Below are 57,671 nucleotides of genomic sequence, written 5' to 3'. Positions count from 1 at the left end.
AGACTCGACGACGGAGGCGGCGGTGACGCGCTGCTGCTCATGGTCCGCGCCCACCTGCGCCAGGTCGTGCAACTGATCGACCACAGCAACTACACCGACATCGTGGGACGCCGTCTTTTCAGTAATGCTGGCGAATTGCTGCGGCTCGCCGGATGGCTCGCTTTCGATGCGGGACAGCACGCCCGTGCCCAGCGCTTCTGGCTGGCCGCACTACGCGCCGCGCACACCGCCGGTGACCGCGCCTTGGCGGCAAACACCCTCGGTTTCATGAGCTGCCAGGCAAAAGACATCCGGCAACCACACGAAGCGGTCACTCTCGCCGTATCCGCCAGGGCCGGGTATCGCGGCGCCAGCCCACGCGTATCGGCCATCCTGTCGCTGCGTGCAGCGGAAGCCCACGCCGCCAATGGATCCGCAACCGAATGCCGCCGCGCCATCGACGACGCCTTCGCAAACCTCGACTCCCCAACCACCACCGCGCCAGACTGGAGCTACTGGCTCAACCCCGGACACGCCCACGGCCAGGCCGGATTCTGCTACCTGAAACTCGGCGATCATTCCGCCGCCCGCAAACACTTCCGCCAGGCACTACGCCTGCAAGACCCGAAAGCCACACGCGAAGGCGCCCTGCGCTACACCCTGCTGGCCACCACTTACATACGCCAGGACGACCCCGACCTCGACCAAGCCCTCGCCCTAGCCGGCCACGCCGTCAACATCCTCTCCGACGACGTCAGCTCGAACCGCTGCGTCGGACACCTGAACACCCTCCTGCGCGACCTCACCCCACACAACCGCCGACCCTCCATCCGGCGGCTCGCAGAGCAAGTCCAATCGCTTCGGTCGGCGACATCCACCGACTGACCGACAGCTGGGTCACGGCGGGACCTAAGCGCCGGTGACTGCCAGCTCGAGCACATGTACCAGATCGGCGACCACGCCGGATCGGGCGTGCGGCGCTGAAGCTGCAGCGATCTGCGGCAGTCGCTCGACCGCCCGTCGGCTCGAGATCACCGTTATGTCGCTCAACACCTCGGCGGTCATCTTGACGCCGGTATCCACATCACCCACTCGAAAGGCACTCTGCGCGGCCACGATCCGATCGAACAGCAGCGACCGCGCTGGCCGATCAGGCGCGGATCCGGCCAACGACATCTCCGTCAGCTCGAGTGCGGTCGCGGCGCTCGATTCCGCCAGCGCCCGGTCGGTGGTGTGCGCGGCCAGTACACCGTGCACAAGCGCCTGGTGGCCAGCGAAATCGACGTGACAGTAGAACACTCGCATCCACGGATCGCTCGGCTCGTTCGCGGCGGCTAGCTGCATATCGCGCTCCGCGCGGCTGAGACTGTCGGTCATCTCGCGAGGTCGACCGATCATCGCGTACGCCCACGCGGCGGTCGCCCGCAACTGGGCGCCCACTCCGCCATCACCGGCCTCAGCAGCAGGAATCTGGCCGAACTGCACCAACTTCAGCGCTGACTCAGGGTCGTGTTGGTGCAGCGCAACGCGCGCCAACGCGAACACCAAGTGGCCCGCCAGGCTGGTTCCTTCGCGTGTGTCGCTGGACAACGCCCACTCCAGGCCCTGCGCCAGACGCTCGCGGGCCCGGTTCTGCTGACCACTGTCGTGATGCGCCCACGCGGTGACATTCGCTAAGTCGGCCAGCGTGACGTGTAGATCAGCTCGCACCGCAAGCTCGGTGCACCGGTCCAGCGTCCCGGTTCCCCGATCCAGTGCCGCGGAGGCTGGATCCACTGCGACACCGCCGCCGAACGCGCTGTCCAGATCGCGCAGGTGAGCAGTCAGACGCCGTAACCGCTCCACTTCCTCGGCACCGACACGCTCCGGAAGAGGTCCCCAGCTCAATCCCGTCTGCTTCGGCTGCCATGCACGCAACGTCTCGTGGGATCCCGCCATTGCGGACGCGACCGCAACCAGAAACGCCCTGCGCCGCATGGGATCGACCTCCTCCGGATGTGTTCTTCCCGGCTGCTGAGTCGGCACCGGCGCCCCTATGGCTCTCAGTAGCCGACGGTAGGTGGGTCTCGGCAGCACCGCACCCTTTTCCCATCGCCTGATCATCCGAGGATCGCAGACCATCTGTGCCCCGGTCACCGCCGCAGCGGCTGTCAGCTTCTCAGCCAGCTCCGGCTGGGAGAGCTTTTGGTCTGCACGCCACCGATGGAGCTGCTCACCCCACGCCATATCAGTCGGTTGTTCCATGTCGACCCCGGAATCGCTACCCACACTGCGTCGTTGAAACGCAGCACTCATCGAACGTTGCTTCTTCGGTCCCGCTGCCGCGGTTCGCATACGAGCCGCATCGCCTTCGACCGACCGGGGCACGTAGACCAGGCGGCGCCGCAGCCGCCAACGGCTTGCGTTGCCCCCTGGGGCCGCGGCGTCGGCTTTCGCTTGTGGGGCGGACTGTCATGTCGTGGGTGTGCTCTCGATGCCGCGCCACCCCAGCGGCAGTTGGACACGACGAGCGCGGATGTCCTCGATGAGGTCGGAGTAGCCTTCGCGGACTTGCCCCAGGTGGAACCATGCCTCGTGCCGGAGCTGCTCGTCGGTGATGTGCAGGACCGTCCACCATGCGTCGGCGTAGGTCTTGGCGACGTGACTGATTACTTCGCCCAAGGAATGGGTGTGGGTGCGCGCGATGGGATTACGGGGCACGTGGAACACCGCCCACGAGTCGATCTGCGCGATCACCTGTGTGATCTCCGCGCGGGTGGCGGCCTCATCCAAGTCGGTCGCACGCCTCGCCGGGTCCACCTGCCCGGGAATCAAGACTGCGTGAAGATCACCCAGCTCTCGTGCCCACCCGATCAACGCCGACCCATGCTCGCGGTGCCCGGCGATCGCCGTCAACAGCTGTTCGGGCGACAACAGCTCTGCAGGACCAACTGCATGCCCGCCCTGGACTCGCAGCACCGTCGCAGCCGTGATCGGCCTGTCGAAATCCGTTGCGTTGCGCCTCACGGCGCACCCGGGAATACGGTTGAAACCGCCTCGGCCGGGGCCCCGTATTGCGCGGGCAGGGTGGCGCGGGTGAACGTCCGCCCCCGGTCGATGACCCGAAGGACCTGCGCGGACAACGCTTTCAGACCGTCGGCGGGGACATCGCGACGTTGGCGGTTCTCCTCCAACTCGACTACGAGCAATCCGTCATCGCGGTGCAGCAGCCGGATGACCCCGTCGTTGCCGCCGGGGCCGAATCCGAGACCACCCGCCGCGACGACGGCGCGGTTGGCATCCTCCACCAGTTCCATGTAGAGCTTGTCGACCGGTTTTATCAGATGGGGCCATCCTCGCCGGGTTAGCTCTGCGACCATGTCGAACCTGGTCAAGGTGGCGATCGCATCCACCTGCGACTCCACAAGCACCCGCTCGCTCTGCCGGGCTGCGACTGGCGCGATCACGGTCGGTCGGTCGGCGACGGCGGGCTGGTCTGCATCGAGGTAGTAGATATGCGCTTGCGGCATGCGCGTGATGCGCTGGACCATCGCACGTCCGGATGGGCCGAGGCCAGTTAGATGGGCACGTGACGGCACGAGCAGGTGCCCGCCACCCCGGTTCTCGAGATCACCCATCACGCTCCACAGAACTTGCGTGCGTGGGGAATTCGGGTCGAACACCCGCCCCAGATCCACCCCCCATGCCTCCGCGACCTGCTCCAGGCGCAACATCACCCCGAGGACCGGGTCGCGAGCGTCGAGTTCTTCGAGCATCGAACGCAGCACTTGTTCCGGCGCGGTGGGTTCGAAGAACACCTGCCCGGCACCGAAGTCGAACGCTGACGCGTAGTCGTGCATCGTTATGCGGAGCTCATCGCGCGCCTGATCGGGAACCAACTCGGAGCGGGCGTAGCCAAACCACATTCCATCCACCTCCGCTAGTCGTCGTCGAGTCCGGCCGACAAGAGTGCTGCCGCGTGCGCCCACAGTTCCGGCGGCACCCGACACTGCTGGGTCAGCACCTCGCGGGCGGTTGCCGCGGTCAGTACCGGCTCGGTTCCCAGCACGGCAACCGTCTCCTTCGGTGACTGAGGCTGTGGTGTTCGCAGGTCGCGCATCGGAATACCTCCTTGTTTCTGGGGAACCCGGCGAAGTGGTGGCCTCGTCACCCTTGGACCGGCGTGACGGGGCTGGCGGTCGGAATCGGATAGGGGAGACCGCCTGGATTCGTGGTGCTTCAGATCGAAGTCCAACGGCGGTTGCCGGGTGCGAATCAAGCCTGGCCTGCGGCAATGCCGGGCGGAAGGCGTTGGATGTTGACAAAAGATCTGTCCACAGGCAGCGCCTATGCTGTGTGGGATGCTGGTCAGGACGGAGAGGGGCCATGGATACCGACTTCCAGACGGAGCTGGCCGTCCATGTTGCGCACGCACAAAGCGCCGCGCGGATACCGAGTCTGACCGTCGCGGTCGGCGTCAGCGGCGTGCCGCTGGCAATCGCGGCTTCTGGCTACGCCGACGTCGAGAACCGGACGCCGGCCACGGGTGACAGCCGTTACCGGATCGGTTCGATAACCAAGACGTTCACCGCCGCGGCCACGTTGCTGCTGGCGCGGCGCGGCGTGCTGAACCTTGATTCCACCGTCGAGCGGTACCTTCCCGGGACCTCATTTGGGCACATCCCGCTACGGATGTTGCTGTCCCACAGCAGCGGCCTGCAACGCGAAGCCCCACTGGACATGTGGGAGAGCATGCAGGGACCCTCGTCTACCGAATTACGTGACGCCTTCCACCACGTTGAACTGATCGCCGAACCCGGCCGGCGATGGCACTACTCCAACCTCGGCTACGCCGTCATCGGCCAGATCATCGAACGCGTCAGCGGACAGCCCTGCCACAAACTGATCGAGCAGACGGTGCTCGGCCCGCTCGATCTGAGCCAGACGAGTTGGACGCCGCCGCCGAACGCAGTCGTCGGGTACCGGCTCGATCCGCATATCGACACCGTGCACAGAGAACCGGTGATGGACCAAGCAGCAATCGGCGTCGGCGGCCAGATGTGGTCTACCCCAGGCGATCTTCTGCGCTGGGGACACGCCCTAGCTGGGGGCGAACCCGATGTACTTCCGGCAGCTGTCGTCGACAGCATGCACACGCTGCAGGTTATGGTCGACACTTCGGCCTGGACGCGCGGCTGGGGTCTGGGCCTTATCCTGCAACGTCGCGGCGACCGTGTGCTGGCCGGGCATACTGGCGCGATGCCGGGCTTCCAGTCAGCGCTGTTCGTGCATCGAGACAGCACGATCGTTGTCGCGGCATTGGCTAACGTCACCCGGGGAATCAAGCTGGCTGATCTCGCTGTCGAGCTCATCGAAGAGGTCCTCGTCTCTCAGCCTCCCCAACCATCCCGTCAATGGGAGCCGGCGCCCGTCTGCCCGGAAGAGATCCGGCCGCTGCTTGGAAGCTGGTGGTCGGAGGCCGACGAGACGGTGTTCCGATGGGACCACGACGGCCTGCACGCCAGCTTGGCCTCCGACCCGGCCAACAGCGATACCCGTTTCGCAGCCGAAGCCCCCGGACGGTTCCGCGCCGTTGATGGCCGACTGGCAGGCGAAGTGCTCATGGTCAGCGAAAGCAACGAAGGGATCGAAATGCGTTGGGCGACTTACCCGCTCACACGCACGCCCCGATGAATACCTCCAGCCGATCTGTGGTCGCCGCGACCGCGGGATCGCCGCATGCACGTAACTTGAGGTCGATCGAGCGGAACATCCGCACAACTCGCGGGGTGATCGAGTCGACGGCTACATAGTCCAGTGCCTGCTCTACGGTCGCTGCCGCCACGTCGTGTTCGCCCGTTCGAAGCTGCGCCTCGGCCTGCTCGAGCTGCCAGATGGTCCGGTTCCGCACGAATACCGTCGGACTGGTCGAGTCCTGTTCACGTAGCGACTCGATCGCTTGACGAGGTTGTCCGAGAGCTAACAGGCACGAACCGCGATGCCCGGCAAGAGCCGCATCGTCGAACACTTCCAGCCACACCGGGTCGGGCCCGTCGGGACGATGTCGGGACAGTTCGGTTTCTGCGTCGTCCAGCATCTGCTTGCAAAGTGCGGCTTCGCCCATTCGCGCGTGGGCGCGGGCTGCCATCGTCGTCACGAATGCGGTCAAGCGTCGATTGCCGCTCCGACGTGCCCACGACAGCGACGCGTAGGCTTGCTCGGCACCCTGGGCTGGATCACCGCACCAGGTGCTCATGAAACTACTGTTCGGACCGCCGACGAACGCGATCAAATCCAACGCGTCAGCCCGATTCGCTATCCGTCGAGCGTTGGTGAACGAGCGCTCGGCCAGGGCGACGCTGCCCCGATCGAACAGCATCCACCCGGAGAGCTGATGCGCTTCGGCAATGGCGCGCAACAGTGGCGTTCGCTCGTCTTCTTCGACCCGCGAGACCACTGCCTCTGCTGCGTTGGCGTGCGCGACGAGCTCGTCGAGCTGTCTTGCCGCCATCGTGTGGTCTGCTGCGCGAACATCGGCAATGAGATCCCGCAGCGACGGTTCGGCACTATCGGGTTCCAGCGATATCGGCAGCGTGCGCTGCCGTGCGACCTGGGTGAAGGGTTCGGCGAGCTGCCTGAGATCACCGTCCGCGCCGAGTACATGGTCGACCCGATCTATGAAGTCGGGCTGAGGTCGACGCTCAGCCTTCTCGATCCTTGCCAAAAGGTCGTGGCTGACCAGCAGCAACGGGGCAAGCTGCCGTAACGAGAGGCCGGCGGCCTTCCGACGAGCGCGCAGCTCGGCACCGAACAGCGCTTCCGCTGTCTCCCGTGGATCGAATCGATGAGGGGCTACACCCACGTCGCAATTATTGCCTGGTAGATCGCAACGCACCAACGATCGTGGTGGTTTTGCAGGGGAGGGTCACGAGCGGAGCTTGCAAGGTTCGTATGCCGCATGGGCAAACCGAGGACTGCTTTGCCAGGAATGTCTTTTCAACCCACCGGATCCATGACGAGAACGTTGTCGGCGTAGACCCCCACGGAGCGAGGTCGGCTCGGCCCAGAGTTCTTAGTCGAATACGACTGCGGCCGCGCCGTCCCATGCCTTCAGCCGCATCTGCGGATCCAAATGCGCAGCCTCGCCGCTCTCCTGGGCGGATTAACGGTCGCGGGGGGCGCCATCGCAGTTGAACAGGGTCTCTTGCCGCTGCATCGGATCTTATTCTTATTGACAGCGACGATCTCGGCCGTCGCCGTGACGCCGTATGCGCGGGAAGAGGGTGCAGTCCGAGCCGTCGACGTGCGCGGCGTGCGGACAGGAGTTCAGACCGAGGGCGATGCTGGTTTCGGTTCTCATACTGCCGGTCTCTTGATCACCGACAGTGCTTCGGTGCTGTCGATGAGTTGGCCTGCGCCAAGGAGTCGTGACATGTGCATCAGCGCAGAGTCGTGAATTTGCTGCGGCGGGTGGCGGCGGGCGTTGGAGGCGCAGGCATCGGTGATCACCCAGGGTGTCAGGTCGGCCTCGAAGATGTCGAGAGCGGTTTTGAAAATGCACGCGTCGGTGGCGATCCCGCACAAGTAGACGTCAGTGACGCCCAAGGTGGCAATCAGGTGTGCGGCTTCGGAAGTGAACGCCGTGTAGGTCGTCTTGTCGAGTAGGTGAGTTCGTGGGTCACGACAGTGGGTTTCGAGCTCGGCGACGATATCAGTGTCCGGGGCGTCCAGCAGCCCGCTCCACCCGACGAGTCGCTCGAATGGGGAACCGCGGTAGTTGAAGTAGCGGGTGAAGACCACCGGCGCATCGGTGTCGTACCACCGATCGACCAGCTGGGCGACGACAGGAACGACATGCGCGGAAGAAGTAGTGATGAAACCGTTCTGGACATCTACCACGATCAACATCCGCACATGGCGCGACCCGGCAGCCGGAGACTGATCCTTCAGTGAACCCACCTCACCCCGAATCCCTGAATGACGCTGACAACGAGGTCAAGGGTATCCGCGGCCCGCACCAGCCGGTCAAAAATCCGTCGACGCACCCGGGCCTGAATGAATACCGTTCCGACCATGTCTCCCACCACCGGCCAGACAAGCACGACGATTCGCATGCGACCGCTACGCATGTCGGATGAACAGGTGGTCCGCGCTGCACATCAGCAGATGGCCGAAATCGACGGGTTCAGCTTCGCTCTGGGTCTGGCCTCGACAATGGCGTGGGCGCAGTACCTTTCCGCGCTGTAGGACTATCGTCGCGGCGTCAACCTGCCCGTCGGCATCGTCGCTGCGACTTTCCTGGTCGGGACGGTCGATGATCAGGTGGTCGGACGCGCGGCTATCAGGGCACACCCTGAACGAGGCATTGCAACGTCGTGGTGGCCACATCGGATACGCCGTCCTCACACCATACCGACGTCGGGGTAACGGGACCGCCATCCTCCGGCAGAGCATCACGATCGCGCGCGCCCTCGGCATCGACCGGATCTTCATCACGTGCGACGACACCAACGTCGGTTCGCGACGAATCATCGAATCCTGTGGCGGCGAGCTGGAATCAGTCGAGCCATCGACCAACGGCACCCTCATCCGGCGGTACTGGATCAACTAACAGTACCGCAGGATAACCCTGTGGTCGTCGAATCGGATTGGGCTCGTCATGGGGGTGGACCAGGTTGCGGCGCGAGAGATGTTGGCACGACGACGAAATCTGTGGAATCGGTGTGTTGTGCCGAGCGGTACGCAAAGATCGCAGTGAGTCATTGGACCGTTGCGGAACTTGCTCGGCTCCGGCGCGACCTCACCAAGCGTGGGGCAACTGATCAGTTCGTATTCAAGAGGGGAGATTTCGTGCGTATCACCACTACACCTCGGCTGCTCGCGGTGGCCGCGTTGGCTGCCGCGCCGGTGCTCGGAACCGCCGCGACCGCCTCAGCCGCACCTACCCAGGGAACTTGGGACACCATCTACACCACGGTCCGATCCGGACTCTGCATCGGACGGATCGACCCCAGCATCGGTCACGGTGGACTAGCGAATGGGGCCGCCCTGTTCAATTTCCAGGCCACTCTGTGGGGCGTCGGTGACTGCCGGGTAACCATCACCGCCAACTGGAAAAACACCGACAACGGGCGTAGTGGGGCGGTCAGCCAGGAGATCACCGGACCGGGCTACCACCACTACGGCGCAGAGCCCCGGCTGTACCCCGGACCCGGCCACATCGCCGTGACGTTCACCATGGACGCCGCGTCGTTCCCCGCGCCCGCGCACGGAGAATGGACCATGCCCCACTATCCAGGCGACGGCAGCGACAACTGACCGAAAGCCAGACGCCCGCTGACGTAATCGTGCACATACAGCAGCGAGGCGGTGGCTGCTGACCAGCGCTATCGACGGATGCTGACCGCGCGGGCCCTGATTCCGGCGCCTTCGACCAGAGGCCCGGGTCGCATGTCGATGTGTTAAGCCTACAAGGAGGGTAGAGACGCAACCCCCGGGATCCACGAGTCGCTCTACCTCTGACCGCTGGTGCGACGAACATTCCACCGAACGTAGCGACCAGTCTCATCAACGTGCAGCGCCACCCGTATCCCTGTGGGCGGGCGGACGCCGGCAATAGGCGGGCAGACGACGCCTGTGGTGCCTGCGTTTTGTAGTTGAGCTGGCATGCTGGATATCCGAAACACGGACGGCCGAGGGTGCATTCATCGGAGCCTGATCTATCGGCTCGATCGTCGTTGTGTCGGTCAATCGGGCGCGTGTGGCGTTTTGTGGGTCAGCATCGATAGAGCGTGGTGGGATACGGGTGAGGCGAATACCGGGTGCGGATTGGGGTCGAGTCGGCGATTGGGGCCGGGCGGTAGGTCAGGCGCGCGCCGACCTCGAGCGTCGGGGATGCGCGGTGGTGTCGTGGATGGTGCCTGAGAGCGTGCGGTGTGCGGTGGCTGCCGAGGCGCTTGACTTGGTGGAGCAGGCGGGTGTGCGCCGTGATCTGGTGGTGGCGGAAACCGGGTTCACGCCGTGGCGGATGCGGAACGTGACGAGGGCAGAGATTTCCGTGGGTGGTTCGGTGGTCGAGCGAATTTATCGATCACCGGTGTTGCTTGCGGTGTTGGCGGATGTGGTCGGTGAGCCGGTGTTTCGGTGTCCGTATGAGCCGGAGCAGTTTGTGATCACACGGCTCGAAGAGTCTGGTGACACGCACGGTTGGCATTGGGATGATTACAGTTTCGCGCTGGTGTGGGTTGCTGAGTGCCCGGCGCCGGTTGATGGAGGGTTTGTGGAGTTCGTGCCTGACACGGTGTGGGATAAGCGGCAGCCGGATGTAGCGCAGATCGTGCGGTCTCGTCGAGGCTGTCGGCTGGAGGTTGGGGCGGGGGATGTGTATGTGATGCGGACGAACACGACGCTGCACCGGGTGGCTCCGATTCGCTGTGGCCGCCGCACGATTGTGAATATGGCGTTCGCTTCGGCGGACGAATTGTCCCGGCCGATGTCACACGAGACCATGGATGCCCTATGGGCACGGGGCATTACGAGTGAGGGGAACTGAGGAAGTGCAGCGCATCGAGTTGACGTCCGTGGACGGCGTCCGGTTGGAGGCTGTGGTGGATCGGACTGCCGTCACCCCGGCCCTCGGGTCGGTGTTGTTGGTCCACGGCATCACGGTGGACTTGGACGAGGGCGGTCAGATGTTCGTACGGCTCGCGCAGCGACTGACGTCGGCGGGCTTCAACGTGCTGCGGTTCTCCTTCCGCGGGCACGGAGCCAGCGGCGGCACCCAGGAAGGTGTGACCATCGCGGGGGAGTGCCTGGATCTGCAAGCCGCAGTCAACTACGCACGCGAACAATTCCCTCGGCAAGCGTTATCGATTGTCGCAGCCAGCTTCGGGGCTGTCTCGACGGCACTGTCACTACCGTGGCTGGCGGCTGGCTTGCACCGGTTGGTGCTGTGGAATCCGGTGCTGGACCTGAGGCACACGTTTCTGGAGCCTCAGCTGGCGTGGGGGGTGGAAAACTTCGGTCCTGAGCAGCAGAACGGCCTGCAGGACAAGGGGTTCTTGCTCGTGGATGGGGATTTCCGGCTCGGTCGTGTGTTGTTCGGGGAGTTCGCGCGGTACTCGCCGCGCGGGGAGTTCCTGGCAAGCGTGATTCCCGCGTTGATTGTGCACGGCGATCGCGACAGTGCCGTGTCCTACGAGATCGCCGCGGAAACGGCGCGAACCCGGCAGGCCACGACCCTGCACACGGTCGTCGGGTCTGATCACGGGTTCGATTCCCGGGAGCGGGAGGACGAAGCGATCGGGACGACGGTCGATTGGCTGGCCGAGCAGTGCGCTGTGATCCATTGAGGTTGGATCGGTTGTACGCACCGGTCCGATTCGGTGCCGCGGTGGCGGTGGGGGAGCACTGCGTTCTGGGTTATCCGAAGGAGTCCCGGATCCGCGATGCACAGCGGGGGCAGCCCTCCGTTGGCGAGCCGGTTGTCATCGGGGATCGCTGTCTAGTGTTCAACCAGGTCGTCGTCCATGAAGGCACTGTTCTCGGGGACGATTGCGTCGTGGAGGACCGGGCGCGGATCGGATATGGATGTGTGATCGGCGACCGCACCCGGGTTGTGCACGGCGCCTACGTGTGCGACCGGGTCGAGGTGGGCGCAGATGCGTGTGTCGCGGGATTCGTCTGCGATGCGACGACAATCGGTGAACGCTCGGGCCGCAGACCTCGACGGCCTGCCCGATCCGCGAAATCGTCGGCATCCCAGCGCCGGTGATCGAGGCGTGGTCGCGGCGCGAAACCGCGATCAAGGCGCGCGTGGGCCAGCTGGCGGCGGAGTTCCAACAGCGGTTGGGCCGCGAACCGATCTCCACAGAGATGTACGAGTTGGCGCAGCGCGCCACGCTGGAAACCCGCCCCGTCAAACACTCACTGCGGTCACTGGCCGAACAACACACCAGCTGGCGGGCCCAGGCAGTGGAGTAATACCGCCCGAACCGAACCCCCGGAGTCGACGGCTGCGCCAACGGCCCGGCCAGCACATCGAACAACATCCGCATCGGCGCGACCCCCACCCGACGGCGCAAGTCCCGCAACGCTTTCGCGGTCGGGGCGGGCACTGGTATCCCGGTCAGCGAGGCCGTGAGTTTGTCCCAGACCGTCCGATAACCCACCTCGGGGAACAAGCACATCGCCAGGAGGAAATAGACCCCGACCCGAGACGGGAGATCACGCAACCGGCGCTGCACCGACCGGGTCTCCTCGAGGACCGCGTCGACAAGCTCGAAGGGCACCACCACGGTCAACTCGCCCAGATGACCGGCAGCGAACCGGCCCGCGGCCACGGTCACCGACCGGGTGATCGCCGCCAACGCGGGAGGCAGGGGAGAATGAAACGGCAACGGAGCTCCTCGGCAACAGGCTGTCTTGGTCGACTACCTGAACCAACGAGCTCCGTTGCCCTATGCCCGAAATCCTCAAACCGCTTGCGCCACCAGCGAAAACACTAACTACACGGCCTTGGAGGTTCACCCCTGGAAGTGGACACCGAGTTAGCAGGATCGATGGTTCTGCTGGTAAGGATGTCCGTTATGCCTCCTCGCAAGCGTCGGTCGTTCACGGCCGAGTACAAGGTCGAGGCTGCTCATCGGGTGATCGATTCCGGTCGCTCGATCGCCGTGGTCGCTCGTGAACTCGGTATTCACGAGACCGTGCTCAGTACCTGGGTCAAAGACGAGCGGCGCCGGATCGCCGCGGCCGAGGTCGGCGGTGAGAAACCTCTGGACGCGGCCGAGCGAGCCGAGTTGCTGCGTTTACGCAGGCAAGTCGGCGAGCTGGAGAAGGACAATGCGTTCTTGGCAAAAGCTTCGGCGTACTTCGCCGCGATGCAGACCAACCGGCCCGGTTCGATCTGATGGTGAAGTACGCCGGCCCCGATGACATCGCCGAGACCGCGGGCACCAGCGCCCCGAGGGGCAACGATTCTCGATCCGTCGTATGGCGCGCCTGCTGGGAGTGTCGGCGTCGGGTTACTACGCGTATGTGAAACGTTGCACGGCAACGGTTTCGACGCCACGTCAGCGGCGTCGTGCCGATCTGACGGTGAAGATCCTCGACGTCCACGCCGAGTCCGACGGTACCTACGGCTCTCCGCGGATCACTGCCGAGCTACGCGCACGTGGCGAGGTGGTCAGTGCCAAGACCGTCGCGGCGATCATGGCCCGGATCGGGATCGAGGGCATCAGCCCACGCACGTTCAAGGCCCGCACCACGATCACCGATCCTGCCGCGTCGTTCCCGCCGGACCTGGTACGCCGCAACTTCGATCAAGGCCGCCCCGACGCGGTCTGGACGACCGATTTCACATATCTGACCTGCGGACAGGGCGACATGTACTTGTGCGCCATCCGTGACGGACATACCCGCCGCGTGCTCGCCCACGTCGTGGCCGATCACATCGGCGCCGACGTGGTGTGCCGAGCCATCGACCAGGCCGTAGCAGTGCGTGGGCATCCGGTGGAAGGGACCGTGCTGCATTCCGATCGTGGGGGCGAGTTCACCGCGGCGATGACAGTCAACGCCTGCCACCGCCACCAGCTGAAACGGTCGATGGGCGATACCGGAATATGTTGGGACAACAGTCCCGCCGAATCGCTCTGGTCGACCTACAAACACGAGTCGTACTACCGCCACGTCTACGCCACCAAGACCGAACTCGTTGCTGCGGTTGACAATTGGATCAACAAGTACAACCATGATCGACGGCACTCCGCCCTCGGGATGCTCAGCCCCCTACGCTACGAGCAATTCCTGACAGACGCAGCAAAAGCTGCTTGAACCCCTGTCCACTATTTGGGGTGAACCTCACAGGGCCGCGTGGCACAGGAAGGCTAGCGGCTCCATCCAGCGGGAGTGGTCCGCCGGGTGGGGCGCAGGGCGGCCACCGCCAAGTAAAACATCCTTGATTGCTTGGCTCAGGAAACCGCAGCTGAGCCGCTTCCATACCTGTGAAGGTGCTGGTGCGACAACACGGTCGGCTAGCGTGAAGCCTGATGGTCTGGCTGGCGGCACAAAATGCGGCACGACGCGGCCAGGCTGAGCCCACGACGACGATGTGCGGCCCGGTTTGCGAACCGTCAGGACGGGTCCGTTCCAGGCATGGCCAGGATTGCGTGGGCATTCGTTCCGGTCATTCCGAACGACGAGACGGCCCCATACCGGAAGCCGTCGTTCAGTGGCCACGGCTCGAGCTTCGATGCGAGGCGGAGGCTGCTGGCTTCCCAGTCCACTTCGGTGGTCGGCGTATCGGCGAAAAGGCTGGGCGCGATCTGGCCGTTAACGCCACACAGCAGCAGTTTGATCAGTCCTAGCATGCTCGCCGCGCCTTGGGCATGCCCAAGGTTGGATTTCACCGAACCCAGCAACGAGCCGCCCCGTGCCGGGTCGGTCAATCCGTATGTATTCTGCAACGCAGTCACTTCGACGCTGTCTCCAGCTCGTGTGCCCCCGCCATGGCCTTCAATCAATCTGACCTTCTCGGCAGCGATACCTGCGTGCGCGATGGTCCGGCGGATCAGTTGTTCCTGCGCCGCGCTGGGCACGATATGTTGCCGATAGCTGCTGTTGTGGTTGATCTGGGACGCCAAGAGCCTGCCATAGACCGGATGCCCCAGTCGGCGGGCACGGGATTCACGTTCCAGGACAACCGCCGCGGCGCCTTCGGCCCACACCGTCCCGGACGCATTGTCGGCGAAGGACCGGCAGTGGCCGTCTGTGGCCAGCTCGTCGACTTTCGCAGATTCGAAGAATGCCGACGGCTCACCCATAACAGACACGGCGCCCGCCAATGCCCATTCACACTCGCCATTTCTGATGGCGGCCGCCGCCAGATGCAACGCACTCAAACCCGACGCACATGCTGTATCCACGCTCACGGAAGGGCCACACAGTCTCAGATTGTTTGAGATCCATCCCGGAACCTCTGCAATGGTCGTGGCCGATGTCCGATACGAAGTTCCCATAAAGCAGCCGCCTGCCTCACCGGCCACACTATCCGGATTGATCTGCGCGTTCTCCAATGCCTGCCAGGACACCCTCTGTGCCGCACGAGCCTGCGCCCACGTAACCCCGAGGTATTCAGGGTCGGACATCGTCGCCTTTCGCAGGAAACCGCCCGCATCTGGAACCGCGAAACGGCCATCCGCCGATACACCGACCCGGTCGAGCGGCCACCCTCGATCGCGCGGGAACACGCCGATCAGTTCACGTTTCTCGGTCAGCGCACGCCAGAGCGACGCTGTATTGTCAACGCCTCCCGGGGCTTCGACGCCCATACCCGCGACCACAATGTGATCCCCGTCCGGTTCCATAAACTTACCCACTATCATCCTTCCAATTTCGCAAAGCGCGCCGGCGAGCCACCACTCAAGCGAGCCACACAGTGCAGGGCTCGCCGCAGCAGCCCGTGTCAATATCCCCCAAGGCTTGTATATTTTTTGGGCGTCCTGGCGGTGGCCGCGATAAAGTGCAGCGGATACGGCGTCCCACCGCCGATGAGGCGGGTGGGGCCGCCGCACTCAATGAAGAATGGTAGCAACCGACCGACGCACCAGTTACTGGGCAGCTGACACTACCAACACTGACAGCATACCCCCGAATAGGCAGCACACCGCAAGTAGACCACGAAACAATCAATTCCTCACAATGGGATAGGTGACCGTCCAGCTAGCGTAGCTGGCTGATTCTGCACGGTAGCCGTTTCGCCCGCAAATCTTACGACAAAAAACGCAACCATTAATTTCATGTTGACAAGATTAGGTTTGGCTAACGTAAACTCGGAATGTGGCCTTTACAGACGAGCGCAGAACTGCCCTGAGATGGCGCCGAATCCCCATTCTGGGCGTCGGGCTTTCTGCATTGATGCTGTGCGTTGCATGCAGTCTCGCGCTGGGCACTCGCTCGGTGCCCCTTTCTGCGGTCATCGAGGCCCTCTTCGGTGTAGGTGGGGGCCGTGACGCCATCGTTGTGACGGGCCTGCGGCTGCCTCGGACAGTCGTCGGACTGGTCATCGGCGCGGCGTTGGGGCTCGCCGGTGCGGTGGCTCAGGGAATCACTCGCAACCCGCTGGCAGCGCCGACCACCTTGGGTATCAATGCCGGTGCGGGGCTGGTGGTTGTCGTTGCCATCTACGCCTTGGGTCTGACTCAGCCGGTGCAATACCTGGGGTTCGCGTTCGCCGGTGCGGCTGGGGCCGCCGCCTTCGCTCTCGCTGTCGGTCGTCGCGCCGGCGACCTGGATCCGGTTCGACTGGTACTCAGTGGCACAGTGCTGCATCTGGTGCTTGTCTCGTGGAGCTCCACGGTTCTGCTGTTCAGCGAGCGCACCCTGGACGAGGCGCGGTTCTGGCTGGTCGGTTCGATTGCCGGACGTGATTTGGGAACCTTGGTTCCGATGCTGCCGACACTGGTCGCGGGCGCGGTGATCGCAGGGGCTGTGGGCCCTGCAATGAATACGCTCGCCCTCGGTGACGAGGCTGCCGCGTCGCTCGGCCTGCCGGTTGGGCGAGTCCGGTTCGCCGGGATGGTGGCAGTGATACTGCTGGCCGGTTCCGCGGTCTCGGTCGCGGGGCCGATCGCGTTCATCGGCCTTGCCGCACCACACTTGGTGCGTCTGGTGCTTGGACGGGATCACCGGGTGGTAATCCATGGGTGCTTGATCGCTGGCCCGCTGCTGTTGTTGTCCGCCGACATCGTTGGACGGCTGATCGCCCCGCCGTCCGAGGTTCAGGTCGGCATTGTCACCGCATTCCTGGGTGCACCGCTGCTGGCCATGCTCGCCAACCGCAAGGAGCACCAATGAAATCGCTGCTACGCCGTGTACCAGCTCGGCCGCCATATGCTGAAAGCCTGGAACCGCGGGCGGTACACAACAAGTCAGCCAACACTGTCGGCGCCGACTCGCGCGACGGGCACGCCAGTACAGCGCACCCGCAGGTGGCTTCTGGATCGTGGGGCCGTGAACGGTTGTCCAACACTGTATCCGGTGATGTTCGGGTGGCGGATTCGGCTGTCGGTCCTCACCGCGGGTGGCGGCGGAATGTCGTGCTGGGTGTCGTCTGTGCGGGGGTTCTGCTGCTGTTGGTGTTCCTTACGCTCATCACTGGTGAGGTTGGCATGTCTGCGGCTGTGGCGGTGCGCGGATTGCTCGGTTTCGGTGATGCGGGCGATGTCTATGTCGTGCAGCAGTTTCGCGCTCCGCGTCTGATGGCCGGGTTGCTGGCCGGCGGTGGTTTGGCCGTGTCCGGTTCGGTATTGCAACGGCTGTTCCGCAATCCGTTGGCATCCCCGGATGTGGTCGGGGTGACCGGCGGGGCGTCGTTGGGCGCGGTGGTTGTGCTCGCTGCCGGTGCGGGGCAGTTGATGATTCCCTACGGCGCACTCGGCGGCGGGCTGGTGTCGGCGGTGCTGCTCGGCGCCGCCGGATGGCGGGCTCGCCTGCCGGTCACCCGGCTGGTGCTGGTAGGTCTGGCCGTGCAGGCTGGGCTGGCTGCCGCGGTGAACCTCATCGTCGTGCGGTTTCCGAAAGAGCTTGCCGGATCGGCGATGCAGTGGACCGCGGGGTCTCTGTACGGCCGCACATGGTCCGAGGTGCGGGTGGCCATGGTGGTCTTGGCACTGGTGTTGATGGCGCTGGTCGTTCAGTACCGAGCGCTGGCCGTGCTCGATCTCGGCGACGATTCGGCCGCCGCACTTGGTGTCTCGGTGTCCACGGCCCGGGTTCGGCTGCTGGTTACGGCAGTCGCGCTGGCGGCGTTGGCTGCCGCGGTGAGCGGGCCGATCGCGTTCGTCGCGCTGGCGGTGCCTCAGCTGGTGCGGCTGCTGACCGGGCCGCCCACACCCGCCAGTCTGACCGTGACTGGACTCGCTGGCGCGACTCTGCTCTGCGGTTGCGACCTGCTCGCCCGGCACCTGTTGGGCGGCGGCCTGCCGGTCGGTGCCGTGACCGCCACGGTCGGCGCGCCATGGTTGCTGATTCTGATGCTGCGTGAGAGCGGCCCAGCCCATCGGAGGAACCTGTGAGCGACAACGTGCTGGCCACTCGTGATCTGGCCCTACACTATGGTGACCATGCCGTGATCGACAATCTGGACCTGGTGCTGCCCGGCGGAGCGATAACCGCCATCGTCGGACCGAATGCCTGCGGAAAATCCACTCTGTTGCGCGGACTTTCGCGTCTGCTGCGTCCAAGCGCAGGAACGGTCACCCTGAATGGCGCCGACCTGCACCGGATGTCGGCTCGCGCACTAGCAGTGCGGCTCGGGCTGCTCACGCAGCAGCCGATCACACCCGATGAGATCACCGTCGAGGCGCTGGTGCGGCTGGGTCGCTATCCGCACCAGCGATTGCTGCGCCCATGGTCGGCCGTGGATCAGATGGCTGTGGAAACAGCATTGCGCCGCACCGGCACTGCCGCCCTGCGCGACCAGCCGGTCGACAGGCTCTCCGGTGGTCAACGTCAGCGCGCATGGATCGCGCTGGTGCTGGCACAAGACACCGATCTGCTGCTGTTGGACGAGCCGACCACGTTCCTTGACCTGCGCCACCAGCTCGACGTGCTCGACCTGGTCGCAGATCTGCACCAGGAGGCCGGTCGCACCATCGTTATGGTGCTGCACGATCTGGGACAGGCCGCCCGCTACGCCGACCATCTGGTCGTGCTGCACCAAGGGCGGCTGGCCGCAGCCGGCCCGCCCGCCGAGGTACTCGACGCCGGGCTGGTGCGCACGGTCTTCGACGTCGAATGCCGCGTCATCCCCGATCCCGAGACCGCGACACCGCTGGTCGTTCCCTTCGGCCGGACCGCCCGACATAGCGGCGGCTCCTAGGCGGAGCACTCCGCCGTTCGCGCTCGAGGCTCGATCGGCCACACCACATCGTCGCCCGGCGAACCAGGCGACGCATCACCACCACAGAGGAGGATCCCCCATGTCCAACCGACAATTCCGCATGCCCAGATATCGCCGCTTCGGCGCCGTGCTGTGCGCGGCTGTCATCGGCCTGACCGGTCTCGCAGCGTGTGGAAACACGCCCGCCACAAACGATTCCACTGCACCGACCGCAGCGGTTGGTAGCTTTCCGCGCACGCTGGACACCGCGATGGGGCAGGTGACCATCCCACAAGCGCCCACGCGGATCGTGGTGCTCGATACTGCTGAACTCGACTCGGTCACCCTGCTCGGGATCAAGCCGGTCGGCGCGGTCGTGCCACACACCAAAACCCATGGCGGATTCCCCGACTACATCGGCAAGCTCGACGGCGTCATCGACGTCGGGCCACTGCTGGAGCCGAACCTCGAACGCATCGCGTCGCTGAAGCCCGATCTGATTCTGTCGTCGAAGGTTCGTCATGAGAAAATCTACGACAAGCTGTCCGGCATCGCCCCGACGGTCTTCACCGAAACCACCGGTGGTCCGTGGAAGGCCAACTTGGCTGTGCATGCCAAGGCGCTCGGCCTGGATCGGCAGGCCGCCGACGCGTTGAAGAATTACGAGGACCGCGCCCGGGCGCTGGGCGCTGCGATCACGGCCGCGAACAACGGTGCCCCGCCCACCGCATCGGTGGTCCGCTTCCTCGCGGGAGCGACGCGGCTGTACATGAACAATTCCTTCAGCGGCGTGGTACTCGACGACATCGGCCTGCCGCGCCCCGCCTCGCAAGTGTACACCGATCCGAAAAAGACCATGAAAGAAGTTGGTCCGGAACAGATCGACCAGGTCGATGCCGATCTGATCTTCGTCGCGACCATCGACGATCCGGGCAAGACGGACAAGAACACCATCACAGCCGGCCCGATATGGCGCGATCTGCACGCGGTGAAAAACGGCAAGGTGTTCGACGTGCCGGACGAGACGTGGATGTCGGGTATCGGTGTGCAGGCCGCCCAACGCATGCTCGCCGACATCGCACACGTGACAGACGTCCAGTTGCCCGCCAATTGACCGGGCCGCGGGCGCGACGACCAGGGGATTCCGCCCGAAGCAGCCCACTGTCCTTGTCGCACATCGCTCTACGAGTTCACCGTGAGGAACTGCCCGTGCTGCTGTATCTGCTTGCGCTCAATCCCACCGACTCCGTCTCCGAAGGTTTCCTCCCCGCCGCTGCGACGCTGGGCATGGAGGTCACGATTCTCACCGATCAGCCGGATCCGCATCGGACCCGGCATCCCGACATCACCGTCGTGCGCTGCGACCTGCGCAGCTCTGACGCGGTCGTGGCGACCATCGCCGCTCTGCCAGCACCTGATGTGATCTTCACCAACAGTGACCACCTGCAAGCGCAAGCGGCACTGGCGGCAGCCTATTTCGGTCTGCCCGGCAAGGACTGGCGCACCGCATGGCGGGTGAAGAACAAGGCCGAGATGCGGCGGCGGCTCACTGCGTGCGGGCTGGACGTGGTGTGGCATGCCGAACTGCTGCAAGACCGCAATCCCGACGCGCTCACCGCCCTGGATGTGCCGTTCCCGTGTGTGGTCAAGCCACGGGAAGGAGTGGCCAGCGAGGACGTTGTGCAGGTCGGTCGAATGACCGATCTCTTACGGTGCTGCAAAGAAATTCGCCATCGTCGCCCGAACACTGCCCTGGTTGTGGAGGAGTACCTCGACGGTGACCTGTGCACCCTGGAAACCCTCGGCGACGCGCAACGGCGGCAGGTGCTCGGTGGGTTTCTCACACGGCTGTCTGCGGCCCCACATTTCATCGAACTGCGGCACACCTTCACCGCAGCGCACCCGCAGCCGGTAACCGACCAGGTGATGGCCCAGCTCGACGCGCTCGGTATCGGATTCGGCTCCTGCCACACCGAATTCGTCGTGACCAACGGACGGGCCCGACTGATCGAGGTCAACTACCGCAGCATCGGGGATCAGTGTGATCTCCTGTTGCAGGATGCGCTCGAAATACCACTGTTCGAACGTATTCTGCGCACACATTTGGGCGAACCGCTCCCGGACGATCTCGGGTTCCGCACCGACAGAGCCGCCCGAATCGATCATGTCTGCGCGCCCGCCTCGGGGACACTGATCTCCGCGCCGGCGGCGGCCGATCTTGTCGTGGACGGTGTCGCGCTGTCCTACCGGCCGCTGCGCGAGATCGGCACGCCGCACGAGCTTGCCCACACCAACCGGGACTACGTGGGAGTGCTGCGGGCCGTGGGCAACTGCTCGGCGGCGGTCGACCAGGCGGCGGAACAGTTCCTGGCCGGCCAGCGGTGGGAAGTGGCGTCGTGACCGTGACCTCCGCCCGTCACCCGGAACCAACCGGGTATCCCGACACGGATGAAACAGAGCTGGTGTCGCGGGTGCTCGCAACCCTGCTGCGCGAGGATGTCGTCGGTCTGCGCACACACGCCACCCGGCTGACGCGCGAAGACGGGGACTGGGTGCGGCTGGCCGGGACGACCGCTTTCGGCCCCGATGCCCTACTGCTGCCGGTGCAGCCGGACGGGTTCCTGTGCGCCGACTCCGTCCGCGAGCCGCTGGTCCTGCGTGAATCCGACGGTCGACAGCTGCGGACCATCGCGGACGTCCTCACTGCGCTGACCGCTTTCGCCGATCACACCGATCACACCGGATTCGCCGCCTTCGCTGAGGAATGTGGCCAAGCCCTGGCGACGATGCGGCTGCATCGGAAGACCGGGAGCTGGGTCTCGGCGCGGCTGATCGCGCACTACGGTCGACAACTAGACGACTGGACCGGTGGTGCCGGCCTCGCCTTCGACACCCTGGCTGCCCGCCTCGATCACCCGGTGCACCCGGCCGGACGCGCCCGATCGGGGTTGAGTGCCAACCAATTACGTTGCTATGCACCGGAATTCCATCCCCGATTCCGGCTTCGCTGGCTGGCAGTGCCGCGAACCGCACTGATCATCGCCGGCAGATCCGAATTCCCAGAGTATTGGCCAACCCCCGGCCGCGTCGGCTTGCGACGGCTGGCCGACAGCCATGTATTGCTACCGGTACACCCACTGACCGTGGGCGCTACGCTCGATTTGGCGCTGCGCGAATCGGGTTTGAGCGACGAGTGCGTGTTGTTGGACCGGCCCTATCTCGAAGTGGTGCCGACACTGTCCATGCGGACAGTGGCCAGCGCCGGCGACCCTGCCCAACACCTGAAGCTGCCGCTTGCGACCGCGACCCTGGGGCAGCGCAACCTGCGCACTATTCGCCCGCGCACTCTCGCTGATGGTGCACTCTGCCAACAGTTGCTGATCGCAGTGATCACCCGCGAGGAGCGGTTCCAGACCATGATCCTGCTCGCCGACGAGAGTACCTACGCACACGCCGGGCATGAACTGCTGGCGGTACTGTGCCGCCGCTACCCAGCGGCGCTCGACGGAGCGGTGGTGGTACCGATGGCCGCGCTGCTCAGCGAGGCCCCCGATGGACGCCGAGTCCTGGACCATCTCGCCGACCGGTTCTACAGCGGCGACCCGGTCGCGCTCTTCGATGCCTGGATCAGACTGCTCTTCGATTGGCAGATCACCCTTTTCGGATACGGTATCGCGCTCGAGGCGCACCAGCAGAACATCTCGCTGGTACTCGACATCGTCCCGTCGGCCGCTGGCGCGATGACCCGGCTGCGGCTGCTGTTCAAGGACAACGACACACCGCGGGTCAATACAGCCCGCCTGCAGGCACGGATCGGCGCCGAACCGGCAACATTCATCGACCCCCGCATCAACGTCACCGACGACCAGCCGCTCACCGACCTGTTCATCACGATCACCATGCACCTGTGCGCCGGCTGGTACGCATTCGAACTTGCTCGTCTCGGGTATGCGCCGCTGTCCCAGTTGTTGGGGCAGGTGCGTGACCGGCTCGAGGAAGCCATCTCACGTATCGACCTTGTGGCTGGGGCTCGGCTGCGCGCCGCTCTACTCGACGCACCGACGCTGCCGGTGAAGGCGATGGTGAGCGCGGGGACGCTGCTCAGCAAACAGCGATCCGGCGCGGCCGATATCAACAAGCACTACACCAGCGGGCCCAACTACCTTCGGCATCTTGGGAGTTACCAATGACGACTATCGACCAGCGCCGTCCAGTGAAAATCGCCGGCGACCAGCAAGTTTATCTGGTGGCGGGCTGTTACTTCGTGGCCTCGTTCGCCGCCCTGGGACTGCCGCCGTATCTGACCGCCATGCTCCCAGAGTTGGGTGATCCCAATGCCCGATGGGCGGGTCTGCTGTATGTCGTACCGACCGTGTTCGGTGGGCTGGGGGCGCCGCTGTGGGGCAGGCTGGCCGACCGGTTCGGACGCAAGAAATTGTTGTTGCGTGCCCAGCTCGGCCTGACGTTGGCGTTTATCTTGGCGGGCTGGGCGGATTCGCTGCCGGTATTCACTGCGGCACTGGTCCTGCAGGGGGTGCTGGGCGGCACGTTCGCCGCGTCGAACGGTTATCTCGGTGCGGCGCTGCAAGCTCCGGCGCTGACGCGGGCGTTGACCATCCTGCAGGCCAGCGCCCGCGCCGCACTGGTGTTCGCGCCGATTGTGATCGGGCTACTCTCGCCATGGCTTTCGCCGCACCGACAGTACCTGGTGCTCGCGCTGTTGCCACTCGGCGCCGCGTTGCTGCTCGCGAAGCTGCCGGAGCCGGAGCCATACAAGCAGCTCACTGATTCCGAAACATCGACTGGCACAACCACTCACATGTCGCTGCGTGGGCTGTTCGCGCTGGAATTCACGGTGGTGTTCGCGACCGTGGTCTCGTTTCCGTATCTGGTGATGTTGATCGGCACCCGACTGCCGGGGCTGCCACCGGTTGTCGCCGGGGTGTTGTTCGCGCTGCCGCACTTGATCTATCTGATCACGGTCATACCGGTACAGCGACGGCTGCGCGGCGGGGTGACCCGGCCGGTTGCAGTCGGATTCGCCTGTCTGGCCGTCGGTTCTATCGCGCACATGGTGATCGGATCACTGGCCGGGTTCATCCTGGCCCGGCTCATGCTGGGTGTGGGCCTCACCCTGTGCCTGCTGGGCCGTAACGCTCTTGCTGCACAGTGCGCCGCGGGGCGCGCACCCGGCGGCATGTTCGGCTCGTTGGAGTTCTTCGCCAAGGCCGGCGCCGTGGCCGCCGGGGTTACGGCCACCGCCGCTGCTGTCCGGTTCGGCCCTGCCGCACCTACTGCTGCGGGTGGCCTGGCAGCCGCGGCCGGCATGACCGTCGCACTGGCCACCATGTTCCGCTCGCACGTCTCACACGACTGATGGAGTACCCCATGTCTTCACTCAACACCGCCGAGCCAACCGAATCACTGGACGCGGCGACAGTCCAGCCAACTGCGGCCGAATCACCCGGCCTGCACCCACAAACTGCCGACCGCCTACCCGTTCCCGATGACGTTGTGGCTCACACCCTGCTCAACTGTCTACTCCGTGAGGTGTCCGGGCCGGAGCATCAGGCCACAGTGACCGACGACCACATAATCCTGCGGCTACCGCGGCGAGGCGTACTGCTCCGCGCGCAACTACGGCGAACCTCGTTGTTCGGTGCACATCGATTCCGCGGTCCGGTGCGTGAACTGCGGGCCGGCGGCTGGGCCACGGTGAGCTGGCGAGAACTGGCATCGCACATCCGCGACGAATTGTCCCTGCGCACCGGTGTCGCCAACGACGAGTTCCTCGACCAGGTCGCCAACAGCCACGAAACCGTCACCGCGGCTGTGAACTACCACCGCGAGGGGCCCACAGACATCGATTACCTGACATCGGAGCAGTCGCTGCTGTTCGGCCACCGCTTCCACCCCACGCCGAAGTCGCGCAGCGGTGAGCAGGAGTCCTGGACACGGTACGCCCCTGAGTTCGGTGCCGTGTTCGGGCTCCGTCTGCTGGCCGTACGATCGCACCTGATCGCGGAAGAATCCGCCGACACCGCAGCGCTGACAGCAATCGATAACCTGCACGCCGATCTGCCCGCAGGCTTCCGGTTGTTGCCCGTACATCCGTGGCAGTACGAGCTATTACGAGACAACACTGCGTTGTACACCGCGCTCGAGCGCGGTGACATCGTGGATCTGGGCACCGGGGACCGAGCCTTCGCCGCCACCGCCTCGGTGCGCACACTCTACGACGGCGAGACATTCCTGAAGTTCAGCCTCAACGTCCGCATCACCAACTGCCTGCGTAAGAACGCCACCTACGAACTGTCCGGCGCAGTGGCCTTGACCCGCATCCTGCACCCGGTCTTCGACGACCTCGCGCAGCGGTTCCCAGCTGCGGTGATACTGCGCGAACCCGCCTATCGCAGCCTGGCCCTCCCAGGGGCCGACGGGACCGCAGACCGCGCACTACTGGAAGGTTTCGGTGTCATCGTCCGGGAAGGTCTCGCCCGGCGGCTGCGGCCCGGCGTCACCGCCCTGCTCACCGCCGCGGTCGCCGACGAGTACCCGACCAGCTCAGCGCACATCTCGCAATTAATCCGCGGACACAACAGTGACGACGTATTGCGATGGTGGACAGCCTATCTCGACCTGGCCGTCCCACCAGTGCTAGCCGCATACTTCGACCACGGAGTCGTGCTGGAACCACACTTGCAGAACGTCGTGATCGGTGTCGACACCAGCGGCCTGCCCGTGCAGGTGTTGTTCCGTGATCTGGAAGGCACGAAGCTGCTGCCCGAGCGGCATGCCGCAGCGCTGGCAGGGCTGTTGCCCGAGGTGGCCGACCGGATGAGCTACGACGCCCAGCAGGGCTGGAGTCGCGTCGTGTACTGCTTGCTGGTCAACAACGTTGCGGAAACCCTGGCCGTACTGGCTGATCTGCGACCCGACCTGGAACGGGATCTCTGGCACCGGGTTTACACGACACTGCGTCGATACGCAGATGAAAATAGTTGCCCTCCAAGCCTTTCTGCGCTTCTTGCGGGAGTTCCGCTGCCCGCCAAGGCCAATCTGCTGACCCGCTGGGAACGCAAAGCTGACCGTGACGCCGGCTACGTCCAGATCCCGTCCCCGTTCGTGAGCGCCGACCAAGTTCCAGCGCAGACGAACACTACCGAAACCGTAGGGGGTCGGTGATGATTCCGCTCAGCGACGCGGTGCGCACGAAGATCGACACCCTGGCCTCCGCCGAACTTCCCGCCTACATCTACGACCTCGCCGGACTACGCGACCACGCCGCATTCATACGGTCTGTGTTACCCGAACGGGTCACACTGTATTACGCGGCCAAGGCCAACCCCGAATCAAAAATCCTTGCGGCACTGTCCACGATTGTCGACGGCTTCGAAGTCTCCTCCGGTGGCGAGTTGTCCCACGTCGCCGAAGTGGTTCCGGGACTGCCGCTGGCTTTCGGCGGTCCAGGCAAGACACGTGCTGAACTGAGGGCAGCGCTCGACCTCGGCGTGCATCGGATTCACGTGGAGAGTGTCGGTGAACTGCGGATGCTTGCACAACTGGCCGCCGACCGGCCAGGGCTGCTAGTTAGCGTGCTGCTTCGGGTGAACGTACCCGTCGGCAGCAAAGCACTGTCCGGTAGTGCCCTGTCAATGGGCGGCCGACCGTCTCAATTCGGCCTGGATCCGAGTCAGGCCGAGATCGCCGCCGCCGCTCTGGCCGGCAACAAATTCCCAAGTTTGCGCTGGGAGGGTGTTCACGCGCATCTGGCCAGCGGGCTCGAAGCCACCGATCTGGTCGAGGTTGCGGAATCGGTGGTGCGGTGGTCGACTGACATTGCGCAGCGCCACGGTGTTCAACTCACCGAGGTGAATGTGGGCGGCGGAATGAACGTCGACTATCGAATGCCTGGTGACTGCTTCGATTGGACCACCTATGGCTCGGGTCTCGCGGCTATCGCCGACGCCTGGCCCGGGCTGCAATTGAGCATCGAACCCGGACGAGCGATGACCGCGTACTGCGGCTGGTACGTCACCGACGTATTGGACGTGAAGCCCAGTCACGGTGCGGGATTCGCCGTGGTCCGAGGCGGAACACACCATCTGCGTACCCCCGCCGCCAAAGGCCACGACCAACCTTGTGCAGTCGTGGCCGTGGATGGGTGGGACAACCCATGGCCGCGGCCGACCGCTGCAGGTCGAATGGTCACCATCTGCGGGCAGCTGTGCACACCGAAAGACACTTTAGCCAGGAATGTTCCAGCCGTCGGCCTGCGCGTGGGAGACCGCGTGGCCTTCGGGCTCGCCGGCGCCTACGCATGGAACATCTCCCATCACAACTTCTTGATGCATCCGCCGCCCAGCGTCCATATCGTCGACGACGCACTGCACGCGGAGGTCGAATGACGATGCGTGTGAACGCTGTCAAGCGAAAGATCACGGCCGGTGAGCCGGTACACGGGTTGTTCTGCTCGATCCCCGCCCCCGCGCTCGTCGAAATGATCGGTTACGGCGGTTACGACTTCGTTGTCCTCGACACCGAGCACACCCAGCTCGACCCACAGCAGCTGGAGAACTTGATCCGCGCCGCGGAGACGACCGCCCTCACACCATTGGTGCGAGTCCCATCAAACGATCCGGGCGCAATCCTGCGGGCCCTGGACGCCGGCGCGCTCGGCATCGTCGTACCACATGTGTGCAGCCGCGCCGACATCGACACCGCCATCAAAGCCGCCTACTACACCCCCATTGGAATGCGGTCGCTAGGAAGCGGGCGGACCACGCGATTCGGATCGGCCGATCCGGTCCAGCATCTGGCTGCAGCCAACGCCGAAATCATGATGGTCCCGTTGCTCGAGGACGCCGACGGTGTCGAAGCGATCGACGACATCCTGACCGGCGGCAATATCGACCTGGTGCTGCCCGGCCCCGGAGATCTGTCCCAATCCTACGGCGTGCCTTGGCAATTGCGGCACCCGCTGGTGCTCTCGGCGGTCGACCGGCTGCACAACGCTTGCTCCAACCACGACGTGCCGTTCGGGGCGATCGTCCGCACCACGGAGCGGTACGCCCACTGGCACGAGGCCGGGGTTCGGGCTTTCGTGCACGGCGACGCGGCCGACATGGCAGCCGCGGCACTGCGAAACAACCTCGCCGTGCTGCGCAGCTGAGCCCTGCCACCAAATTGTCCGTCCCACCAACCGAAATATGGAGGAACACCGATGAGGGAATCCACTGCCAACCGCGGGTCGCTGATCGCAGCCGGACTGATCGCCGCGCTCGTTGCCAGCACCGGCGTCGGCGCCGCCGCCCCCGAGACAACGACGGCCGTCAACTACAAGGCCAGGGTCGGCGAAAGCGCAACGACCATCACCACCGACGCCGGCTCACTCGCGATCGAAGACGGCATCTTCAAGATCAAGGCAGCCAACGGAACCGCACTCGCAGGCACCGAACTCGCCTTCCGCGTCGACGATTTCGTCTTCCCGATAGCCGCCGACATCCACGACCGCACAGCCACCCTAACCCCGCAGTTCGACCTCACCCATGCGGCCTACCAACCGGTCGCCTTACCCTTCGAGGACCAGGCGCCACGGAGAACCCCATACGATCGTGAGCAGGCCGCATGGAGCCGCATGACCACCACCATCGGAATGGGCGCCACCATCGGCACCCTGGTCGGCGGACTCGGCGGCGGAGCGGTCGGCTGTGTGCTCGGTGGAGTCGCCGGCGCTACCGTAGCCTCGGCCACCATCGTCGGCCTGTTCGGCCCAGTTGTCCCGGCCGCCGCCATCGGCTGCCTTGGCGGCATCATCGCGGTAGGCGCGATCGGCACCCTCGCCGGTCAGCTATTGGTCACCGCGCCAGTGGCGATCATGGCCGCAGCGCAGTACTTCACCACCATCAACTCGCCGATGCCAGCAACCCCTGCCAAGTAGGCGCGATCCCGCCGGGCTCGGCGCCGTCGAGGTTTCGACGTCGGTGTACCTGTGGCTGGCTGCAATCAGGCCCAACTCCTGGCCGGGCCAGACGGCCAGTTCCGTCTGGCAGCGCTGATCACGCTGGACCAGGGGCTGATTGCGGAGCACTACACGGTGCTCGCACAAGCAGGACCGGCTAAAGCGACCTTGACGGCGCCGACGGTATCACGATGTGGGTCCAGGTTATTCGTGTGCACCTCGAGGCTTCCGGCGCCGATGTTCAGCAGCTGCGGAAAGGGTCGCCTGCCTTAGTGCTGCGTTCCTCAAAGGTGGTAAACAAACCGGCGGCGTAGAGCCCGGGGTTTCGGCGGGGGTCTGCCCCAGACCCATGGTCGTGCGCGAGCGTTGAGGGCGGCTGTGGCCTGGCGGGTGGCTCGGTCGATTTCTGTGTGGTCGGCGAAGGTCTGGCCGGCGAGGGCTTCGCGGCGGAAGATCCGCCACCACGGCTCTTGCAGGTTGAGCCAGCACGCTCCGACGGGGATGAACGCGTGTTTGATCCGTGGATGGTCCTCGAGCCATTCGCGGGTGGATTTGCTGTTGTGGCTGGACAGGTTGTCGGTGATCACGTAGATATCGCCGACCGGGTTGGCCTGTTCGACCAGTTCGAGGAAACGCTGGTAGTTGACGCTGTTGCGGGAGGAGGCGGTGAGCGTGACGGCATGGCCATCGCGGATGCGGATCGATCCGTATACCCAGACTCTGTCGGGGCCTCGCGAGTATTCCAGGGGCGCCTTGATCCGGTGCCCGTCGACCGCCCACCCCGGTGCGGGTGCGAAGGTGCGGGGCGAGACCGGGCCCAGTTCGTCGGCGCAGACTACCGTGGCACCTTCGGGTGGCTGCGTGTAGAGACCGACGATGTGGGTCCTTTTGGGACGAAGTACGGGTCCTTGCTCGCCGTCCACGACCGCGGCCGACGCCAGCGAACCCCCTCTGCCACAAGGATTCTGCGGACCTGACTGCGACCGACGACGATGCCTTCGCCGCGCAGCGCTTCGGTCAACGCGTCCAGTGTCCAGCACGACCCGGCCGCGTCCTTCTCGGCGCGCAGTTCGCCATCGCGATGCCGTGTCAAACGCCCCGGCGGTGTCGTGGCGACCAAGGCCACGATGCGGCTGCGCTCTGCTTCGGTCAACCGAGGTCTACGTCCTGCTCCTCGACGATCGCCAAGCCCGTCCAGGCCATGAGTGTTGAACCGATGCAACCGTTCTCGCACCGTCTGTGGATGACAGCCGAGCTCACCGGCGATCTGCACGGTGGACTTCCCATCCCAACTGGCTGTGATCATCCGCGCCCGCCGGATCCAATCTCCAGGCGCATGCCGAGCCGCTGCAATCTTACGAATCTTTCGCTCCTCCAACACATCCCGCGCCGGACGCGCAATCAACACCTTCGGCAGAACCCACCTCGACTACACCCGAACCACCAAGACCAGCAACAAGATACATGATCTTTGAGGAACGCAGCACTAGAGCGTGTCTTACGTGGAGAGTTTCTTGTAGCAGGTGATGGCGGCGGCGAGTTGGAGGAAGGTGGCGAACAGGTGGCCGTGGCGTTCGTAGCGGAGGGTGAGGCGTCGGTAGCCGGTCAGCCACGCGATCGTCCGTTCGATTTTCCAACGGTGACGGCCGAGCCGTTTCGGGTCTTCGATGCCGCGGCGGGCGATGCGGGGGATGATGCGGCGCTCGCGTAGCCATCGGCGGTGGACGTTGTAGTCCTATCCCTTGTCCGCGCGCAGTTTGCCGGGTTTGCGGCGGCGTGGGCCTCGGCGGGATCGTACTGCGGGGATCTGCTCTACCATCGGTTGCAGCATCACCGAGTCGTGGGTGTTGGCTGCGGAAATGCCTGTAGTCAAAGGGATTCCGTTCGCATCGGAGATCACGTGGATCTTCGACCCGTTCTTGCCGCGGTCGACCGGGCTGGGCCCGGTCAGCGAGCCCCCCTTTTCGCCCGCACGCTTGCCGCGTCCAGGATCGCCGAACTCCAGTCCAGCTCACCGACCGCACCGAGCCGGTCGAGCACCTCACGATGGAGCCGGTCGAACACCCCGGCGTCGGCCCACATCATGAAGCGGCGATGGACGGTGGGAACACTCACCCTGAACGACGGCGGCAGATGCCGCCACGCGCAGCCACTGGTCAACACGAACACGATCGCGGTGAACACCGCACGCTCGTCGACCGGCGCGGTCCCGCCACCCTGCGGCCTCGGCTCGAACCACGGTATCAACGGCTCCACGATGTCCCACAACGCATCCGGCACCAACCGCAGAGCAAGCCCATCAACCACGCATCACACTATGCAGCACAACGAATTACATCCACGTAAGACACGCTCTTAGGTTTCCGCAGACGACGACTGACACATGGCCTGCACCGTTTCGGCGCGACGCTGTTCGCAGCGGGGTGCAGCGGATCCGGTGGTCCCACCTCCAATGAGGGGAGGTGGGACCGCCCCGCTTCTGGTGCACGATCGGCAGAGCAGTTGAGCGTCGAGCCGGTGATGCATCGCAACTCTTGGTGATGGAAGAGGAGGACCGCGGAGAGAAGCGTCACATGATTATCGGCCAAGCCGACAGCCCACACGACCTCACCCGCCAACGAGCAGTACCGGCGGATGTTCACTGGGGCAACGTTTTCGACAGCTAAGAGGTCGCGCAGGTAGGTGGTGTCACCGGCGGTGTGCTGGCCGAGTGTCCCAGCGGTGGGTGGTCCAGGCGCGGCGGATGAGGGCGCGGACGGTGATGACGGCATCGGCGAGATCGAAGAAGGCGTTGATGACACGTTTGCGGAGTTCGTAGCAACGCTGCAGCTTGTTGAAGGCGTTGTGCGAGGGGTTCGTTTGCTCCACGTGCCAGCGTCCGCTCGCCTGCACCGGCGCCTTCAGGCCCTTGACCGCGATCTTCCCGCTGGTGGCGCAAGCGGTTTGAGGATTTCGGGCATAGGGCAACGGAGCTCGTTGGTTCAGGTAGTCGACCAAGACAGCCTGTTGCCGAGGAGCTCCGTTGCCGTTTCATTCTCCCCTGCCTCCCGCGTTGGCGGCGATCACCCGGTCGGTGACCGTGGCCGCGGGCCGGTTCGCTGCCGGTCATCTGGGCGAGTTGACCGTGGTGGTGCCCTTCGAGCTTGTCGACGCGGTCCTCGAGGAAACCCGGTCGGTGCAGCGCCGGTTGCGTGATCTCCCGTCTCGGGTCGGGGTCTATTTCCTCCTGGCGATGTGCTTGTTCCCCGAGGTGGGTTATCGGACGGTCTGGGGCAAACTCACGGCCTCGCTGACCGGGATACCAGTGCCCGCCCCGACCGCGAAAGCGTTGCGGGACTTGCGCCGTCGGGTGGGGGTCGCGCCGATGCGGATGTTGTTCGATGTGCTGGCCGGGCCGTTGGCGCAGCCGTCGACTCCGGGGGTTCGGTTCGGGCGGTATCGGATGGTGTCCTTCGATGGCTGCACCTCCCAGAAAGTGCCCGCCACCGCTGGAGAACCGGGCCTGGCTGCGTGCCACCGCCCATTACGCCTACCCGATGCTGGAATTGATGACGCTGGTGGAGACCGGAACCCGCGCGGTGATCGGGGCAGTGTTCGGACCCACCGAGCTGGGCGAGACCGGCTACGCCTGCAAGCTGCTGCATCTACTGCGCCCGGACATGCTGGTGTTGTGGGACAGGGGCTTCGACAGCAACGACTTCCTTGTCGAAGTCTGCGCGACCGGTGCCCAAGTATTGGGTCGGTCGCGCAGCAACCGGCGCATCCCGGTCCTGACCCGCCTGGGCGATGGCTCGTCTGGCGGTCATCGCCGGGATCCCGGTGCGGATCATCGACGCCCAGATCACCGTGACCTGCATCGACGGCATCGTGTTCACCGCCGGCTACCGCCTCGTCACGACCCTGACCGACGCCCGCCGCTACCCGGGAGCGACGCTAGTGGCCCTCTACCATCAGCGGTGGGAACATGAATCCGCCTACTACGCGCTGCGCCACACGATCATGGCCGGACGAGTTCTGCGTTCGGGCGACCCCGTCGGTGTCGAACAGGAAATGTGGGCCCTGCTGGGCCTGTACCAAGCGCTGCGCATCGTGATGGTCGACGCCGCCGAATCCCGTCCAGGTACCGACCCGGACCGTTGCAGCTTCGCCATCGCTTTCCACACCGCCCGTGACCAGGTCATCACCGCGGACGGGGTCGTCCCCACCGGGACCGGAAGCGGCCTTCTCGGGCGGATCGGCGTCCGGATCTTGGGGCACCTGCTACCACCACGCCGGCAACGGGTCAGCACCCGCAAGGTCAAATCACCGATGTCGCGCTACAACGAGCGCCTCGACGACGGACGCCCCGACACCAGCCGCACCGTCACCAATCTCGACCTCGCCATCGTAGTGCCCGACACCGAACAACTCCCGCTCCCAACCACTCCCGCCACGACAGCCGCACCGCCCCCGACCAGCGCCGACGCCACCGAATCCTGACCCTGCTCGACACCCACCCCACCCGCTTGTGGCGAGCCCGTGACATCGCCGCCCACTTCGGCGACATCACCCTCAACACCATGTACAGACAGTTGACCCGGTGGGCCGACGACGGCCTCATCCACAAACTCGGCCCAGGCCTCTACAGCGCCACCGCCTGGTCACCCGAAACCCTTGCATGACAAGCGAAAACACTAACTACCCGACCTTGGGTGAACCTCAGTATGAGGTTCACCCCTGGAAGTGGACACCGAGTTAGCAGGATCGATGGTTCTGCTGGTAAGGATGTCCGTTATGCCTCCTCGCAAGCGTCGGTCGTTCACGGCCGAGTACAAGGTCGAGGCTGCTCATCGGGTGATCGATTCCGGTCGCTCGATCGCCGTGGTCGCTCGTGAACTCGGTATTCACGAGACCGTGCTCAGTACCTGGGTCAAAGACGAGCGGCGCCGGATCGCCGCGGCCGAGGTCGGCGGTGAGAAACCTCTGGACGCGGCCGAGCGAGCCGAGTTGCTGCGTTTACGCAGGCAAGTCGGCGAGCTGGAGAAGGACAATGCGTTCTTGGCAAAAGCTTCGGCGTACTTCGCCGCGATGCAGACCAACCGGCCCGGTTCGATCTGATGGTGAAGTACGCCGGCCCCGATGACATCGCCGAGACCGCGGGCACCAGCGCCCCGAGGGGCAACGATTCTCGATCCGTCGTATGGCGCGCCTGCTGGGAGTGTCGGCGTCGGGTTACTACGCGTATGTGAAACGTTGCACGGCAACGGTTTCGACGCCACGTCAGCGGCGTCGTGCCGATCTGACGGTGAAGATCCTCGACGTCCACGCCGAGTCCGACGGTACCTACGGCTCTCCGCGGATCACTGCCGAGCTACGCGCACGTGGCGAGGTGGTCAGTGCCAAGACCGTCGCGGCGATCATGGCCCGGATCGGGATCGAGGGCATCAGCCCACGCACGTTCAAGGCCCGCACCACGATCACCGATCCTGCCGCGTCGTTCCCGCCGGACCTGGTACGCCGCAACTTCGATCAAGGCCGCCCCGACGCGGTCTGGACGACCGATTTCACATATCTGACCTGCGGACAGGGCGACATGTACTTGTGCGCCATCCGTGACGGACATACCCGCCGCGTGCTCGCCCACGTCGTGGCCGATCACATCGGCGCCGACGTGGTGTGCCGAGCCATCGACCAGGCCGTAGCAGTGCGTGGGCATCCGGTGGAAGGGACCGTGCTGCATTCCGATCGTGGGGGCGAGTTCACCGCGGCGATGACAGTCAACGCCTGCCACCGCCACCAGCTGAAACGGTCGATGGGCGATACCGGAATATGTTGGGACAACAGTCCCGCCGAATCGCTCTGGTCGACCTACAAACACGAGTCGTACTACCGCCACGTCTACGCCACCAAGACCGAACTCGTTGCTGCGGTTGACAATTGGATCAACAAGTACAACCATGATCGACGGCACTCCGCCCTCGGGATGCTCAGCCCCCTACGCTACGAGCAATTCCTGACAGACGCAGCAAAAGCTGCTTGAACCCCTGTCCACTATTTGGGGTGAACCTCATTGTGGCGCAATGCATGTGGCGTCAAACGCACTGAAAGCTCCGCGCGGCGGCGGGACCGTGCCAGTATCTTACGGACCGCGCCCGTGCCCAATGCCGCACCCGGAGTGCGCCCTCCGAGGTGAACGATCACTTGCTCATGGTCGACCAGGGCCTGGATCGGATGGAATTCGTCAAGCAGGTAAGTGTAGAGGGTGCTGACCATGTCGTCGCTGACCGCACGGATAACACCATCGAGCGTGTAGCCCTCCCTGCTCGTGCGGGCCGAGGCATAGGCTTTCGCCCGCGCCCGGTTGGGATTGTCATTGCGTCCGACGATGTGCACGTGAGGATCGGCGCGCTGGCCACAAGCGTGATGGCGCGTCAGATGCAGATCGCAGAAACGCAGACCGCACAGACCACCCACGCGCAGCCCGCCGTCGTGCAACCATGTGACGATCATGACGTCACGAGCAGTGGTCAACACCCCCGGCTCGAACAACGCTTGCACAATTTCGTCCGAGACGAACCGTGGACGCGGCGAATTCTTCTTTGGGGCAGGCGGATTCGACTCGTGCATCCGCTTGGCACGACCGCGGGGGCCAAAGCTGCGGCCGCAGGTGAGTCCCTCGATCAATTCGGGGCGAAGACACACCGACGTCTGCAGCGACAAATAGTAGGCTTTCACCACCGTGGCGACATTGCTCGCCGCCGCTCCAAGTTGGCCCTTCTGCGGATCACGCCAGACCGCGCCGTAGACGCCGTCCACCTGGCCAGTAAGCCCGTTCATGTAGCGGTGCAGATCAGCCAAAGTCACCGACGCAGGGCTGCGATTGTTTACGTGCAGCCAATTCAGATGATCGACCAGGCTGTAGGCATAGGTCTGCTGCGTCGACGTCCCATACCGGGCGAGTAACGCCAGCGACGAACGATCAACCTCACCAATCGGCGTGAAAATCCAATACGATTCGCTCCCATCCCCCGGGCGTTCGGGCGCTGGGTGATTGCCTATGCGTCCGGCAACAAGCTTGGGCTGAGTCGCCTGGATGGAATCGTGGTCGCGCCCAGGCCTTTTCGGGCCTGGCGGGTGGTGCCGAATGCCGGCGGTGAACGGCGTCGGTAAGCCGTGTGCGGGAGAACCGCATGCACGGATTGACGGGCGGGAACTGGAAACGGAACCGGGTTGGTCACGGCAGCGGAGAAGAACGACTAGGTAGGAAACTACCTGGTCACAGTGGCTCCGCCGCCTACCACCGTCCAGGTTACCGCGCCAGTTCTCGACCCTCCGTCAGGGCTGCGGGGACTATCTGAGATCTTGTGGGCGGGAGGGTGATCGGAGATGCTGAGGCGGCCTGTCTCAGCGGAAGGGATCATCGTGTCGGAGGAGTCGATGCCGGCGGCCGGGGAGCGGTCGGCGGCGGACGGTCTGGATGTCCGGATCGCTCAGGAGTTGGTGGACAAGGCTCGGCAAGAGGGGGTGTCGCTGGCTGGTCCGGGTGGTTTGCTGTCCCAGATCACGAAAACCGTTCTGGAGACTGCGTTGAACGCTGAAATGGATGAGCACCTCGGATATTCCAAGGGTGATCAACCGGTCCGTGGGGACGGGAATCACCGCAACGGGCGATCGCAGAAGACGGTGCATACCGATGTCGGGTCCGTGCGTATCGATGTGCCGCGGGATCGGAATTCTGAATTCGAGCCGAAGATGGTTCCGAAGCATTCCCGGCGGGTGGAGGGTTTCGACGAGTCGATCATCTCGCTCTATGCGAAAGGGTTGACGACCGGGGAAATTCAGAAACATCTGTCGGAAATCTATGATGTGGAGGTCTCGCGTGAGTTGATTTCGAAGATCACCGATAAGGTGGTCGAGGAGATGAATGAATGGCAGTCGCGTCCGTTGGAGCGTGTGTATCCGGTCGTGCTGATCGATGCTATTTTCGTGAAGATCCGGGATGGCCGGGTGGTGAATCGGCCGATCTACGTGGCGGTCGGTGTCACCCTGGCTGGTGAGCGGGAGGTCCTGGGCCTGTGGGTCGGCACCGGCGGCGAAGGCGCCAAGCATTGGGCCGGTGTCCTCGGCGAACTGCGGAATCGCGGGGTCGCTGATGTGATGATCGTCTGCTGCGACTGTGAGGATGATCGAGTACCGGCCAGAGCGCGCAGCGTCTGGAACGCCGCGATGGTCAGTCCCTCGAGCCTGAATCGGCCGAGCTGGTAGGCCAGGGCCACGACGAACGGTCGCACCGTCGTGTCGATCGGCAAGGGCTGCGCGGCGGCGAGCTCTTGGGCGCTGGAGCCGCAGATCCCGGCCCACTCCCACCAAGTCCAGCCCACCAGCCGCGGCGGGTGTCGGCGCAATGCTGCAATACGATCGCCGCGGCCTGCCGGAACCGGACGTCGCCGCCGTGCCGCAACCCGGCCACCATCGCAACCAGCGGTTCGATCAGCCGGGTCAGCTCCCGGCCAGTGCACCGCGGTTCGGCGCGGGACGCCCACGGCCCGGTTGCGGCGCAGCGCCTGCGGACCAATGGCTTCGACCGCAGCGATCTCATTGTCACTCAGCGTCGCAAACCGGAAGTGAGCCAGAGCCGAAGATCAGACAGCCCCGGGCTTGAAGCAAATTGTAGGTATCGATGTAGGTACACATAGGTATCTCTTTATTCTGCTCTTGTCGGGGGAGTGAGAGGGTCCGTTTGTGGCAGATCATCTCGGACTACATCGGCGAGCTTTCCAGTACTACGGTCCCCAAGAGCAGATGGCTCGTGTGAGCGCCTGCTGCCGGTGCGATCCCAGCCGCCATTGTGGGAAAGTAAGGATCGGGCGATCCGGTGTGTGTACCCACACCAAATACTTTGTGATGGAGGGGATCCAGCGGTCGCTACCCCACCCACCCGCGTGTGTCACCCGTGTCGCACACCGCGTTCTACTCCATGGGCCCGAAGTCTCGATCAGGGACCTCGCGAGCAGCGTGCGCACTGTCATCCACTCCGCCATCATCGTCTCCGGCGGCGCGCCCGATATCGGCGGACTGGAACGGGTTGGGCGTCTTGCCGTGCGGGTGCGTTGAGGTGGTTCTGTGCATGTTGAGCCATTTGAACATCACCTCAGCACCCCTTGAGCAGACGACAGGTTGCAGTCGGAGGCCGAGCATGTTGGTCGTGACACCCAGATCCCGACACAATCCGTCGAACCGGCGTACACCGATCCTCCTGTTGAGGTGCCGTGACTCACGTGCCGGTTCTTTGTGGGGGTGGGTGATCGACCAGAGGAATTCACTGCTCGACAGATTGATACCACTGTGGATGGTTGGTGAGGCGGGGCGATGGTTGTTCTCCGGTTGAGTCCGGGTGCGCTGTCGCGCTGTCGCTTTGTCATTTCGCCGCTTGCGGAAACGATCGGCAGTCTGATCGTGCTACAGCGTAGGACTGCCAATCCCGCTCTGGCGCAATGGTGTACCCAGCACTACGCGGCCTATCGTGAGTGGCTGAGTCAGGACGAGGTGGCTGCGGGACTACTGCCGTTGCTGGCAACGACGAACCGGTTGCCCGGTGTTGTGACGCCGCCGCAAGCCGGTGTACGGACGCGGTTGGCCGACGAGCTGGCCCAGGTGGCAGCGCACTCCGATGAGTACCTTCGGGCGGTCGCGGTCGAGGCAGTCGCTGCATGCCAGCAGCCGCCAGATACACAGTGGTTGTCCAGTGATCGACTCGGAGAGCGTGTCGCGGAGGTGCTGCGGGCCGGGTGGAAGCGGTTCGTTGCGACTGACTGGCGACGTCGGCGCGCGGTGCTCGAACGTGACATCGCCTACCGCACCAGCCTACTCGCTGACCATGGGTTGCGGCATGCGGTCGAGACAATGCAAGATGGACCGGTATGGTTCGGCGACGATGCGATCGTCCTCAATCGCCGGCCAGGGCCGGACCGATGGATCGGCGACGACGGCTTGGTGTTCGTGCCTCGCACGACCAGCGGTGGGTGGTGGGTCTGCAAAGCGCCACCACGTTACGGTCTCATTTACTCCGCGTTCGGAGCGGCGGCCCCCACAGCGACCTCTGTATCCGAAGACCCCCTGTCGGTGCTGCTCGGTGCGGGTCGCGCCCGCGTCCTCCGTGAACTCGTGCGGCCAGCCACGAGCAGCCAGCTCGCTGTAATCTTGGACGTCTCACTCGGTACTGTCAGCTCCCACCTCTCCGTGCTCCGCGACGCCGACATGGTGACAAGGGCCCGCGTGGGTCGCATCGTCGTTTACCGGCTCACCGACCGCGGCACACGACTACTCACCGTCCTCGAACCCGCACCCTGACCAACCGCAACAACCGGCGTGCCAATCAACATCCGGTGCCGCGCCGCATGTGTGACATTTGGCGGACTGCGCCCGGTTTGGCGGCGGCAATGACGAGCCCAGGTTGGCGCAGGCGATGAGCGCCTGTACTCGGACGCCGAGGTGGTTGCCGGTGGGGCCGCGGATGCTGTCTACCGCCGCGACGGCCGGTTCCAGGCGTTCCTCGAAGGTCATCGCGCTCGCCCACCTCCACCGCCCGATCGTACGGACGATCCGGAAGGTCGGTACCGCCGGCTCCAGGTCGATGCGCCACAGCCCGAGCGGGCGTTCGTTCGTTCGCCTCGCGGGTCAGGGGAAGCTGTTCGGACCCGGACCCGGACCCGGACCCGGACCCGGACCCGGACCCGGACCCGGACCCGGACCCGGACCCGGACCCGGACCCGGACCCGCGAGTTGGAGGAGTGGAGCGGGGTCCGAGATGAGCAACAATGGGGGTGTGCAGATCGAGCTCCTGTCCGGAGTCGGCATCCGCTCACCGAAGGGGCCTGGACTGCTCCGGTTCGGCGACAACGAACTGCAAACCCCTCGGCGGCCTGACTGGTTCGGGTGGACTACCAGCCCTTTTGTGCGCGTGGCATCGAGTGGACCATCAGTTGCGCGCGACCACCCGCCCGGCTGCACCAGCTCACCGCCGCCCACAACTCCGGGCGACTCGTTGGTTGGGGCGGCAAGGCATGATCGCCACCCTGCGTCATACTGAACCGCCCCCACTGATCGAATCATTCTGGAGCAGAATGCAACTCGCACTCCTCGACCCCCGAGTTTCGCAGTTGGTGGACAGGCGGTGGCATCGGAAATGCGGTTTGACCTGTGGTGATGGGTGTGTGTGATTGTCGGGGCCGTGTGCCCACGGCCCCGACGGGTGTTGTGACTGGTCAGCGGTTATTCGGTGGTGTGGAGGCCGCTCATCTTTGGGGGCGGTGCGACGCCGCAAATTTTGAAGATGGCGGCTTGGTCGTCGGTGAGGCGGGTGGTCTGGTGCAGGCGGCCGACGGGGCCGGTGAGGGTGAGCTGGTGCAGGCGGGACAGTTCACGGTTGATGGCACGCCAGGTTGATCCGGTGCGGCGTTCGGCGACACGGATGAGCAGCAGAGCCAGCCAGCAGAGCAGGACGTGGGCGGTGATGCGGTCGTCGAGTCGGTGGTAGACAGGCCGTAGGTCGAGGGGGTTTTCATGGTGCGGAAGGCGCATTCAATTTGCGGTCAATGTTGCACCTGTAGCTGATATCGGGCTGGTAGGGCGCGGTGACCGCCGGAGACGGGGGTCGAGGAACATCTTTGAGAAATCCGGCGCTTAAGGATCTTGATTCGGCGAACGGGGTTGGCTGGTAGGTGATTTCATGTCGCGGTGACGGATGAGGGTTACGGCCGGTTCGGGTCGTATTCGCGGGTTGAGCTGGAGAGATTCTTCTATCTCGATGATGAGGACCGGCGGCTGATCGCGGCCCGCCGCCGTGACTACAACCGCCTGGGGTTCGCGCTCCAGATGATCACGGTCCGTCACTTGGGGATGTTCCTGGCCGATCCCCTCGACGTGCCAGCGGAGGTCGTCGCCTACGTTGCAGAACAGCTCGATATCGCCGATCCGGCGTGCGTGAAGAGCTATGCGGATCGGGAGAAGACCAAGCTCGAACACGCGTGGGAGATCCAGCGGGAGTACAGCTTGGTGGCGTTCGCCGAGGTCGAGGCGGAATTGTCGGCGTGGATCGTGGACCAGTCGTGGATGACCGGCGACGGACCGAAAGCGATCTCCGACGGTGCGGTGGCGTGGTTGCGGGAACGCCAAGCGCTGCTGCCGGGAATCACGACGTTGGAACGTCTTGTCGGAGAGGGCCGTAAGACGGCTGATCGGCGGTTGTCGGCTCAGCTCACGCAACGGTTGCCGGCGACGGCGAAGACGGCTCTGCGTGCACTGCTGAGCTCGCCTGTCGATGGCAAGGTGCGGGTCAGCGAGCTGGAGCGGCTGCGCAAGGGCGTGTTCCGGCCGACCTCCAAGGGCATGGTCACTGCGGTGGGTCGGTTGTCGGACCTGCTCGGGATCGGTGTCGATCTGGACGTGTCGGGGGTGCCGCCGCGTCGGCTGGTCGGGTTGGCGACCTATGGGTTGTCGAGCAAGGCGGCGCAGTTGCGCCGGTTGGAGCCGCCCGAGTATCGGCTGGCGGTTTTGGTGGCGACGGTGAAGGTGCTGATCGCCCGCGCCACCGACGACGTCCTGGAGTTGTTCGATCTGCTGATGGTCACCGACCTGTATTCCAAGGCCGAACGCGAATCCAGGGATGAGAAGCTGCGCCGATACCCGCGGGTGTCGCGGCATGCGGGCAAGCTCGCCGCCGCGGTGAAGGTGCTGCTGGAGATGACCGAGGTGGGGCCGGAGCTGAGTCTGGAGATGATCTGGGACCACATCGAGAATGCCGTCACCAAGAGCGAGTTGCGCAGGGCGGTGGCCGCGATCGACGAGCTGGTGCCGGTCGACGACGCAGAGTTGGATGGGCAGCGACTCGAGGAGCTGGCCGGGCGGATGGCGACGGTGCGGACGTTCCTGCCGCCGATGATGAGGGTGGTCGAGTTCGGCGCGACCGCTGAGGGCGCGGCGGTGCTGGCGGCGACGAAGACCCTCGGTGAGTTGATGACCACAAAAACGAAACTGCCCGCGACCTGGCTCGATGCCCGCAAAGTCGATCACGACCTGATCGGCGGGGCGTGGAAACGCCTCGTCTATCGGGAGGGCCGCCCACCAGAGACGGTGGACCGCGCTGCCTACACGTTGTGCCTGCTAGAGCAGTTCCACCGGCATCTCAAGCAGCGCAATATCTTCGCGCCTCACTCGTCGCGGTGGCGCGACCCGCGCGCCCAGTTGTTGTCGGGTGAAGCGTGGGAGCGGACACGCGAGGTGGGTATGAACGCGCTGAACCTGCCCTCGGACCCGGCGGCGCTGCTGGGCGATCACGCCGCCGCTGTGGACACTGCCTACCAGCAGGTCGCTGCCCGGCTGGGCGGCGACGGCCCGGCCAGTGTCGACGAGGACGGCAAGCTGCATCTGGCCGCGCTCGAGGCGGTGCCGGACCCGCCGTCGCTGACCGATCTGCGGCGCCGGGTCGAGCGGATGATGCCGGAGGTCGACCTGCCGGAGATGGTCCTGGAAGTGATGTCGTGGGTGCCAGGGTTCACCGAAGCGTTCGTCCACGCCTCCGGCAACGACGCCCGCGTCGCCGACCTCGGATTATCGGTGGCCGCGGTGCTCTGCGGGCATGCCATGAACGTAGGTTTCAAACCGGTGACCAGCCCCGGTGTTCCCGCCCTGACCCGGGACCGGCTCCATCACGTCGACCAGCACTATGTGCGGTTGGAGACGATGAGCACCGCCAACATCGCGCTGATCGAGGCCCAAGCGCGGGTGCCGTTGGCGCGGACCTGGGGCGGCGGGTTGTTGGCGTCGGTTGACGGCATCCGGTTCGTCACCCCGATCCGCACGATCCACGCACGACCGAGCCCGCGATTCTTCGGACGCCGGCGAGGCATCACCTGGTTGAACATGCTCAACGACCAGGCCGCTGGCCTGGCCGCGAAGGTCGTGTCCGGGACGCCACGTGACTCGCTGCACATCGTCGACGTGTTACAGAGCCAGCACGGCGGGCGGATACCCGATTCGGTCATTACCGATACCGGATCGTACAGCGACATAGTCTTCGGTCTCCTGCATTTGACCGGCTACCAATATCGGCCGCAGTTGGCGAACCTGCCCGATCAGCGGCTGTGGCGGTTCGACATTCGTGCCGACTACGGGCCACTGGAGCAGGCAGCCCGGGGCCGCATCGACGTCGACAAGATCACCACCCACTGGGAAGACATGTGCCGGGTCGCGGTGTCGATCCACTCCGGCGAGGTCAGCGGCCACGACGTCACCCGCATGATCTCCCGCGACGGGCGCCCGACCCCACTCGGAGAGGCCATCGCCCACTATGGGCGGATCTTCAAGACCCTGCACATCCTTCGCCTGGCCGACGACGAACCCTACCGACGCGAAGGCAAAGCCCAGGCCAACCTCGTCGAAGGACGCCACGATCTGGCACGGCGGATCTACCACGGTAAGAAGGGGGAAATGGTGCGCTCCTATTACGAGGGCATGGAAGACCAGCTCTCCGCGCTGGGCCTGGTGCTCAACTGTCTCGTGCTCTGGAACACCGTCTACAGCGACCGCGCCCTGGAACAGCTTCGCGCACAAGACTATCCAGTGCGCGAGGAGGACGCCGCCCGGTTGTCGGCGTTCATCCGCGGCCACATCGGCCTGGACGGGCACTACGCCTTCCACCTGCCCGACCTCGGCGGAACGCACCGTCCGCTGCGCGATCCGGACGCCCGGGAAGAGGACTGAAATCGGCGCCTACTCATCATTTGAGGGGACAGGTAGGCTGACCCGCTGATGCAATACGTACTGGTCGATCACCTTGCTCATCGTGAGCCGCTCGAGGATTCGCGACATGCGGTGGAGCAGTTCGACGACACCATCTCGGAGATCCTGCCCCACGGCATGTCAGGGCAGACTGTCTGGATTGAGCCGGAGGAGCCCGAAGGCGCAGGCCTGCGGGTCGACATCGACATCGACGTCAATCGGGCCGCGCTCACCTGGATGGCCGACGACACCATCGGCGTCGAGTTGGAGCCGGGGCCGCCGATCACCGTCATGTGGTCGGTGGATGCGCCGAGGATCACCGTGCCCGGCACGGTGGCCAGGGTGAGTGTGGAGACCGCACGCCGTGCGGTGGCGGACTATGTGGCCACCGGCCATCGCCCGGCCCTGGTGTGCTGGACCCGGCGATAATGTTTGGGCAGCCGAGGCGTTACGAAACCACCATCCAGTCCTGAGAAGGTGACGTGTACTGGGGTGTGTCCACCATTGCCTGATGGAAAGCTCTGAACTGGCAAAGCTGGTCGCCCAGGAACTGCGGAAAGTTGGCCTGCCGTTCCTGGATCGCGAACCGGAGTGCGACGCAGGAGGAATTGTGCTCGGCGCGGAGTTCGACGACACACCTCACGTCTCGGTGGCGTGGGTTGTCTCCGGAGACCTTCAAGACGAAGCGAAGCAGTCGATGGAGAGTTTGCTCTCGCCATCCGAGGATCACCGGCCTGTGCAGGAACGACTGGATGAACTGTTCTCATCCTCCTCGCGCCACGGCTACCGCGACCAAGTCCGCCGCATCATGGCCACTGCGATCCACGAGATCCTGCTATCAGGAGGGTTCGATGCTCGGGTGAGGCTCGACGACACCCATCCCGGGACGACTGTGGACGTGTTCGACCGGGCCGAACCCAGCAAAACATGCGGTTCCCTCTGAACGTTTGATTGCCGTAACAGGTTCGCCCTCTGCGAGACGATGACCTCACCCCAACGACGGGCCGCCGCGAACACCCGCCGCCGACCTGCTCATCGGCCAGGTCAGAACGAAACCCGGACAGGATCAGCGACCCGACCTGCGACGCGCGGCCGGATCGCTGTCTGCCTGATAGCGCCGTAGCCCTTCGTCGGACACCCTCGCGTATTTCGCGAGGCTGCGCACCGAGGTATGCCCCGACAATTTCATCAGCACCGGCGTCGACGCACCTTCCTCGGCCGCGTGAGTCAACCGGGAATGCCGCAGCTGGTGCAGCGTGTACGGGCCGTCATCGAAACGCTCTGTGTGAGCCTCGAACAGCTCCGCCGCGCGCCGGTAGGACAACCGCGCCCGCCCGGTCACCGGGTCCACATCGTTGGTCGCCGCCGCTGGGCGAGCCTTGCGGTCGGTGAGAAACAACGGACCGAGTTTGCGGCCGGCCAGCATCCGAGGCAACAACCGGGCGGTGCCGGTCTGCCACGCGATGACCTCACGTGCCCCGCCCTTGCGCATCACCACCGCGCACCGATTCACCGTATCGAGATCGGGCACATCCAGCATCAGCACCTCCTCGGCGCGAGCCGAGGACTCGTAGAGCATGTGCCACAACACCCGCTCCCGCAGCGGCGCATCCGATCCCAAAATCTCCGTGACCCGGTCCCGGCTCAACGCCTTACTGGTGTCCGGCGGCGCGGGCCGCGCTCGCAGCCGCACCAGCGGGTCACCGGCCAGCCAGTCCTGCTCCCGCCAATACCCGCACGCCGATACCAGCGCGGTCAACCGGATGTTGAACGTCTTCGCCGACTTGCCACCCCACACGAACGTGAACCAGCCACTGACCCGATCGGGCTCCGCATCCAACAGTGCCACATCCGTATCCGCCCCGAAATCCGCGACCAACCGATCCAGCGCCGCCGCGTACGTCAGGCGGGTGTTGGGCACCGTGATCGTCGCCAAATAGATCCGCACCGCATCCGCCAGTCGCACACCACCCGCCGACCTCGGAAGCCTCCGGATCCGACCCATCCCACCGACCTCCACCGCTATCGCACATAGTTTCCCGGGTCGCCCCCGCGCATCGGACATATAGCGCCAGGAGGACTCCGTAGTTACCGCACATAGTAGGCGGCTATATGCGGTAACCGCTAAACGCCGGATTTCTCAAACATGTTCCTCGACCCCCGAGACATAGCGGGTGGCGGCACTGTAGCGGCTGCACTGGAAGCAGATGTCGAAGAACACCGCCGCGCACCGCAGGCACACCGCCTCGTCGGTGTCGGTGCGTACCCGCGGGTCTGTCACGCCCGTGCAGGACACGCATGGCAGCCATCCGGCCACACACCGCGCGCACAGTCGCCGTTCGTCCGCGGTGTCGGTCAGCGCGATGGCGAACTCGCGGCAGTGACCGCACCGCGACAGCTGCGGCACACAGTCACCGCAGACGGGCTGATCCTCGATCGGGTGCCGATTGTCAGCGGTCATGTAATTCCCTCAGGTGAGGGCGGTTTCCGTCATGGTTTTCCTCCACCCGACCGTCACGTAATTCTTCCACCGGCTGTCACGTAATTCCTCCACCTTGGCGGTGTGTCTGCCGGGGGCGGGCCTCGCACATAGGTTCGCTTCTTCTCGACGGGTTGTTCCGGGCGAGAAGGGGCGGTGAGATGGCGAGGAGGAGTTTCTCGATGTTCGATCTTGTCGAGCTCTACACCCACTGGCAGGCCGGTCGCGGGCAGCGCGAGATGGCCGCGTCGCTGGGGATCGACCGTAAGACGATCCGCAAATACGTCGGCCCGGCGGTCGCCGAGGGCAGGGTGGCCAATACCGGGTGGTAGAACATGCCGACAGTCCGGACCGGATTGGGGTGCGCGTGATGTGGTCGAGGTTGAGCGCACGTTGGTCTGGGTGCCGGGCGGATCGTATGCGGTGTCGCGTACCTGGCGCGCGCATTTGTGTCGATGCGCTGATATCGGCCTCGTTCGGTGTGGTGTCGATGACCGGCGGATTGTGTGCTGACCTGTGTCGCGCGCGGTGGCGGGCAGACGATCGATATGGGTGCGCGCGATGGTAGGCGGTTGTGCGCGATGAGCCAGTCTGCCCAGCGTGCTCGTTCGTGTCGGTGGCGCGCGATGGTCTCTTGTTGTCGGGTTGGTAGGTCGTGGGCGCGCGCGATGTGGTCCAGTGTCGTGGTTCCCGCGCGCACGGTGTTGCGGGTGTGGTGGATGAGTCCGGTGGTGGTGAGTATGGCCAGGGCGGTGTAGCCCGCGGTGCGGCCCAGTCCTACGGCGGTGAATGCGTCGGCGGGGTTGGTTGTTTCGTCGATGATGGTTTCGTAGAGGCGTCGGCATTGCAGGCCGATGACGCGCCAGGCGGGATGGACGGGTTCGATGCGGGTGCGCGCGGTCCGCGCGCGGCTGGTGGTGATGGGGGAGTCGTTGATGGTGGGGGTGGTGAGGGCGTAGCGGTCGGCGAGGTGGCCGGTGGCGGCTCGTATACGCAGGACCGGGGCGCCGGGGAGTTCCCGGATTTCGCGCAGGGTCTGCCAGAGGGTGGCGGCCGCCGCTGGTGGAGCGATCAGCAACTGTGCGGGCGCCGCAGGCGTGCAGCAGGGTCAAGCAGTGCTCGACGTCGCGGTCGACGGCGGCGGGGCTGTGGCCGTGTTTGGCATCGAAGTCCAATACCAGCAGCCGGGTCCGACCGTGGAGATATATCGGCACTGCCGCAGGCTGATCGGGCAGCTTGCGGTCAAGGATTGCGCGCGGTCAGCGAACCGCGGCGGCACTGTTGTCGGGTTCCACAACCGCATGGAACGTCGGGCAGCGAGCAAGGGTTCCAGCGTCGCGAACAATGCGTCGCGCGGTCGCCAACTGCTCGTCACCGGTTTCCACTACAGGAGCGGATCGATCACCTTCGACGTCTCTGTTGGGAGGCTCGTGCGAGCACGCGGACGACATGGTGGTGTCGGTTGAATCATGGTTTGGGCAGGGTTCCCCCCGGAGGTGCCAGTCATGGACAGCCTTCGTGTTGTCTGGTGTGAAATCTCCAGCGGCTACTGGGGGTTTCGGTTTATTAAGATCTTTCGGTTATTGGGTGAGTTGTGGTCATAAGGAGAGTCCAGTGTGGTCGAGGAAGTTGAAGCACAGCTCGTAGCTGGTGCCGACGCGTTCGAGTCCGGTCTCGGCGGCGGTGTGGGCTTCGTCGATGGTGTCGGGGCACAGGTTGGCCAGTTCGCTGGATTTGATGTTGCCCCAGACCATTTCCATGGGGTTGAGGGTCGTAGGCGTAGCCGGGTAGTGGTTCGACGTGCAGCCAATGCCGCTCCCTGAGGTTCACCCCAAATAGTGGACAGGGGTTCAAGCAGCTTTTGCTGCGTCTGTCAGGAATTGCTCGTAGCGTAGGGGGCTGAGCATCCCGAGGGCGGAGTGCCGTCGATCATGGTTGTACTTGTTGATCCAATTGTCAACCGCAGCAACGAGTTCGGTCTTGGTGGCGTAGACGTGGCGGTAGTACGACTCGTGTTTGTAGGTCGACCAGAGCGATTCGGCGGGACTGTTGTCCCAACATATTCCGGTATCGCCCATCGACCGTTTCAGCTGGTGGCGGTGGCAGGCGTTGACTGTCATCGCCGCGGTGAACTCGCCCCCACGATCGGAATGCAGCACGGTCCCTTCCACCGGATGCCCACGCACTGCTACGGCCTGGTCGATGGCTCGGCACACCACGTCGGCGCCGATGTGATCGGCCACGACGTGGGCGAGCACGCGGCGGGTATGTCCGTCACGGATGGCGCACAAGTACATGTCGCCCTGTCCGCAGGTCAGATATGTGAAATCGGTCGTCCAGACCGCGTCGGGGCGGCCTTGATCGAAGTTGCGGCGTACCAGGTCCGGCGGGAACGACGCGGCAGGATCGGTGATCGTGGTGCGGGCCTTGAACGTGCGTGGGCTGATGCCCTCGATCCCGATCCGGGCCATGATCGCCGCGACGGTCTTGGCACTGACCACCTCGCCACGTGCGCGTAGCTCGGCAGTGATCCGCGGAGAGCCGTAGGTACCGTCGGACTCGGCGTGGACGTCGAGGATCTTCACCGTCAGATCGGCACGACGCCGCTGACGTGGCGTCGAAACCGTTGCCGTGCAACGTTTCACATACGCGTAGTAACCCGACGCCGACACTCCCAGCAGGCGCGCCATACGACGGATCGAGAATCGTTGCCCCTCGGGGCGCTGGTGCCCGCGGTCTCGGCGATGTCATCGGGGCCGGCGTACTTCACCATCAGATCGAACCGGGCCGGTTGGTCTGCATCGCGGCGAAGTACGCCGAAGCTTTTGCCAAGAACGCATTGTCCTTCTCCAGCTCGCCGACTTGCCTGCGTAAACGCAGCAACTCGGCTCGCTCGGCCGCGTCCAGAGGTTTCTCACCGCCGACCTCGGCCGCGGCGATCCGGCGCCGCTCGTCTTTGACCCAGGTACTGAGCACGGTCTCGTGAATACCGAGTTCACGAGCGACCACGGCGATCGAGCGACCGGAATCGATCACCCGATGAGCAGCCTCGACCTTGTACTCGGCCGTGAACGACCGACGCTTGCGAGGAGGCATAACGGACATCCTTACCAGCAGAACCATCGATCCTGCTAACTCGGTGTCCACTTCCAGGGGTGAACCTCACAGTGCCAACCCGTCGGAGAGTCCGACATCGGAAGCCACACCCTGCTGCCGGTATCCAGGACCCGAACACCCTGCTTCGCCAACACGGTGCGAGAACGCTCACCCAGTCCTCGGCCCCGGCTCGGCCCGACCAAGAACACCCACTCTGGGCCAGCTCTCGAGTGCGTAATGATCGGCACTGTCAGGTCCTCACCGACCGCCATCCGCGCCCTCCGCCCCAACTCCGGGGCCATCGCTATCGCCCCCAGATTCGGCGTGGTCACAAACGACGCCCGACCAGACGTCAGCTCGACGGGGAACCCGAGAACGCTGTACCTATACGCCACCTCACGCGGCCCGTGACACATCTCGAACATCACCGACCGCCTTTCGCGTGACGGCTATCCGCGAGTCCGGCCATCAGGACCCGTGGGATCGGCTGCCACGCCTGCTCGGCAAATTCGCGGCGCCCCTGCTTCGCACCCGCGCTGAAGCCAGCGATTCGCGACCCAAGCGGCAACGCCTGACGATGCTTCACCGTGTCTCACCTCGCGACATCAGCCAGACACGCGGCAGCACTCGTCGAGCCCGCTCAGGGGGAGGCGACGGGTAGGGACTCGCAGTCATGCCAGTCAACTCCAGCGCTGCGAGTCCCAGGCGACCTGCGCATTCTCGGATATCGACGATTTCGTCCCGGGCGCATGTGCCTGCCGCCATGCCTACTAACTCGAGCGCCGTCAGGCCCAGTGGTACGGCGTATGCCCGAATCGCTGTCAACTCGTCAGCCAGCTGCCGCGCGAAGGCCGCGACCACTTCGGCGGCCTGCATCGCTGCTGTTGCCTGCTCGATCGTCAGCGTCCGGCCCGGCATGAACGACACCACCCAACCGCCGGCGCCCACGCTTCTCGCTTGATGCCCTGTGTGATCACTGGTCATCAGCGACCCGCCAACTACCTGCACCGCCATCAGAACCTGCCTCCGGACTGGTCACCTCAAAAGATCGACTTAGGGTTGATCTCATATGTGGATTTAAACTTAAATTCAAGTTTGGCGCTAGACTTCGGCAGGAATGCGATGCTGTAGTTTGGGCGAAGGCATCGGCGGCGTAAGGATAGGGACAGATGCACGACGACGAGCTTCCAGACGCCTCGGCCTTGCGGTTCCTCGTCGGGAGCGCCCTCAAGACAGCGAGAACCACGGCGAGGGTCACGCAACAAGCGGCGGCAAAGCACATCGGCTTCACGTCGGGCAAGTTGAGCTATATGGAGAGCGGCGAGACCGCTCAAGGCGCCGACCATGTCGCACAGTTGATGCGGCTCTACAAAGCCCCGGCCGAGGACGTCGAATGGGTGGTATCGCTCGCGGTCCGCGCTGACCACGGTGTCCTATCCACCCGAAACGACGACGTGTGGCCAGACTGGTTCAAGCTGTATGTCGGTCTCGAAAAGCTGGCCAAGCGGCTGTTCGAGTACACCAACAGCTTTCTGCCGGGTCAGTTGCAAACACTCGCCTACGCCACCGCAGTCCTGGAGGATAGTCTCCATATCCCAGCAAGAGACATCGCCCAAACCGCCCGAGCCAGGATCGATCGCCAACGGATCATCAGCACCGACAAGCCCGTCCAGACGAGCGCCGTCGTAGAAGAATCGGTTCTGGACCGGATGATCGGCAGCCCAACGGTGATGATCGAGCAGCTGGAACACCTGCTCGAGCTGATGAGCTTGCCTAACGTCGACCTGCACATCATCCCAACAGCGACTGGCAACCATGAAGGGCTGCCCGGCTCGTTCATCCTGCTGAACTTCACCGAAGCCCGCGGGATCGCCTACGTCGAGTACCACACCGGCGCTCTCTATCTGCAAGAACGCAGCGACGTAGACTTGTACACACTGACCGCGGACCGACTCATCAGCAAGGCGCTCTCGACGGACGACACCGCCAACGCAATTCAGAGTCGCATCGCGAAGATCAAGAACATGGAGCGAAAATGACCACCAATACCCGCCTGGACGAGTGGAAGACCAGTACCTTCAGCGGCAACAACGGTGGCGCGTGCGTCGAGGTCAAAATCGACGGCGACAAGGTCCTCGTTCGCGACACCAAGTTTCGCCGGAACCCCGCCAACACCAGTGAGACCCAGCCCCAGATCGAAATACCTGCTGGCCTGTGGCCTGAAGTCTGCAACCGCGCTGTGAGCATGACCTCCTTCAAGGTGGGCAACGCCCTGACGGTCACAATCCACGCCGATGGCGCAGCAACCTTCATCGGACCTGACACCGACCTGAACTACACCCCCGACGAAGTGGACGCCTTCGCCAAAGGTGTCATCGACGGCCAGTTCGATCTCCCCTAACCGAGACTCACGTTTAGCCCGACTGGGAATGGCGCGTTAGTCGAGATTCGACGCCGCCGAGGTACCGACCGACGAGCACTGCTTCGTCGGCGCGCACGCGGCTGTACGTGTCGACCACACTCACCACCGACACCTTGACGAAGCATTTCCGCCGACTGGCGCGGGCGGCGGATACGCTTGTTCTCGTTGACATATCGGGTGACTCGGGGGAGAGGTGGGTTCACTGACGACCGATCAGTGTGCGGCTGCCGGGTCGGGGCGGCTGCCGATGTTGATGGTGGTGGATGTCCAGAATGGCTTCATCACTCCGTCTTCAGCGCATGTTGTCCCTGTCGTTGCCCGGCTGGTTGATCGGTGGTCGCAGACCGATGCGCCGGTGGTGTTCACACGCTATTTCAATTACCGCGGCTCCCCGTTCGAGCGACTCGTCGGGTGGAGCGGGTTGATGGACGCCCCGGACACTGACATCGTCGCTGAACTCGAGCCCCGCTCTCATGGCCCACGAACTCATCTGCTCGACAAGACCACCTACACGGCTTTCACTGCCGAGGCTGCGGACTTGATTGCCACCTTGGGTGTTACTGATGTCCACCTGTGTGGAATCGCCACCGACGCTTGTATTTTGAAGACGGCACTCGACCTATTCGAGGCCGGGCTGACACCCTGGGTGATCACTGATGCCTGTGCCTCTAGCGCCAGCCGACACCCGCCGCAGCAGGTTCACGACTCGGCGTTGATGCATATGTCGCGTCTCCTGGGAGCGGGGCAACTCATAGACAGCGTCCAAGCGTTGTCGGTGATCGGCATACTCGCAGCGTGAGAATCGGGAAGGGCCAGCGATTTCCGCCCACCTGGATGATCGCTGTGGTGGAGTGATAGCCGTGCCATCCGAATTGGATCGACAGCGGACCGCAGTATTGCCCGAGGCAGTGAAGATCGCGTTGAACAAGTGTGCCGCCGAGCTCACGGGTGCTTTAGTACTGTGCGGGTTCCCGGCCTCAGGAAAGTCTACGGCCGCAACCTATGTAGCCGGTCTGGTCGGCGCGACTGTGTTGGACAAAGACGGTTTGGCCCCCGGTTTGGAGCAGGCGGTGATGAGGGAACTGACCGGAGACCCCTACGACCGTGACAGCGATACCTATAAAGCCGTGGTCGGACCACATATCTATGACAGCCTCATTCGCACAGGAATGATCGTCGCGGCCCGGCACCCGGTCGTGCTCGATGCCCCGTTCCTCGAAGCGATACGTCAGGCAGCGCCCCAACGGATGCCGCTCGCGGAGCACCTGCGCACCCGTTCCGGCCTGACCACCGCGGTGCCATTGACCACGGTCTGGCTGAACACTCCAACACCGCAGATTCGTACCCGGATGATCAGCCGCGGCGCCGAACGCGACGACCCGAAACTCGCCGACTGGGCTGCCTATGAGTCCGGCGTGCTCGATAGCGGAATACGCGAACTCGCACATGCCGTCGTCGACATCGTCATCGACAACTAAGCCGCGATCTCAGGTGACGATGAACCTCCCGGCCATGCGAGCAGCGATGCTGAGCTGTTGGTGGAGGGTCCCGTCGATATCGGATTCCATGATGGCAAGTCCTCCACGGGTACGCGGCTTCTACGGCCACTCCAGTCGTCGATTCAGCCATCGTCGCGACACTCGCGCCGACTGTGCTTGGTGGTAGCGAAGTTTCGGCGAGCGTGGAGGTGCAGGGAGGCGGCTGTTGCGCTCCCAATAGCCGACCAGCGCACAGACGAACGCATCGATGGCCACCGGATCGGCGCTGCGGGTCACGGGATGTCGGGCAAGGATCGGGTCGGGGTCTGTCCCGCTGGCGGCGATCGATGGTGCCAACGAGACGAGTTCGATCCAGGCCGCGCCGCGACACGACCACGCCCAGTCGAGCACGGACACTGTGCCGTCGGCGCTTAGCAGCATGTTGTCCGGGCGAAGATCGGTGTGCAGCAGCGTTTCCCCGGCGGCGAGTCGCGGCCAGGTCGATTCCAGCTCGGCCAGCCGGTCCAGATTGCGCAGCGACCAGGTATCGAGACCGGCGGGCGGAGCGTGCTCGGCGTACCGCCGCCAGCAGTTCAGCTTCGGTCCGTAGCTGTCGGCGATCGTGGGCACATCGGGCACAGGGCTGGGAGTCAACGTCTGAGCCAACTGCTCAACGGTGGCGAGGACGGCAGTCAGCTCGGCCGGTTGATCGAGTCGAGGGTGCCGTCCGTCGACGTCCTCGAAGATTGTGATCAGCCATCCCTGGGTGTCGATGGTGCATTGCACCGACGGTGTCGGGACAGTGGGTGGCAGCCGAGCCGCAGTCTCGGACTCGGTGCGGTACATCCCGGCGAGGGAGTCGTCGCTGTTGATGGCCTTCGCGAAAACCTTTCCGCCGTCGCGCAATTCCAACCGCGCCGCCATTCCGTGGCTGAACCCACCCGACTGGCTGAGCGCTGAGTGGACCCGACTGCCCAGGCGGCGCTCGATCGCGTCGCGCACCGATTGCGGCAGATCGTTCCATACGATCCGATTCGCGGTTTCCTCTGGCCCGACCACCGCACCATCGTGCTACTTCAGCGCCGCGTATCTCCAATCGTTTTCGAGATGCGTGGTGAGGCGCGGCTACTCCTGAGGTGAGTTGTCAGGCGTCGTTTCCTGGCCCGGGACCGGGTGGTGTGTCGAGGGTGTTGATGAGGTCTTCGAAGGCTTCGCTCGGGAGGATGCCCAACCCGTCGTCGGTGGGAATGGTGCGGGCAGCCAGGTCGAGGGAGCCGTTATGCCATCGGTACAGCCACGGGCTGACCGGCCACGGCTCGTCGGTGTGGGCAATGTGGCCGAGCCGCGCCAGGACCGCGGCCGCACGCAGCACGTCGAGGTCGGTGATCGGATAGCAGAACATCACCCTCTTGGACGGAACGACGACGAGCGCACCGGCCGGCCCGACGACCGGATAGGCGTCCAGCCACCGAATGTGCGCGGTGAGGTACTCAGGCCCGATCAATCTGGTGATCGGCAGCCCCTCTGCCATAGGAACGCCGTCCAATGGCATGGTGTCGAGGTCCACACCACCGTCGGCGCGGACGTTGTCCTCGGCGAGGCAAAACAGTTCGGCTTCGGTGGTCGGCCAATGCTGGATCCAGCTGCGTTGGACGGGTGCGACGGTGTGGACCCGGTCGATGAGCAGGCGTTGGACCAGTCCGGGCGCGATCGCCCGGCACACCAGGTCGCCCTCGTTGCCGCTGTCGGGATACACCCTGGTCCTGATCAGTGCGCGCATCGGCGGGAAGTCGGTGACATCCACGGGCGATTGCCGCTCCACGGCCAGGGTCGCGATGACGGTGCTCACGTGGTCTCTGATCAGCCCGAACCACTCGTCGAGTGGCTCGGGCGCCGCGAGCCGCCGCAGGTGGGTCAGGGAGATGGTGGCTTCGCCGTCAGGCCCGGATACAAGAACGTCGTCAGCACCAGCATCATGGCAGCTGTAGCCGTATTCGTCGGCAGCGGTGAACAGCATCGCCTTGCGCAGCCGATCATCGGCATCGTCGACCCGCATCGGACACCGCCCCCTTCTCGTTGGTCTATTCCGGGTACGTCCGCCACGATCGCTCGGCCCGGCTCACACCCGGACAGATAAGCGCCGTGACACATTTGTGGCCATCGGAGGACGGTCCTCCCGCAGGCGGAGTCCTGGCCCGATCGTCGTCGATGACCAACCTCGCATTCGACAAGGGGCATGCGGAAGCATCGAAATCAGCGCCATCACAACACGATATGCCCGGCCTCCGACACCAACGGCCGGTCAGCAAGCACAGGGCCGGTCAGCGTCACCGCGGCGGTGACCCCGACCTTGCCGGCGGCAGGGTGAAAACTGATCACCGCGTGGCATGGAGCACGAGGGTCAGTATTGAGCCGGAGCCGACAGACCAGACACTCGATGCATTTGGACCGCTCGCCTAGCGAGGCCTATGGCCTGGCAACTTTCCGGGCGATCCGACACGCGGTCCAGGAGCACGGTGGTGGGCCATGGCCGGTCGACAAAGCCGGCGGCACTCACTGGCCACGATGTCGCATCAGTCGAACGAACCTTGCAGCGGATAGTCGCCGCGGCCTCGGCGACCTCGACCGATAACCACTCAGTCACACATCCAGCATGTCCGCAGGAGCCGATACTCATTCGGGCTGGATCGCTTCCCACGGCACCCACTGGCGCACGACGCCACTGAGACCTTTTTCGGGGGGCGTGCTTTCGGTTGTTCCGGGTTGGCGGCGAAGGATGAGCCCGCAGGTGCCGCAAGAGTAGGCGATCCGGTAGGCGGGCTTGCCGTCGATCGTCAGGTAGCGGCTGGGGCGTTGTGTTCAGTAGACCCCGAGTCGGGGTGTCTTCGTTCCCAGGGGCATGAGTTCACTTCGGTCATGGTCGGAGTCTGCCCTGATGTCGGTTTTGGGCATGGCGGATTACTCGCCGGCTCACCGCCTGATCAGGCGTGAGCGGTGATGGAGTTGCCGCCGGTGGTTCGACTCTCACGCGACGTCCGCGAGGAGCGCGGCCGCCCAGAAGAAGACTTTGGGGTTGCCGAGGCCTGAGTCGTTGAGCCATTGAGCGGCCCGGCGCGCGCTCTGCTCGTCGGGGATCAGTCCCCGCTGTCCCGGCTGGACTCCGGTGGCCCGGTGGACGTCGGCGACGAGGCCTCCCAGACAGGTCCAGGTGTGCCAGCGTCCGCTGTCGAAGCCGACCAGTTCGAAGCCCAGCCGCTGTGCGGTGATGCGCGGGAACCTCTCGTGGTTGGCGAGCCGTTCTGGGAGGCTGCCCGCTGCTGTGTCCCAGCCGCCGTCGGCGATATCGGACAGTAGGCCGGGAACATCTGCTGTGGCGAATCCGACCGCGAGCACGTGTAAGCCCGGCTTGCCGGCCTGGTCGCGCGCCGCCTCCGCTTCATGAGGGCTGGCGAACCAGTCGTCCCAGCCATTGGGGTCGACTGGCGTCAGGTCGACCACGCAGTCGCTCAGCGACACCAGGCCAGTACTGGGAAGGCTAGCGTCCTGCCAGTCCTGCCGATCAGCGCGCGTGGCTACCCGATAGCCGGCAAGGGCGTAGCCGGGCTCCATCGCGCTATCCCCTTTCGAGATCAGTCTTTAACGGTTTGTCCGGACAGTCGGCCTCGACCCATGTTGCAGAGAGATCGCGGCATACGATACTGATGGACCCGGTGTGGCAGGCAATCTCGTGGGCGCATCCGTCCGGGTGCGGCAGCACCTCGTCCAGGATGACCTCACCAAGTCGGGTCACGCGAGGCATATCTGATGCGATCTGCAGCGTGAAGCTGACCACGCCCGCGTAGCGGATGGTCAGGTCTTCCTCGTGCTTCCAGCAGTTGTGTCGCAATCCGAGCTGCATCCATGCGCCGTCATCGTCCTCACCGGACAAGAGCTGGTCCAGCTTCAGATCATGGACACACCGCGCGTTGCTGAAGTCGTAGTGGCCGGGTTCTGCAGCGTAGGCCGCAGCGCCCTCGGGCAGCGCCGCACAGAGCTCGGGCAGCCGGTCGAGGTACTCCCGCGGGCTGATCACGCCGTCGATCTCGCCGATGGTGGCGGAGAGGTTGACGTACTTCACTGGCCTGCCAATCATCGAGTCTGCGTGCGGGTCTGGCTGGACCCGAGCTGCTCACAGCCGTCGACGAACACCATGGCTTCGAAATACAGGCGGAGCGTCATCTTTCCGCCGAACCAGCCCGGCCGGCGTAGTGCCGAGTTCGACTCTTGGAGCAAAGTAGCTGCGGATACTGCTGATCGTACGGCTTTTTCCTGCATCACTGGTCATGGCTTGTTTTCTGTTCGGCGGCTCGAATAGCAAGGTAGTCGACCCAGTCTCGGCGGGCGTAGGTGACCCAGCACATGGTGGTGTTGACGTGGGAGGGCCAGTTGTCTCGGTCCGGCGCCGCGCAGAACATCAGCGCCACCGTATTCCTGGCGGGGAGCCGCCGCCAACAGCGAAACTGAGAGACACGCCTGTAGTTGTGGAATTGAGCTGGCATGCTGGGTATCCGAAACACGGACGGCCGAGAGCACATTCATAGGAGCCTGATCTAACGGCTCGATCCTCGTTGTTCGGTCAACTGGGCGTGTGTGGGCCTCTT

At 64.5% G+C, this 57,671-nt stretch carries 54 protein-coding genes and 7 pseudogenes (1 of these 61 running past the window's edge); 36 read left to right on the top strand and 25 right to left on the bottom strand.

From position 1 onward, the window contains the following. Nucleotides 1–864 carry the 3' portion of a hypothetical protein gene (locus OHB12_RS11990; protein WP_327118968.1) on the top strand. It extends 516 nt beyond the left edge of the window, so 864 of the gene's 1,380 nt are visible here — the last part of the coding sequence; the start codon falls outside the window, past its left edge; the stop codon is at nt 862–864. A 24-nt stretch (nt 865–888) separates the two neighbouring features. On the opposite strand, the gene OHB12_RS11985 is transcribed toward OHB12_RS11990, so the two are convergent. The 4 genes from OHB12_RS11985 to OHB12_RS11970 form a co-directional block, all read right to left on the bottom strand. Beyond that, entirely contained in the window at nt 889–2,223 is a 1,335-nt protein-coding gene (locus OHB12_RS11985) for a helix-turn-helix domain-containing protein (RefSeq protein ID WP_327118967.1), read from the bottom strand. 207 nt (nt 2,224–2,430) lie between these two features. Further along, nucleotides 2,431–2,985, bottom strand: a complete 555-nt coding sequence (locus OHB12_RS11980; protein WP_327118965.1) for a hypothetical protein — start codon at nt 2,983–2,985, stop codon at nt 2,431–2,433. Further along, on the bottom strand, nt 2,982–3,884 hold the full coding sequence (locus tag OHB12_RS11975; protein ID WP_327118963.1) for a hypothetical protein: 903 nt from the start codon (nt 3,882–3,884) through the stop codon (nt 2,982–2,984). Before OHB12_RS11975 ends, OHB12_RS11980 begins: the two co-directional genes overlap by 4 nt. A 14-nt stretch (nt 3,885–3,898) precedes the next feature. After that, nucleotides 3,899–4,078 (bottom strand): hypothetical protein, encoded by a 180-nt coding sequence (locus tag OHB12_RS11970; RefSeq protein WP_327118961.1) that lies wholly within the window; start codon nt 4,076–4,078, stop codon nt 3,899–3,901. 266 nt (nt 4,079–4,344) lie between these two features. On the opposite strand from OHB12_RS11970, the gene OHB12_RS11965 reads away from it, so the two are divergent. Continuing rightward, nucleotides 4,345–5,652 (top strand): serine hydrolase domain-containing protein, encoded by a 1,308-nt coding sequence (locus tag OHB12_RS11965; protein WP_327121044.1) that lies wholly within the window; start codon nt 4,345–4,347, stop codon nt 5,650–5,652. Here OHB12_RS11965 and OHB12_RS11960 read toward each other — a convergent pair. From OHB12_RS11960 to OHB12_RS11955, 3 genes and pseudogenes are all read right to left on the bottom strand, one after another. After that, nucleotides 5,633–6,820: a helix-turn-helix domain-containing protein gene (locus tag OHB12_RS11960; protein ID WP_327118959.1), complete on the bottom strand. Its 1,188-nt coding sequence runs from the start codon at nt 6,818–6,820 to the stop codon at nt 5,633–5,635. The two genes, OHB12_RS11965 and OHB12_RS11960, sit on opposite strands and share 20 nt — an antisense overlap. A gap of 137 nt (nt 6,821–6,957) precedes the next feature. Beyond that, nucleotides 6,958–7,102 (bottom strand): annotated as a pseudogene (locus tag OHB12_RS36270) (ATP-binding protein); the annotation flags it as partial. 212 nt (nt 7,103–7,314) lie between these two features. Beyond that, nucleotides 7,315–7,866 carry a cysteine hydrolase family protein gene (locus tag OHB12_RS11955; protein WP_327121042.1) on the bottom strand — a complete coding sequence of 184 codons (552 nt, stop codon included), beginning with the start codon at nt 7,864–7,866 and terminating at the stop codon, nt 7,315–7,317. Nucleotides 7,867–8,070: 204 nt separating this feature from the next. Here OHB12_RS11955 and OHB12_RS11950 point away from each other — a divergent pair, with 204 nt between their 5' ends. From OHB12_RS11950 to OHB12_RS11925, 7 genes are all read left to right on the top strand, one after another. Then, nucleotides 8,071–8,205 carry a hypothetical protein gene (locus tag OHB12_RS11950; protein WP_327118957.1) on the top strand — a complete coding sequence of 45 codons (135 nt, stop codon included), beginning with the start codon at nt 8,071–8,073 and terminating at the stop codon, nt 8,203–8,205. 67 nt (nt 8,206–8,272) lie between these two features. Next, entirely contained in the window at nt 8,273–8,569 is a 297-nt protein-coding gene (locus tag OHB12_RS11945) for a GNAT family N-acetyltransferase (protein WP_327118955.1), read from the top strand. A 239-nt stretch (nt 8,570–8,808) separates the two neighbouring features. Further along, a complete protein-coding gene (locus OHB12_RS11940) occupies nt 8,809–9,276 on the top strand; it encodes a hypothetical protein (protein WP_327118953.1) in 468 nt (155 codons plus the stop codon). A gap of 421 nt (nt 9,277–9,697) precedes the next feature. After that, complete coding sequence (locus tag OHB12_RS11935) at nt 9,698–10,510, top strand: HalD/BesD family halogenase (RefSeq protein WP_442800017.1); 813 nt, start codon at nt 9,698–9,700, stop codon at nt 10,508–10,510. Further along, nucleotides 10,497–11,309, top strand: a complete 813-nt coding sequence (locus tag OHB12_RS11930; protein WP_327118949.1) for an alpha/beta hydrolase family protein — start codon at nt 10,497–10,499, stop codon at nt 11,307–11,309. The genes OHB12_RS11935 and OHB12_RS11930 overlap by 14 nt, the downstream gene beginning before the upstream one ends. Beyond that, complete coding sequence (locus OHB12_RS36265) at nt 11,291–11,731, top strand: hypothetical protein (RefSeq protein ID WP_442800085.1); 441 nt, start codon at nt 11,291–11,293, stop codon at nt 11,729–11,731. Before OHB12_RS11930 ends, OHB12_RS36265 begins: the two co-directional genes overlap by 19 nt. Continuing rightward, nucleotides 11,698–11,940, top strand: coding sequence for a relaxase domain-containing protein (locus OHB12_RS11925; RefSeq protein ID WP_327121040.1), 243 nt, complete (start codon nt 11,698–11,700; stop codon nt 11,938–11,940). Before OHB12_RS36265 ends, OHB12_RS11925 begins: the two co-directional genes overlap by 34 nt. Nucleotides 11,941–12,008: 68 nt before the next feature. On the opposite strand, the pseudogene OHB12_RS11920 reads toward OHB12_RS11925, so the two are convergent. Then, nucleotides 12,009–12,299 (bottom strand): annotated as a pseudogene (locus OHB12_RS11920) (transposase domain-containing protein); the annotation flags it as partial. 246 nt (nt 12,300–12,545) lie between these two features. On the opposite strand from OHB12_RS11920, the gene OHB12_RS11915 reads away from it, so the two are divergent. Together OHB12_RS11915 and OHB12_RS11910 are read left to right on the top strand one after the other, a co-directional pair. Continuing rightward, entirely contained in the window at nt 12,546–12,869 is a 324-nt protein-coding gene (locus tag OHB12_RS11915; protein ID WP_442800016.1) for a transposase, read from the top strand. A gap of 73 nt (nt 12,870–12,942) precedes the next feature. Then, a complete protein-coding gene (locus OHB12_RS11910) occupies nt 12,943–13,791 on the top strand; it encodes an IS3 family transposase (RefSeq protein ID WP_327121034.1) in 849 nt (282 codons plus the stop codon). Nucleotides 13,792–14,090: 299 nt separating this feature from the next. On the opposite strand, the gene OHB12_RS11905 is transcribed toward OHB12_RS11910, so the two are convergent. Continuing rightward, a complete protein-coding gene (locus tag OHB12_RS11905) occupies nt 14,091–15,323 on the bottom strand; it encodes a beta-ketoacyl [acyl carrier protein] synthase domain-containing protein (RefSeq protein ID WP_327121038.1) in 1,233 nt (410 codons plus the stop codon). Nucleotides 15,324–15,873: 550 nt separating this feature from the next. On the opposite strand from OHB12_RS11905, the gene OHB12_RS11900 reads away from it, so the two are divergent. The 11 genes from OHB12_RS11900 (at nt 15,874) to OHB12_RS11850 (ending at nt 28,778) form a co-directional block, all read left to right on the top strand. Beyond that, a complete protein-coding gene (locus OHB12_RS11900) occupies nt 15,874–16,812 on the top strand; it encodes a FecCD family ABC transporter permease (protein ID WP_327118947.1) in 939 nt (312 codons plus the stop codon). Nucleotides 16,813–17,006: 194 nt separating this feature from the next. Continuing rightward, a complete protein-coding gene (locus OHB12_RS11895) occupies nt 17,007–18,032 on the top strand; it encodes a FecCD family ABC transporter permease (protein ID WP_327118945.1) in 1,026 nt (341 codons plus the stop codon). Next, complete coding sequence (locus OHB12_RS11890) at nt 18,029–18,838, top strand: ABC transporter ATP-binding protein (RefSeq protein WP_327118943.1); 810 nt, start codon at nt 18,029–18,031, stop codon at nt 18,836–18,838. The genes OHB12_RS11895 and OHB12_RS11890 overlap by 4 nt, the downstream gene beginning before the upstream one ends. A 100-nt stretch (nt 18,839–18,938) precedes the next feature. Then, a complete protein-coding gene (locus tag OHB12_RS11885; protein WP_327118941.1) occupies nt 18,939–19,952 on the top strand; it encodes an ABC transporter substrate-binding protein in 1,014 nt (337 codons plus the stop codon). A gap of 95 nt (nt 19,953–20,047) precedes the next feature. Continuing rightward, nucleotides 20,048–21,238 (top strand): ATP-grasp domain-containing protein, encoded by a 1,191-nt coding sequence (locus tag OHB12_RS11880; RefSeq protein ID WP_327118939.1) that lies wholly within the window; start codon nt 20,048–20,050, stop codon nt 21,236–21,238. Further along, the gene (locus OHB12_RS11875) at nt 21,235–23,028 is read left to right on the top strand and encodes an IucA/IucC family protein (protein WP_327118937.1); all 1,794 of its coding nucleotides are present in this window, start codon (nt 21,235–21,237) and stop codon (nt 23,026–23,028) included. The genes OHB12_RS11880 and OHB12_RS11875 overlap by 4 nt, the downstream gene beginning before the upstream one ends. Beyond that, nucleotides 23,025–24,215 (top strand): MFS transporter, encoded by a 1,191-nt coding sequence (locus tag OHB12_RS11870; RefSeq protein ID WP_327118935.1) that lies wholly within the window; start codon nt 23,025–23,027, stop codon nt 24,213–24,215. Before OHB12_RS11875 ends, OHB12_RS11870 begins: the two co-directional genes overlap by 4 nt. 11 nt (nt 24,216–24,226) lie before the next feature. Continuing rightward, a complete protein-coding gene (locus OHB12_RS11865) occupies nt 24,227–26,023 on the top strand; it encodes an IucA/IucC family protein (RefSeq protein ID WP_327118933.1) in 1,797 nt (598 codons plus the stop codon). Continuing rightward, nucleotides 26,023–27,246, top strand: coding sequence for a type III PLP-dependent enzyme (locus OHB12_RS11860; RefSeq protein ID WP_327118931.1), 1,224 nt, complete (start codon nt 26,023–26,025; stop codon nt 27,244–27,246). The genes OHB12_RS11865 and OHB12_RS11860 overlap by 1 nt, the downstream gene beginning before the upstream one ends. After that, nucleotides 27,243–28,010 carry an HpcH/HpaI aldolase family protein gene (locus tag OHB12_RS11855; RefSeq protein ID WP_327118929.1) on the top strand — a complete coding sequence of 256 codons (768 nt, stop codon included), beginning with the start codon at nt 27,243–27,245 and terminating at the stop codon, nt 28,008–28,010. The genes OHB12_RS11860 and OHB12_RS11855 overlap by 4 nt, the downstream gene beginning before the upstream one ends. Before the next feature lie 51 nt (nt 28,011–28,061). Beyond that, the gene (locus OHB12_RS11850; RefSeq protein ID WP_327118927.1) at nt 28,062–28,778 is read left to right on the top strand and encodes a hypothetical protein; all 717 of its coding nucleotides are present in this window, start codon (nt 28,062–28,064) and stop codon (nt 28,776–28,778) included. A gap of 305 nt (nt 28,779–29,083) precedes the next feature. On the opposite strand, the gene OHB12_RS11845 is transcribed toward OHB12_RS11850, so the two are convergent. The 4 genes and pseudogenes from OHB12_RS11845 to OHB12_RS11830 form a co-directional block, all read right to left on the bottom strand. Continuing rightward, complete coding sequence (locus tag OHB12_RS11845; RefSeq protein WP_327118925.1) at nt 29,084–29,722, bottom strand: IS630 family transposase; 639 nt, start codon at nt 29,720–29,722, stop codon at nt 29,084–29,086. Next, nucleotides 29,635–30,180: a helix-turn-helix domain-containing protein gene (locus OHB12_RS11840; RefSeq protein WP_327121036.1), complete on the bottom strand. Its 546-nt coding sequence runs from the start codon at nt 30,178–30,180 to the stop codon at nt 29,635–29,637. Before OHB12_RS11840 ends, OHB12_RS11845 begins: the two co-directional genes overlap by 88 nt. Nucleotides 30,181–30,297: 117 nt before the next feature. Then, nucleotides 30,298–31,106, bottom strand: a pseudogene (locus tag OHB12_RS11835) (IS5 family transposase). Nucleotides 31,107–31,487: 381 nt separating this feature from the next. Then, nucleotides 31,488–31,724 (bottom strand): annotated as a pseudogene (locus OHB12_RS11830) (IS5/IS1182 family transposase); the annotation flags it as partial. 148 nt (nt 31,725–31,872) lie between these two features. Here OHB12_RS11830 and OHB12_RS36260 point away from each other — a divergent pair. The 4 genes from OHB12_RS36260 to OHB12_RS11815 all read left to right on the top strand — a co-directional run bounded on the left by OHB12_RS36260 (nt 31,873) and on the right by OHB12_RS11815 (nt 34,818). Next, nucleotides 31,873–32,649: a transposase domain-containing protein gene (locus OHB12_RS36260; protein ID WP_442800084.1), complete on the top strand. Its 777-nt coding sequence runs from the start codon at nt 31,873–31,875 to the stop codon at nt 32,647–32,649. After that, on the top strand, nt 32,586–33,278 hold the full coding sequence (locus OHB12_RS11825) for a hypothetical protein (protein WP_327118923.1): 693 nt from the start codon (nt 32,586–32,588) through the stop codon (nt 33,276–33,278). The genes OHB12_RS36260 and OHB12_RS11825 overlap by 64 nt, the downstream gene beginning before the upstream one ends. A gap of 294 nt (nt 33,279–33,572) precedes the next feature. Further along, a complete protein-coding gene (locus OHB12_RS11820; RefSeq protein ID WP_442800016.1) occupies nt 33,573–33,896 on the top strand; it encodes a transposase in 324 nt (107 codons plus the stop codon). Nucleotides 33,897–33,969: 73 nt separating this feature from the next. After that, complete coding sequence (locus OHB12_RS11815; RefSeq protein ID WP_327121034.1) at nt 33,970–34,818, top strand: IS3 family transposase; 849 nt, start codon at nt 33,970–33,972, stop codon at nt 34,816–34,818. 11 nt (nt 34,819–34,829) lie between these two features. Here OHB12_RS11815 and OHB12_RS11810 read toward each other — a convergent pair whose 3' ends face one another. Further along, nucleotides 34,830–35,642 carry a hypothetical protein gene (locus OHB12_RS11810; protein ID WP_327118921.1) on the bottom strand — a complete coding sequence of 271 codons (813 nt, stop codon included), beginning with the start codon at nt 35,640–35,642 and terminating at the stop codon, nt 34,830–34,832. Nucleotides 35,643–36,200: 558 nt separating this feature from the next. Between OHB12_RS11810 and OHB12_RS11805 the strand changes: the two are divergent. Both OHB12_RS11805 and OHB12_RS11800 read left to right on the top strand, forming a co-directional pair. Further along, nucleotides 36,201–36,953, top strand: a pseudogene (locus OHB12_RS11805) (IS256 family transposase); the annotation flags it as partial. Nucleotides 36,954–38,147: 1,194 nt separating this feature from the next. Continuing rightward, nucleotides 38,148–39,128: an ArsR/SmtB family transcription factor gene (locus OHB12_RS11800; protein ID WP_327118919.1), complete on the top strand. Its 981-nt coding sequence runs from the start codon at nt 38,148–38,150 to the stop codon at nt 39,126–39,128. Between the two features lie 1,025 nt (nt 39,129–40,153). Here the strand turns inward: OHB12_RS11800 and OHB12_RS36255 are convergent. Beyond that, a pseudogene (locus tag OHB12_RS36255) lies at nt 40,154–40,331 on the bottom strand (IS1634 family transposase); the annotation flags it as partial. 183 nt (nt 40,332–40,514) lie between these two features. Here OHB12_RS36255 and OHB12_RS11790 point away from each other — a divergent pair. The 3 genes from OHB12_RS11790 (at nt 40,515) to OHB12_RS11780 (ending at nt 44,499) form a co-directional block, all read left to right on the top strand. Next, complete coding sequence (locus OHB12_RS11790) at nt 40,515–43,538, top strand: Tn3 family transposase (RefSeq protein ID WP_327118915.1); 3,024 nt, start codon at nt 40,515–40,517, stop codon at nt 43,536–43,538. A 48-nt stretch (nt 43,539–43,586) separates the two neighbouring features. Further along, on the top strand, nt 43,587–43,985 hold the full coding sequence (locus tag OHB12_RS11785; protein ID WP_327118913.1) for an Imm1 family immunity protein: 399 nt from the start codon (nt 43,587–43,589) through the stop codon (nt 43,983–43,985). 82 nt (nt 43,986–44,067) lie between these two features. Further along, on the top strand, nt 44,068–44,499 hold the full coding sequence (locus tag OHB12_RS11780; RefSeq protein ID WP_327118911.1) for a hypothetical protein: 432 nt from the start codon (nt 44,068–44,070) through the stop codon (nt 44,497–44,499). Between the two features lie 123 nt (nt 44,500–44,622). Here the strand turns inward: OHB12_RS11780 and OHB12_RS11775 are convergent, their stop codons facing one another. Continuing rightward, nucleotides 44,623–45,522 (bottom strand): tyrosine-type recombinase/integrase, encoded by a 900-nt coding sequence (locus OHB12_RS11775; protein ID WP_327118909.1) that lies wholly within the window; start codon nt 45,520–45,522, stop codon nt 44,623–44,625. A gap of 174 nt (nt 45,523–45,696) precedes the next feature. Then, nucleotides 45,697–46,017: a hypothetical protein gene (locus tag OHB12_RS11770; protein ID WP_327118907.1), complete on the bottom strand. Its 321-nt coding sequence runs from the start codon at nt 46,015–46,017 to the stop codon at nt 45,697–45,699. Nucleotides 46,018–46,217: 200 nt separating this feature from the next. On the opposite strand from OHB12_RS11770, the pseudogene OHB12_RS11765 reads away from it, so the two are divergent. Next, nucleotides 46,218–46,343: pseudogene (locus OHB12_RS11765) on the top strand (integrase); the annotation flags it as partial. 1,290 nt (nt 46,344–47,633) lie between these two features. Here OHB12_RS11765 and OHB12_RS11760 read toward each other — a convergent pair. From OHB12_RS11760 to OHB12_RS11745, 4 genes are all read right to left on the bottom strand, one after another. Continuing rightward, entirely contained in the window at nt 47,634–47,795 is a 162-nt protein-coding gene (locus OHB12_RS11760; RefSeq protein ID WP_327118905.1) for a hypothetical protein, read from the bottom strand. Nucleotides 47,796–47,885: 90 nt separating this feature from the next. Beyond that, nucleotides 47,886–48,734, bottom strand: a complete 849-nt coding sequence (locus tag OHB12_RS11755) for an IS3 family transposase (RefSeq protein ID WP_327121034.1) — start codon at nt 48,732–48,734, stop codon at nt 47,886–47,888. A gap of 73 nt (nt 48,735–48,807) precedes the next feature. After that, nucleotides 48,808–49,131, bottom strand: coding sequence for a transposase (locus OHB12_RS11750; RefSeq protein WP_442800016.1), 324 nt, complete (start codon nt 49,129–49,131; stop codon nt 48,808–48,810). Between the two features lie 582 nt (nt 49,132–49,713). Next, a complete protein-coding gene (locus tag OHB12_RS11745; protein WP_327118903.1) occupies nt 49,714–50,079 on the bottom strand; it encodes a hypothetical protein in 366 nt (121 codons plus the stop codon). Nucleotides 50,080–50,300: 221 nt separating this feature from the next. Here OHB12_RS11745 and OHB12_RS11740 point away from each other — a divergent pair, with 221 nt between their 5' ends. From OHB12_RS11740 to OHB12_RS11725, 4 genes are all read left to right on the top strand, one after another. Further along, nucleotides 50,301–51,170, top strand: coding sequence for a helix-turn-helix domain-containing protein (locus OHB12_RS11740; protein WP_327118901.1), 870 nt, complete (start codon nt 50,301–50,303; stop codon nt 51,168–51,170). Next, nucleotides 51,167–51,532 carry a DUF397 domain-containing protein gene (locus tag OHB12_RS11735; protein ID WP_327118899.1) on the top strand — a complete coding sequence of 122 codons (366 nt, stop codon included), beginning with the start codon at nt 51,167–51,169 and terminating at the stop codon, nt 51,530–51,532. The genes OHB12_RS11740 and OHB12_RS11735 overlap by 4 nt, the downstream gene beginning before the upstream one ends. Nucleotides 51,533–51,800: 268 nt before the next feature. Beyond that, nucleotides 51,801–52,352 (top strand): isochorismatase family cysteine hydrolase, encoded by a 552-nt coding sequence (locus OHB12_RS11730; RefSeq protein ID WP_327118897.1) that lies wholly within the window; start codon nt 51,801–51,803, stop codon nt 52,350–52,352. A 61-nt stretch (nt 52,353–52,413) separates the two neighbouring features. Then, on the top strand, nt 52,414–53,031 hold the full coding sequence (locus OHB12_RS11725; protein ID WP_327118895.1) for an AAA family ATPase: 618 nt from the start codon (nt 52,414–52,416) through the stop codon (nt 53,029–53,031). A 120-nt stretch (nt 53,032–53,151) separates the two neighbouring features. Here the strand turns inward: OHB12_RS11725 and OHB12_RS11720 are convergent, their stop codons facing one another. The 4 genes from OHB12_RS11720 to OHB12_RS11705 all read right to left on the bottom strand — a co-directional run bounded on the left by OHB12_RS11720 (nt 53,152) and on the right by OHB12_RS11705 (nt 57,148). Beyond that, the gene (locus OHB12_RS11720; protein ID WP_327118893.1) at nt 53,152–54,090 is read right to left on the bottom strand and encodes a phosphotransferase; all 939 of its coding nucleotides are present in this window, start codon (nt 54,088–54,090) and stop codon (nt 53,152–53,154) included. Nucleotides 54,091–54,175: 85 nt separating this feature from the next. Then, nucleotides 54,176–55,087, bottom strand: a complete 912-nt coding sequence (locus OHB12_RS11715; RefSeq protein ID WP_327118891.1) for a hypothetical protein — start codon at nt 55,085–55,087, stop codon at nt 54,176–54,178. A gap of 968 nt (nt 55,088–56,055) precedes the next feature. Further along, on the bottom strand, nt 56,056–56,640 hold the full coding sequence (locus OHB12_RS11710) for a hypothetical protein (protein WP_327118889.1): 585 nt from the start codon (nt 56,638–56,640) through the stop codon (nt 56,056–56,058). A 4-nt stretch (nt 56,641–56,644) separates the two neighbouring features. Further along, nucleotides 56,645–57,148 carry a hypothetical protein gene (locus OHB12_RS11705; RefSeq protein WP_327118888.1) on the bottom strand — a complete coding sequence of 168 codons (504 nt, stop codon included), beginning with the start codon at nt 57,146–57,148 and terminating at the stop codon, nt 56,645–56,647. Between the last annotated feature and the right edge of the window lie 523 nt (nt 57,149–57,671).

It is taken from the genome of Nocardia sp. NBC_01730 (genome assembly GCF_035920445.1).
In the GTDB taxonomy this organism is placed as follows: domain Bacteria; phylum Actinomycetota; class Actinomycetes; order Mycobacteriales; family Mycobacteriaceae; genus Nocardia.
The sequence above is the reverse complement of the archived record's forward strand: the minus strand, read 5'-3'. Positions and strand labels throughout refer to the sequence as shown.

Bases quoted from the DNA above. Each gene is read 5' to 3' on its own strand.
- OHB12_RS11865 (WP_327118933.1), top strand. From the start codon at position 24,227: ATGTCTTCACTCAACACCGCCGAGCCAACCGAATCACTGGACGCGGCG.
- OHB12_RS11785 (WP_327118913.1), top strand. From the start codon at position 43,587: ATGCAATACGTACTGGTCGATCACCTTGCTCATCGTGAGCCGCTCGAG.
- OHB12_RS11955 (WP_327121042.1), bottom strand. From the start codon at position 7,866: ATGTTGATCGTGGTAGATGTCCAGAACGGTTTCATCACTACTTCTTCC.
- OHB12_RS11965 (WP_327121044.1), top strand. From the start codon at position 4,345: ATGGATACCGACTTCCAGACGGAGCTGGCCGTCCATGTTGCGCACGCA.
- OHB12_RS11970 (WP_327118961.1), bottom strand. From the start codon at position 4,078: ATGCGCGACCTGCGAACACCACAGCCTCAGTCACCGAAGGAGACGGTT.
- OHB12_RS11870 (WP_327118935.1), top strand. From the start codon at position 23,025: ATGACGACTATCGACCAGCGCCGTCCAGTGAAAATCGCCGGCGACCAG.
- OHB12_RS11760 (WP_327118905.1), bottom strand. From the start codon at position 47,795: ATGGAAATGGTCTGGGGCAACATCAAATCCAGCGAACTGGCCAACCTG.
- OHB12_RS11770 (WP_327118907.1), bottom strand. From the start codon at position 46,017: ATGACCGCTGACAATCGGCACCCGATCGAGGATCAGCCCGTCTGCGGT.
- OHB12_RS11885 (WP_327118941.1), top strand. From the start codon at position 18,939: ATGTCCAACCGACAATTCCGCATGCCCAGATATCGCCGCTTCGGCGCC.
- OHB12_RS11750 (WP_442800016.1), bottom strand. From the start codon at position 49,131: ATGCCTCCTCGCAAGCGTCGGTCGTTCACGGCCGAGTACAAGGTCGAG.
- OHB12_RS11975 (WP_327118963.1), bottom strand. From the start codon at position 3,884: ATGTGGTTTGGCTACGCCCGCTCCGAGTTGGTTCCCGATCAGGCGCGC.
- OHB12_RS11850 (WP_327118927.1), top strand. From the start codon at position 28,062: ATGAGGGAATCCACTGCCAACCGCGGGTCGCTGATCGCAGCCGGACTG.
- OHB12_RS11740 (WP_327118901.1), top strand. From the start codon at position 50,301: ATGCACGACGACGAGCTTCCAGACGCCTCGGCCTTGCGGTTCCTCGTC.
- OHB12_RS11735 (WP_327118899.1), top strand. From the start codon at position 51,167: ATGACCACCAATACCCGCCTGGACGAGTGGAAGACCAGTACCTTCAGC.
- OHB12_RS11860 (WP_327118931.1), top strand. From the start codon at position 26,023: ATGATTCCGCTCAGCGACGCGGTGCGCACGAAGATCGACACCCTGGCC.
- OHB12_RS11945 (WP_327118955.1), top strand. From the start codon at position 8,273: ATGATCAGGTGGTCGGACGCGCGGCTATCAGGGCACACCCTGAACGAG.
- OHB12_RS11825 (WP_327118923.1), top strand. From the start codon at position 32,586: ATGGCTCGTCTGGCGGTCATCGCCGGGATCCCGGTGCGGATCATCGAC.
- OHB12_RS11800 (WP_327118919.1), top strand. From the start codon at position 38,148: ATGGTTGTTCTCCGGTTGAGTCCGGGTGCGCTGTCGCGCTGTCGCTTT.
- OHB12_RS11730 (WP_327118897.1), top strand. From the start codon at position 51,801: ATGTTGATGGTGGTGGATGTCCAGAATGGCTTCATCACTCCGTCTTCA.
- OHB12_RS11905 (WP_327121038.1), bottom strand. From the start codon at position 15,323: ATGGAACCGGACGGGGATCACATTGTGGTCGCGGGTATGGGCGTCGAA.
- OHB12_RS11950 (WP_327118957.1), top strand. From the start codon at position 8,071: ATGCGACCGCTACGCATGTCGGATGAACAGGTGGTCCGCGCTGCACAT.
- OHB12_RS11985 (WP_327118967.1), bottom strand. From the start codon at position 2,223: ATGGAACAACCGACTGATATGGCGTGGGGTGAGCAGCTCCATCGGTGG.
- OHB12_RS11710 (WP_327118889.1), bottom strand. From the start codon at position 56,640: ATGGAGCCCGGCTACGCCCTTGCCGGCTATCGGGTAGCCACGCGCGCT.
- OHB12_RS11820 (WP_442800016.1), top strand. From the start codon at position 33,573: ATGCCTCCTCGCAAGCGTCGGTCGTTCACGGCCGAGTACAAGGTCGAG.
- OHB12_RS11780 (WP_327118911.1), top strand. From the start codon at position 44,068: ATGGAAAGCTCTGAACTGGCAAAGCTGGTCGCCCAGGAACTGCGGAAA.
- OHB12_RS11915 (WP_442800016.1), top strand. From the start codon at position 12,546: ATGCCTCCTCGCAAGCGTCGGTCGTTCACGGCCGAGTACAAGGTCGAG.
- OHB12_RS11715 (WP_327118891.1), bottom strand. From the start codon at position 55,087: ATGCGGGTCGACGATGCCGATGATCGGCTGCGCAAGGCGATGCTGTTC.
- OHB12_RS11900 (WP_327118947.1), top strand. From the start codon at position 15,874: ATGCTGTGCGTTGCATGCAGTCTCGCGCTGGGCACTCGCTCGGTGCCC.
- OHB12_RS11855 (WP_327118929.1), top strand. From the start codon at position 27,243: ATGACGATGCGTGTGAACGCTGTCAAGCGAAAGATCACGGCCGGTGAG.